At 70.8% G+C, this 51877-nt stretch carries 53 protein-coding genes and 2 tRNA genes; 36 read left to right on the plus strand and 19 right to left on the minus strand.

Annotation, left to right across the window (positions count from 1 at the left end):
- Window positions 1–294: 294 nt before the first annotated feature.
- Window positions 295–2859 carry an aminopeptidase N gene (gene pepN / locus VGX25_RS30875; protein WP_326921476.1) on the minus strand — a complete coding sequence of 855 codons (2565 nt, stop codon included), beginning with the start codon at window positions 2857–2859 and terminating at the stop codon, window positions 295–297.
- A gap of 112 nt (window positions 2860–2971) precedes the next feature.
- Here pepN and VGX25_RS30880 point away from each other — a divergent pair, with 112 nt between their 5' ends.
- A complete protein-coding gene (locus VGX25_RS30880) occupies window positions 2972–3586 on the plus strand; it encodes a DsbA family protein (protein ID WP_326921477.1) in 615 nt (204 codons plus the stop codon).
- 32 nt (window positions 3587–3618) lie between these two features.
- Window positions 3619–5052 carry an aldehyde dehydrogenase family protein gene (locus VGX25_RS30885; protein WP_326921478.1) on the plus strand — a complete coding sequence of 478 codons (1434 nt, stop codon included), beginning with the start codon at window positions 3619–3621 and terminating at the stop codon, window positions 5050–5052.
- On the opposite strand, the gene VGX25_RS30890 is transcribed toward VGX25_RS30885, so the two are convergent.
- Together VGX25_RS30890 and VGX25_RS30895 are read right to left on the minus strand one after the other, a co-directional pair.
- Window positions 5030–5743 carry an MBL fold metallo-hydrolase gene (locus VGX25_RS30890; protein WP_326921479.1) on the minus strand — a complete coding sequence of 238 codons (714 nt, stop codon included), beginning with the start codon at window positions 5741–5743 and terminating at the stop codon, window positions 5030–5032. The genes VGX25_RS30885 and VGX25_RS30890 overlap by 23 nt on opposite strands.
- On the minus strand, window positions 5731–6513 hold the full coding sequence (locus VGX25_RS30895; protein WP_326921480.1) for a 2-phosphosulfolactate phosphatase: 783 nt from the start codon (window positions 6511–6513) through the stop codon (window positions 5731–5733). The genes VGX25_RS30890 and VGX25_RS30895 overlap by 13 nt, the downstream gene beginning before the upstream one ends.
- Window positions 6514–6529: 16 nt before the next feature.
- On the opposite strand from VGX25_RS30895, the gene VGX25_RS30900 reads away from it, so the two are divergent.
- Both VGX25_RS30900 and VGX25_RS30905 read left to right on the plus strand, forming a co-directional pair.
- Window positions 6530–7000, plus strand: a complete 471-nt coding sequence (locus VGX25_RS30900; RefSeq protein ID WP_326921481.1) for a ribose-5-phosphate isomerase — start codon at window positions 6530–6532, stop codon at window positions 6998–7000.
- 11 nt (window positions 7001–7011) lie between these two features.
- Window positions 7012–7815, plus strand: a complete 804-nt coding sequence (locus VGX25_RS30905) for an Fpg/Nei family DNA glycosylase (RefSeq protein ID WP_326921482.1) — start codon at window positions 7012–7014, stop codon at window positions 7813–7815.
- Window positions 7816–8158: 343 nt separating this feature from the next.
- Here the strand turns inward: VGX25_RS30905 and VGX25_RS30910 are convergent, their stop codons facing one another.
- Both VGX25_RS30910 and VGX25_RS30915 read right to left on the minus strand, forming a co-directional pair.
- Window positions 8159–8950: a hypothetical protein gene (locus tag VGX25_RS30910; RefSeq protein WP_326921483.1), complete on the minus strand. Its 792-nt coding sequence runs from the start codon at window positions 8948–8950 to the stop codon at window positions 8159–8161.
- An 85-nt stretch (window positions 8951–9035) separates the two neighbouring features.
- Window positions 9036–10268, minus strand: a complete 1233-nt coding sequence (locus tag VGX25_RS30915) for a GNAT family N-acetyltransferase (protein ID WP_326921484.1) — start codon at window positions 10266–10268, stop codon at window positions 9036–9038.
- 145 nt (window positions 10269–10413) lie between these two features.
- On the opposite strand from VGX25_RS30915, the gene VGX25_RS30920 reads away from it, so the two are divergent.
- Window positions 10414–12564, plus strand: a complete 2151-nt coding sequence (locus tag VGX25_RS30920) for an MMPL family transporter (RefSeq protein WP_326921485.1) — start codon at window positions 10414–10416, stop codon at window positions 12562–12564.
- Between the two features lie 57 nt (window positions 12565–12621).
- On the plus strand, window positions 12622–13185 hold the full coding sequence (locus VGX25_RS30925; RefSeq protein ID WP_326921486.1) for a GNAT family N-acetyltransferase: 564 nt from the start codon (window positions 12622–12624) through the stop codon (window positions 13183–13185).
- Here VGX25_RS30925 and VGX25_RS30930 read toward each other — a convergent pair.
- From VGX25_RS30930 to VGX25_RS30940, 3 genes are all read right to left on the minus strand, one after another.
- Window positions 13182–13580 carry a thioesterase family protein gene (locus VGX25_RS30930; protein ID WP_326921487.1) on the minus strand — a complete coding sequence of 133 codons (399 nt, stop codon included), beginning with the start codon at window positions 13578–13580 and terminating at the stop codon, window positions 13182–13184. The genes VGX25_RS30925 and VGX25_RS30930 overlap by 4 nt on opposite strands.
- On the minus strand, window positions 13577–14368 hold the full coding sequence (locus VGX25_RS30935; RefSeq protein ID WP_326921488.1) for an SDR family NAD(P)-dependent oxidoreductase: 792 nt from the start codon (window positions 14366–14368) through the stop codon (window positions 13577–13579). Before VGX25_RS30935 ends, VGX25_RS30930 begins: the two co-directional genes overlap by 4 nt.
- A 102-nt stretch (window positions 14369–14470) precedes the next feature.
- Window positions 14471–14635 (minus strand): hypothetical protein, encoded by a 165-nt coding sequence (locus VGX25_RS30940; RefSeq protein WP_326921489.1) that lies wholly within the window; start codon window positions 14633–14635, stop codon window positions 14471–14473.
- Between the two features lie 396 nt (window positions 14636–15031).
- Here VGX25_RS30940 and VGX25_RS30945 point away from each other — a divergent pair, with 396 nt between their 5' ends.
- Window positions 15032–15418, plus strand: a complete 387-nt coding sequence (locus VGX25_RS30945; RefSeq protein ID WP_326921490.1) for a RidA family protein — start codon at window positions 15032–15034, stop codon at window positions 15416–15418.
- On the opposite strand, the gene VGX25_RS30950 is transcribed toward VGX25_RS30945, so the two are convergent.
- The gene (locus VGX25_RS30950) at window positions 15415–16002 is read right to left on the minus strand and encodes a TIGR03086 family metal-binding protein (RefSeq protein WP_326921491.1); all 588 of its coding nucleotides are present in this window, start codon (window positions 16000–16002) and stop codon (window positions 15415–15417) included. The genes VGX25_RS30945 and VGX25_RS30950 overlap by 4 nt on opposite strands.
- On the minus strand, window positions 15995–16399 hold the full coding sequence (locus VGX25_RS30955) for a GNAT family N-acetyltransferase (protein ID WP_326921492.1): 405 nt from the start codon (window positions 16397–16399) through the stop codon (window positions 15995–15997). The genes VGX25_RS30950 and VGX25_RS30955 overlap by 8 nt, the downstream gene beginning before the upstream one ends.
- A 176-nt stretch (window positions 16400–16575) precedes the next feature.
- On the opposite strand from VGX25_RS30955, the gene VGX25_RS30960 reads away from it, so the two are divergent.
- Both VGX25_RS30960 and VGX25_RS30965 read left to right on the plus strand, forming a co-directional pair.
- Complete coding sequence (locus VGX25_RS30960) at window positions 16576–17055, plus strand: KOW motif-containing protein (RefSeq protein ID WP_326921493.1); 480 nt, start codon at window positions 16576–16578, stop codon at window positions 17053–17055.
- Window positions 17056–17285: 230 nt separating this feature from the next.
- Window positions 17286–18062, plus strand: a complete 777-nt coding sequence (locus tag VGX25_RS30965) for a hypothetical protein (protein ID WP_326921494.1) — start codon at window positions 17286–17288, stop codon at window positions 18060–18062.
- 264 nt (window positions 18063–18326) lie between these two features.
- Here the strand turns inward: VGX25_RS30965 and VGX25_RS30970 are convergent.
- Window positions 18327–18397: transfer RNA gene (locus VGX25_RS30970), tRNA-Gly, on the minus strand.
- Window positions 18398–18472: 75 nt separating this feature from the next.
- Between VGX25_RS30970 and VGX25_RS30975 the strand changes: the two genes are divergently transcribed.
- From VGX25_RS30975 to VGX25_RS30990, 4 genes are all read left to right on the plus strand, one after another.
- A tRNA-Pro gene (locus tag VGX25_RS30975) sits at window positions 18473–18549 on the plus strand.
- A 660-nt stretch (window positions 18550–19209) separates the two neighbouring features.
- Complete coding sequence (locus VGX25_RS30980; protein WP_326921495.1) at window positions 19210–19803, plus strand: response regulator transcription factor; 594 nt, start codon at window positions 19210–19212, stop codon at window positions 19801–19803.
- A gap of 177 nt (window positions 19804–19980) precedes the next feature.
- The gene (locus VGX25_RS30985) at window positions 19981–21510 is read left to right on the plus strand and encodes a hypothetical protein (RefSeq protein ID WP_326921496.1); all 1530 of its coding nucleotides are present in this window, start codon (window positions 19981–19983) and stop codon (window positions 21508–21510) included.
- Between the two features lie 78 nt (window positions 21511–21588).
- The gene (locus VGX25_RS30990) at window positions 21589–21972 is read left to right on the plus strand and encodes a RidA family protein (protein WP_326921497.1); all 384 of its coding nucleotides are present in this window, start codon (window positions 21589–21591) and stop codon (window positions 21970–21972) included.
- On the opposite strand, the gene VGX25_RS30995 is transcribed toward VGX25_RS30990, so the two are convergent.
- Complete coding sequence (locus VGX25_RS30995) at window positions 21948–22880, minus strand: hypothetical protein (protein ID WP_326921498.1); 933 nt, start codon at window positions 22878–22880, stop codon at window positions 21948–21950. The two genes, VGX25_RS30990 and VGX25_RS30995, sit on opposite strands and share 25 nt — an antisense overlap.
- Window positions 22881–22994: 114 nt before the next feature.
- Between VGX25_RS30995 and tig the strand changes: the two genes are divergently transcribed.
- From tig to VGX25_RS31020, 5 genes are all read left to right on the plus strand, one after another.
- Window positions 22995–24410 (plus strand): trigger factor, encoded by a 1416-nt coding sequence (gene tig / locus VGX25_RS31000; RefSeq protein ID WP_326921528.1) that lies wholly within the window; start codon window positions 22995–22997, stop codon window positions 24408–24410.
- Window positions 24411–24517: 107 nt separating this feature from the next.
- On the plus strand, window positions 24518–25126 hold the full coding sequence (locus VGX25_RS31005; RefSeq protein WP_326921499.1) for an ATP-dependent Clp protease proteolytic subunit: 609 nt from the start codon (window positions 24518–24520) through the stop codon (window positions 25124–25126).
- A 26-nt stretch (window positions 25127–25152) separates the two neighbouring features.
- Window positions 25153–25785 (plus strand): ATP-dependent Clp protease proteolytic subunit, encoded by a 633-nt coding sequence (locus VGX25_RS31010; RefSeq protein ID WP_326921500.1) that lies wholly within the window; start codon window positions 25153–25155, stop codon window positions 25783–25785.
- Between the two features lie 544 nt (window positions 25786–26329).
- Entirely contained in the window at window positions 26330–27628 is a 1299-nt protein-coding gene (clpX, locus tag VGX25_RS31015) for an ATP-dependent Clp protease ATP-binding subunit ClpX (protein ID WP_326921501.1), read from the plus strand.
- Window positions 27629–27776: 148 nt separating this feature from the next.
- A complete protein-coding gene (locus VGX25_RS31020) occupies window positions 27777–28409 on the plus strand; it encodes an RBBP9/YdeN family alpha/beta hydrolase (RefSeq protein ID WP_326921502.1) in 633 nt (210 codons plus the stop codon).
- On the opposite strand, the gene fdhD is transcribed toward VGX25_RS31020, so the two are convergent.
- A complete protein-coding gene (fdhD, locus tag VGX25_RS31025) occupies window positions 28343–29203 on the minus strand; it encodes a formate dehydrogenase accessory sulfurtransferase FdhD (protein ID WP_326921503.1) in 861 nt (286 codons plus the stop codon). The two genes, VGX25_RS31020 and fdhD, sit on opposite strands and share 67 nt — an antisense overlap.
- 234 nt (window positions 29204–29437) lie before the next feature.
- Between fdhD and VGX25_RS31030 the strand changes: the two genes are divergently transcribed.
- The 3 genes from VGX25_RS31030 (at window position 29438) to VGX25_RS31040 (ending at window position 32031) form a co-directional block, all read left to right on the plus strand.
- Window positions 29438–30019 carry a helix-turn-helix domain-containing protein gene (locus VGX25_RS31030; protein ID WP_326921504.1) on the plus strand — a complete coding sequence of 194 codons (582 nt, stop codon included), beginning with the start codon at window positions 29438–29440 and terminating at the stop codon, window positions 30017–30019.
- A 70-nt stretch (window positions 30020–30089) separates the two neighbouring features.
- Entirely contained in the window at window positions 30090–30263 is a 174-nt protein-coding gene (locus VGX25_RS31035; protein WP_326921505.1) for a hypothetical protein, read from the plus strand.
- A 214-nt stretch (window positions 30264–30477) separates the two neighbouring features.
- Window positions 30478–32031, plus strand: coding sequence for an NAD(P)/FAD-dependent oxidoreductase (locus VGX25_RS31040; protein WP_326921506.1), 1554 nt, complete (start codon window positions 30478–30480; stop codon window positions 32029–32031).
- Here the strand turns inward: VGX25_RS31040 and VGX25_RS31045 are convergent.
- Window positions 32028–32708, minus strand: coding sequence for a GntR family transcriptional regulator (locus VGX25_RS31045; RefSeq protein WP_326921507.1), 681 nt, complete (start codon window positions 32706–32708; stop codon window positions 32028–32030). The two genes, VGX25_RS31040 and VGX25_RS31045, sit on opposite strands and share 4 nt — an antisense overlap.
- A gap of 90 nt (window positions 32709–32798) precedes the next feature.
- Between VGX25_RS31045 and VGX25_RS31050 the strand changes: the two genes are divergently transcribed.
- Both VGX25_RS31050 and VGX25_RS31055 read left to right on the plus strand, forming a co-directional pair.
- Window positions 32799–33233, plus strand: coding sequence for a VOC family protein (locus VGX25_RS31050; protein WP_326921508.1), 435 nt, complete (start codon window positions 32799–32801; stop codon window positions 33231–33233).
- Window positions 33230–33991 carry an SDR family oxidoreductase gene (locus VGX25_RS31055; protein ID WP_326921509.1) on the plus strand — a complete coding sequence of 254 codons (762 nt, stop codon included), beginning with the start codon at window positions 33230–33232 and terminating at the stop codon, window positions 33989–33991. The genes VGX25_RS31050 and VGX25_RS31055 overlap by 4 nt, the downstream gene beginning before the upstream one ends.
- 11 nt (window positions 33992–34002) lie before the next feature.
- Here the strand turns inward: VGX25_RS31055 and VGX25_RS31060 are convergent, their stop codons facing one another.
- Window positions 34003–34254 (minus strand): mycoredoxin, encoded by a 252-nt coding sequence (locus VGX25_RS31060; RefSeq protein ID WP_326921510.1) that lies wholly within the window; start codon window positions 34252–34254, stop codon window positions 34003–34005.
- A 42-nt stretch (window positions 34255–34296) separates the two neighbouring features.
- On the opposite strand from VGX25_RS31060, the gene VGX25_RS31065 reads away from it, so the two are divergent.
- Together VGX25_RS31065 and VGX25_RS31070 are read left to right on the plus strand one after the other, a co-directional pair.
- Window positions 34297–34500: a hypothetical protein gene (locus VGX25_RS31065; protein WP_326921511.1), complete on the plus strand. Its 204-nt coding sequence runs from the start codon at window positions 34297–34299 to the stop codon at window positions 34498–34500.
- A complete protein-coding gene (locus VGX25_RS31070) occupies window positions 34490–35863 on the plus strand; it encodes a hypothetical protein (RefSeq protein WP_326921512.1) in 1374 nt (457 codons plus the stop codon). The genes VGX25_RS31065 and VGX25_RS31070 overlap by 11 nt, the downstream gene beginning before the upstream one ends.
- Here VGX25_RS31070 and VGX25_RS31075 read toward each other — a convergent pair.
- Complete coding sequence (locus VGX25_RS31075; protein WP_326921513.1) at window positions 35860–36828, minus strand: hypothetical protein; 969 nt, start codon at window positions 36826–36828, stop codon at window positions 35860–35862. The two genes, VGX25_RS31070 and VGX25_RS31075, sit on opposite strands and share 4 nt — an antisense overlap.
- Before the next feature lie 361 nt (window positions 36829–37189).
- Here VGX25_RS31075 and VGX25_RS31080 point away from each other — a divergent pair, with 361 nt between their 5' ends.
- The 3 genes from VGX25_RS31080 to VGX25_RS31090 are packed head-to-tail and all read left to right on the plus strand — an operon-like array spanning window position 37190 to window position 41575.
- Complete coding sequence (locus VGX25_RS31080) at window positions 37190–39835, plus strand: valine--tRNA ligase (protein ID WP_326921514.1); 2646 nt, start codon at window positions 37190–37192, stop codon at window positions 39833–39835.
- Window positions 39828–41201: a bifunctional tetrahydrofolate synthase/dihydrofolate synthase gene (folC, locus tag VGX25_RS31085; RefSeq protein WP_326921515.1), complete on the plus strand. Its 1374-nt coding sequence runs from the start codon at window positions 39828–39830 to the stop codon at window positions 41199–41201. Before VGX25_RS31080 ends, folC begins: the two co-directional genes overlap by 8 nt.
- Window positions 41198–41575: a DUF4233 domain-containing protein gene (locus VGX25_RS31090; RefSeq protein ID WP_326921516.1), complete on the plus strand. Its 378-nt coding sequence runs from the start codon at window positions 41198–41200 to the stop codon at window positions 41573–41575. The genes folC and VGX25_RS31090 overlap by 4 nt, the downstream gene beginning before the upstream one ends.
- On the opposite strand, the gene VGX25_RS31095 is transcribed toward VGX25_RS31090, so the two are convergent.
- Both VGX25_RS31095 and VGX25_RS31100 read right to left on the minus strand, forming a co-directional pair.
- Complete coding sequence (locus VGX25_RS31095; protein WP_326921517.1) at window positions 41572–41922, minus strand: GntR family transcriptional regulator; 351 nt, start codon at window positions 41920–41922, stop codon at window positions 41572–41574. The genes VGX25_RS31090 and VGX25_RS31095 overlap by 4 nt on opposite strands.
- A complete protein-coding gene (locus VGX25_RS31100; protein ID WP_326921518.1) occupies window positions 41922–42713 on the minus strand; it encodes a hypothetical protein in 792 nt (263 codons plus the stop codon). Before VGX25_RS31100 ends, VGX25_RS31095 begins: the two co-directional genes overlap by 1 nt.
- 110 nt (window positions 42714–42823) lie before the next feature.
- Between VGX25_RS31100 and ndk the strand changes: the two genes are divergently transcribed.
- The 6 genes from ndk to VGX25_RS31130 all read left to right on the plus strand — a co-directional run bounded on the left by ndk (window position 42824) and on the right by VGX25_RS31130 (window position 48407).
- Window positions 42824–43234, plus strand: coding sequence for a nucleoside-diphosphate kinase (ndk, locus tag VGX25_RS31105; protein ID WP_326921519.1), 411 nt, complete (start codon window positions 42824–42826; stop codon window positions 43232–43234).
- A 59-nt stretch (window positions 43235–43293) separates the two neighbouring features.
- The gene (locus VGX25_RS31110) at window positions 43294–44226 is read left to right on the plus strand and encodes an ABC transporter ATP-binding protein (RefSeq protein WP_326921520.1); all 933 of its coding nucleotides are present in this window, start codon (window positions 43294–43296) and stop codon (window positions 44224–44226) included.
- Window positions 44226–45017: an ABC transporter permease gene (locus VGX25_RS31115; protein WP_326921521.1), complete on the plus strand. Its 792-nt coding sequence runs from the start codon at window positions 44226–44228 to the stop codon at window positions 45015–45017. Before VGX25_RS31110 ends, VGX25_RS31115 begins: the two co-directional genes overlap by 1 nt.
- Before the next feature lie 3 nt (window positions 45018–45020).
- A complete protein-coding gene (locus tag VGX25_RS31120) occupies window positions 45021–45851 on the plus strand; it encodes an ABC transporter permease (protein ID WP_326921522.1) in 831 nt (276 codons plus the stop codon).
- A 201-nt stretch (window positions 45852–46052) separates the two neighbouring features.
- Window positions 46053–46466: a DoxX family protein gene (locus VGX25_RS31125; protein ID WP_326921523.1), complete on the plus strand. Its 414-nt coding sequence runs from the start codon at window positions 46053–46055 to the stop codon at window positions 46464–46466.
- Between the two features lie 18 nt (window positions 46467–46484).
- A complete protein-coding gene (locus VGX25_RS31130; RefSeq protein ID WP_326921524.1) occupies window positions 46485–48407 on the plus strand; it encodes a TIGR03960 family B12-binding radical SAM protein in 1923 nt (640 codons plus the stop codon).
- 205 nt (window positions 48408–48612) lie between these two features.
- Here VGX25_RS31130 and VGX25_RS31135 read toward each other — a convergent pair whose 3' ends face one another.
- Complete coding sequence (locus VGX25_RS31135; RefSeq protein WP_326921525.1) at window positions 48613–50025, minus strand: S8 family peptidase; 1413 nt, start codon at window positions 50023–50025, stop codon at window positions 48613–48615.
- Between the two features lie 222 nt (window positions 50026–50247).
- Between VGX25_RS31135 and VGX25_RS31140 the strand changes: the two genes are divergently transcribed.
- Together VGX25_RS31140 and VGX25_RS31145 are read left to right on the plus strand one after the other, a co-directional pair.
- Window positions 50248–50985 (plus strand): TIGR03936 family radical SAM-associated protein, encoded by a 738-nt coding sequence (locus tag VGX25_RS31140; RefSeq protein ID WP_326921526.1) that lies wholly within the window; start codon window positions 50248–50250, stop codon window positions 50983–50985.
- Window positions 50986–51174: 189 nt separating this feature from the next.
- Window positions 51175–51877, plus strand: a 703-nt coding sequence (locus VGX25_RS31145; protein WP_326921527.1) for a translation initiation factor IF-2 N-terminal domain-containing protein, incomplete at its 3' end; no start/stop codon positions are given.

The raw sequence follows: 51877 nt of genomic DNA on the forward strand, positions 1-51877 counted from the left end.
GGGCCGCGGCCGTCCTTTCTGCACCCGATTCGGCCACCCACCGGCCTCTCGGTGATCACGCCTGCGCCACCCTGGAACCATGCCCGGCCCTGCAGGCAGGCGCAGGGCTCCGGCAAAGCTGGGCTACCGCAACGCGTCACACGGCGGGAACCGCCGCCCGCCAACGAAAGTCAGCCCGGCAGGGACCTGTGCGCCCCCACCCCGCAAACCACCGCCCGCCAACGCAAACCAGCCCGGCAGGCAACCCAAGCCCCCACCCCCGGGCCCCACCCGGACCCCCGGCCCGCACCGCCGTCAGGACTGGTCGAACTCCCGCGCCGCCAAGGCCCGGACGATGCCCGCTCGGCCCTCGGAGACCAGGCGGCGGAGGGCCGGCGGGTGGGAGTTTTCGGACAGCCAGGCGTCGGCGGCGTCGACCGTCTCCTGTGCCACGGCCCACGCGGGGAACAGGCCGAGGACCGTGGGCTGGGCGCGTTCGCTTGAGCGGCGCTCCCAGACTCCGGCCACGTCGGCGAAGTAGCGGTTGGTGAAGGGGGCGAGCAGCTCCTTCTGGCTGGGGTGGGAGAAGCCGGAGATGATCGACTCGTTGATCGCGTTGGGCAGCTCGTCGTCGTGGACGGCGCGGCGCCAGGCTTCGTTCTTGGAGGCGATGTTGGGGCGGAGGGCGCGGGCTCGTTCGGCTTGGCGGTGGCCGGTGGCGGTGGAGTCCTGTTCGAGTAGCTGGTCGATGTCCTCGTCGGACGCGGCGCCGTGGGCGACGAGGGCCTGGGTGAGGCGCCAGCGTAGGTCGGTGTCGACGGTGAGGCCGGGGAGTGGGGCGGAGTTGTCCAGCCAGCCACGGAGGGTGGCCAGGGTGTCGTCTTCCAGCGCCGAGGAGGACAGGGCGTTGACGAAGGCGAGTTGGTGGTCGGAGCCCGGTTCGACGGTGCGGGCCAGCTCGAGGATGCGGCCGGTGAACATCCGCCAGCCCTGGGGCGCCCAGGCCGGGTCGGCGTAGGACCCGATCGCGGTCTGGGCCTGCATGAGCAGCCGTTGGACGACGCCGACCTCGGTCTCGGCTGGCAGGCCGTGGCAGACCAGCGTGACGAAGTCGCGGGCCTTGAGCTCGGCCTCCCTGGTCATCTCCCAGGCGGCCGACCAGCACAGGGTGCGGGGGAGCGGCTCGACGATGTCGCCGATCCGGTCGATCAGCGTGGTGAGCGAGTCGGGGTCGAGCCGCATGGTGCAGTAGCTCAGGTCGTCGTCGTTGACCAGCACCAGTTTGCCGCGGGAGATGCCGACCAGGTCCGGCACCTCGGTTCGCTCGCCGGCCACGTCGACCTCGAGCCGGTGGGTGCGGACCAGCTTGCCGGCGCCGTCGTCGTCGTAGATGCCGACCGCCACGCGGTGGGTGCGCAGCTCCCCGCCGCCGGGCTTGGCGCCGCCCTGCATGATCGCGAAGTCGGCGAACCGGCCGTCGGAGGCCACGGTGAACGCCGGGCGCAGGGCGTTGAGCCCGGTGGTTTCCAGCCACTGCGCGCTCCACCAGGACAGGTCCCGGCCGGATGCCTCCTCGAGCGCGGCGAGCAGGTCGGCCAGGGTGGCGTTGCCCCAGGCGTGCTTGTCGAAGTACAAGCGTAGGCCGGCGAGGAAGTTGTCCAGGCCGACGTAGGCGGCCAGCTGCTTGAGCACGCTGGCGCCCTTGGCGTAGGTGATCCCGTCGAAGTTGACCTCGACCGCCTGCAGGTCGGGGATGTCCGCGGCGATCGGGTGGGTCGAGGGGAGCTGGTCCTGCCGGTAGGCCCAGGACTTCTCGATGTTGGCGAAGCTGGTCCAGGCGTGCACGTACTCGGTGGCCTCGGCCTGTGCGAGCACGCTGGCGAAGGTGGCGAACGACTCGTTCAGCCACAGGTCGTCCCACCAGCGCATGGTGACCAGGTCGCCGAACCACATGTGCGCCATCTCGTGCAGCACGGTCTCGCACCGGCGCTCGTAGGCGTACCGGGTGACCCGGCTGCGGAAGACGTAGTCCTCGAGGAACGTCACGCAGCCGGCGTTCTCCATGGCGCCGGCGTTGAACTCCGGCACGAAGCACTGGTCGTACTTGCCGAACGGGTAGGCCACGCCGAAGTTGCGGTGGAAGTAGTCGAAGCCCTGCTTGGTCTCGGTGAACAGCCGCTCGGCGTCCATGTACTCGGCGAGCGAGGCCCGGCAGTAGATGCCGAGCGGAATCGTGGCCAGCTCGTCGCGGTACTCGTCGCGCCATTCCGCGTACGGGCCGGCGACCAGGGCCACCAGGTAGGTCGACATCGGCTTGGTGGTGGGGAAGACGTGCCGGACGGCGCCCTCCGGAGTGTCCTCAGTGGACTCCACGTCGGCGTTGGAGCGCACCTTCCAGTCCCGCGGCGCGATCACCGTGAGCTGGTAGACCGCCTTGAGGTCGGGTTGGTCGAAGCAGGCGAACATGCGCTTGGCGTCCGCGGTCTCGAACTGCGTGTACAGGTACACGCCCTTGTCGACCGGGTCGACGAACCGGTGCAGGCCCTCGCCGGTGTTCATGTACGGGCAGGTGGCCCGCACGGTCACCGTGTTGCGCTCGGCCAGCGCGGGCAGCGCGATCCCGTCCTCCTGGCGGTAGCCGGACAGGTCGAGCGGCCAGCCGTTGAGCTCGGCGTGCTGCACCGAGTCGGCGACCAGGTCGATCCAGCTCGACGCGCCGGGGCGGCGGCTGCGGAATGTGACGGTCGTGCTCGAGCGGAACGTGGACTCCCCGGGGTTGCCGATGCCGTCGGTGAGGTCGAGCTCGATGGCATACGACTCCACCTCGAGCAGCGCCGCGCGCCGCTGGGCTTCGTCACGGGTCAGGTTGGGGGCGGCCACTGATCACCTCGACTGGACTGTCGTTACTGACAATCACATCCAATCACGTCGGGGGACTGAGGTCTTCGGTTGCATGGGAAGAACCGGCCGTCCAACCGATGTTGACCGGGGTATGACTGCCCCCACCAAGACCTCCATCGACTTCTACTTCGACCCGATGTGCCCGTTCGCCTGGATCACCTCGCGCTGGATCCTGGAGGTGGAGCGGCAGCGCGACGTCGATCTCCGGTTCCGGGTGATGAGCCTCGCGGTGCTCAACGAGGGCCGCGAGCTCGGCGAGGACTACGCGGAGTTCCTCGCCAAGGCCTGGGGCCCGGTCCGAGTGCTCATCGCCGCCGCCCAGCACCACGGCGAGGGCGTCCTGCGCGACCTGTACACCGCCATGGGCACCCGGTTCCACAACCAGGGCAACAAGGACACCGACGCCGTGATCAAGGAGTCCCTTGCCGAGGTCGGCCTGCCCGTGGAGCTGGCCGACGCCGCCCGAAGCACCGACTACGACGAGGCCCTGCGCAAGAGCCACCACGAGGGCATGGACCCGGTCGGCCTCGACGTCGGCACCCCCACCATCCACGTCGACGGCGTCGCCTTCTTCGGCCCCGTCCTGACCTCCATCCCGCGCGGCGAGGACGCCCTGCGCCTGTTCGACGGAACCGTCGCCGTGGCCAGCTTCCCCGACTTCTTCGAGATCAAGCGCACCCGGTCCCGGGATCTGAACTTCGACTAACCTCGACGGGAGCGTCAAGTTTTGGAGGACCAATGGCTGCTCCCGCCACCGCTCGCACCGGTCATGTCATCGGAGGCCGGGTGATCGACGAGTCCAGCGAGCGCATCGACGTCGTGAACCCGGCGACCGAGGAGGTGATCGGCTCGGTGCCGGCCGGCACCGCGGCCGACGTGGACGCCGCTGTGGCGGCGGCCACCGACGCGTTCCCCGGCTGGTCGGCCACGCCGGTGGCGGAGCGGGCCGCGCTGGTGCGCCGGATCTCCGAGCGGCTGGCCGCCCGCCGGGAGGAGCTCGCGGCCACGATCACCGCGGAGATGGGCTCGCCGATCACCTTCGCCACGAAGGTGCAGGCGAGCCTGCCGGTCGCCACCTCGGCCGGCCTTGCCGACGTGTTGGAGGGCGGCTACTCGTTCAGCGAGGAGATCGGCAACTCGCTGGTGCTGCGCGAGCCGGTCGGCGTGGTCGGGTGCATCACGCCGTGGAACTACCCGCTGCACCAGATCGCCAACAAGGTGGTGCCGGCGCTGGCCGCCGGGTGCACGGTGGTGCTCAAGCCCAGCGAGATCGCCCCGCTCAACGCCAACCTGTTCCTCGAGGTCCTGGCCGAGGCGGGCGTGCCGGACGGCGTGGTGAACCTGGTGCACGGCGTCGGCCCGGTGGTCGGCGAGGCGATCGCCGCGCACCCCGGGGTGGACATGGTGTCGTTCACGGGGTCGACGCGCGCCGGCCGCCGGGTGTCCGCGGTCGCCGCCGAGACGGTCAAGCGGGTCGCCCTCGAGCTGGGCGGCAAGTCGGCCAACGTGGTGCTCGACGACGCCGACCTGACCAAGGCCGTGAAGATCGGTATCGCGAACACGTTCATCAACGGCGGGCAGACCTGCACGGCGTGGACCCGGATGCTGGTTCCGGCCGACCGGCACGACGAGGCCGCCGAGCTGGCCGCGGCCGCCGCGGCGAAGTACACCGTCGGCGACCCGACGCAGGAGTCGACCAGGATCGGGCCGATGTCGTCGGCCGCGCAGCGCGACCGGGTGTACGGCTACCTGAGGACGGGCGTCGAGGAGGGCGCGAAGGTGGCCTTCGGCGGGCCCGATGCCGGCGGGCTGCCCGAGCGCGGGGCCTACGTGCCGCCGACCGTGTTCGCCGACGTCCGGCCGAGCATGACGATCGCCCAGGAGGAGATCTTCGGCCCGGTGCTGTCGATCCTGCCGTACGCCGACGAGGACGAGGCGGTGCGCATCGCCAACTCGACGATCTACGGCCTGGCCGGCGCGGTGTTCTCCGCGGACGACGACCGGGCCATCGCGTTCGCCAAGCGGATGCGCACCGGCCAGGTGGACGTCAACGGCGGCGCGTTCAACCCGGTGGCCCCGTTCGGCGGCTACAAGCAGTCCGGCAACGGCCGCGAGCTCGGCAAGTTCGGCCTCGAGGAGTTCACCGAGATCAAGTCGATTCAGCGCCCGTAAGGTACTCGGCGGCCAGCTCGTCGCGCTGGTTGGCCACGTACGCCCGGTCCACCGGGTTGCCGTGCCCCGGCACGATCACCTCGGGCCGCAGCGTCAGCAGAACGTCCATTGTGGACGGCCACTCGCGCGGGTAGGCGTCCGGACCGACCACGGGCGGCGCGCCCTCCTCGACCAGGTCGCCCGCGAACAGCACGGCGGCGTCCGGCACGTGCGCCACGACGTCGCCGCCGGTGTGCCCGCGGCCGGGATGCAGCAGGGTGACCTTCCGGTCGCCGAGGTCCAGCTCCTCCGCCGCGACGACCAGCTCGGTCGGCACCACCACACGCGCCGCGGCGACCCGGTCGGCCAGCTCGGGCTTGCCGGACTCGCGGAAGTAGCGCACGCCCCGGCCGCGGTGCTCCTCGGCGTTGGTGGCGATCTCGTCGGCGCACCGCGGATGCGCCCAGACCGCGCCCTTGGGGAGCGCGGCCGTGCCGAAGAAATGGTCCCAGTGCGCGTGGGTGATCAGCACCGTGCACGGCAGCGGCGTCACCTCGCGGACCGCCGCCCGCCACGCCGCGCCGTGCGCCTCGTCGGTGCCGCTGTCGATCAGCAGGCAGCTCTCGCCGCCCACGATCAGCCCGAGCGTCTGGTCCAGCTCCTCGTGCCGCCGGACGAACACCCGGTCGGCCACCTCGATCATCCTGCCCATCGTTCGAACACCCCGTCCACGAGCATCGGCACCACGTCACTGCAGTCAACCCGCCCGGCCAGCTCCACGTCGACCGGCACCCCGGCATGCGCGAGCTCCCGGCCCGACACCGACCCGGCCAGCAGCTCCGCCACCCGGCCGTCGGCGGCCGCGTAGCTCAACGCGGCGAGCTCGGCCTCGGGCGAGCGGTTCGCGTCGTCGCCAAGCGCCCGCACGATCGCGCCCGCGCCGAGCACCTCCTCGAGCGACGGCCGGAGGCCGCGTACTTCCGTGTGGTGCCAACGCTCTCCGGCCGGCACCACGCCGATCGGGCGGTCCCGGGCCAGCGTCCGCGCGGCGGCGCCGACCGCCGAGGCGTTGCGCAGGCAGCCGGCCAGCACGGTGGCGCCCAGCTCCGCGGCGGCGGCGCACAGGGTGGCGCCGTTGGGTGAGGCGATCGCCAGGAACGTGCCCTCCGGCAGGTCGACGAGCGACGACGGCCGCAGCGTCCACTCGGTCGCCTGCTCCGCGACGGTGAAGCCTTCCGCCGTCCGGCTCAGGCCCGACCGGGTCAGCACGGCGCCCGCCCGGCGCGCGGCCTCGCCGGCCCGCTCATCGCGCCAGGGCAGCGGCAGCACCCGACCGCCCCGGCCGAGCGCGACGTCCACCGAGGTGGTGAACACCAGCACGTCGACGATCACCAGCACGGCGCAGTGCGGCGCCAGCTCCCGCACCCCGTCGGCGCCCCACTCGAGCCGAACCGCGTACCCGTCCTGGGCGTAGACCGTCACCCGCTACCCTCCAGCCGTGCGTGTGTATCTGGGAGCCGACCATGCCGGCTTCGAGCTCAAGCAGCATCTCGCGGAGCATCTCTCCGGCGCCGGGCACGAGGTGATCGACGTCGGCCCCGCCACCTACGACCCGGACGACGACTACCCGCCGTACTGCGTCGAGACGGCCCGCCGCGTGGTCGCCGACGCCGGCAGCCTGGGCGTGGTGATCGGCGGCTCCGGCAACGGCGAGCAGATCGCGGCCAACAAGGTCGCCGGCTGCCGTGCCGCCCTCGCCTGGAGCGTGGAGACCGCCCGGCTGGCCCGCCAGCACAACGACGCCCAGGTGATCGGCATCGGTGCGCGCATGCACGACGCCGCCGAGGCCACCGCGATCGTGGAGGAGTTCCTGGCCACCCCGTTCTCCGGCGGCGAGCGGCATGCCCGGCGGATCGCCCAGCTGGCCGAGTACGAGCGCACCGGAACACCGCCCGCGCTCCCGTCCTAGAAGCGCGCACCGTGCCAGAGGGACACACGCTGCACCGGCTCGCCCGCCGGCACCAGCGCTACTTCGGCGGCCAACCGGTCGCGGTCTCCAGCCCGCAGGGCCGGTTCACCGCGGCGTCCATTGTGGACGGACAGATACTGCGCCGGGCCGAGGCGCACGGCAAGCACCTGTTCCACCGGTACGGTCCCAACGCGACGGTGCACGTCCACCTGGGGCTGTACGGCACGTTCGTCGAGCACCCGGTCCCGCTCGGGCCGCCCGTGGGTGAGGTACGCATGCGGATGGTCGGCGCCACACTCGGCACCGACCTGCGCGGCCCGGCCGCGTGCGAGCTGCTGACCGACGCCGAGGTGGCCGCGCTGCGCTCCCGGCTCGGCCCCGACCCGCTGCGCCGCGACGCCGACCCGGACCGCGCCTGGGCCCGGATCTCCACCTCCCGCGCCCCGCTGGCCGGCCTGCTCCTCGATCAGGCCGTGGTGGCCGGCGTCGGCAACGTCTACCGCGCCGAGATCCTGTTCCGGCACGGCATCCCGCCGCTGCTCCCCGGCCGCTCCCTCAACCGTCCACTCTGGACAGAGCTATGGTCCGACCTGGTCACTCTGATGCGCCAAGGCGTCCGCCGCGGCCGCATCGACACGGTGCGCGACGAGCACCTCCCCGAGGCCATGGGCCGCGACCCGCGCCGCGACCGGCACGGCGGCGAGGTGTACGTCTACCGCCGAGCCGGCCAACCCTGCCTGGTCTGCGGCACCGAGATCGCCACCCGACTGCTCGCCGCCCGCAAGCTCTACTGGTGCCCCACCTGCCAGGCCTAACCCCCGCGTGTCCCGCCCTCGTGCAGCCGTGTCCCGCCCTCGTGCAGCCGCGCCCCACGCCAACCGCCAACCGCCGCCCGCCGACGCAACCCGACCCGGGAACGAGCCGCGCGTCCCCCACCCCATGCCAACCGCCGTCCGCCGACGCAACCCGACCCGGGAACGAGCCGCGCGACTTCACCCACGCCAACCGCCGCCCGCCGACGCAACCCGACCCGAGAACGAGCCGCGCGTCGCCACCCCATGCCAACCGCCGCCCGCCAACGCACCTCAACCACGCACCAGAGCCGCGCGCCCCCACCCCCGGCCCCACCCCGGCGAACCCACCAACCCCTGAGCCGGCTCAGAACCCGCCGAAGTCGCCTCCGCCGAAGTCCCCACCCCCGAAGTCGCCGCCGAAGTCACCCCCGGCGTCGCCCCCGAAGTCGCCGCCGCTGTCACCGCCCTCGCCGCCGCCGTCACCGCCGGACTCCAGCGCGTCCTGCTGGCCGGCGTCGTAGCCGGCCTCCCAGGCGTGCGCGTCCGGGATGCCGTACATGCCGGAGAACATGGCGCTGAACAGCAGCATCGAGCCCAACCCCCAGGCGCCGGCGACCAGCGCCGGCTTCCACCACGGCTCGCTGTACCAGCCCTGCGGCACCGGCCGGCCGGCGACCCGGCCGCCGGGGAAGTAGTGCGGCGTGCGCTCGCCGGGCTCCGGCGACGCCTCGTACTCGTGGCCCTCCACCTCGACCCGGCGGTTCTCGGTGACCCGGCCCGCGCGCCGCGCCTCCGGGTCCTCGGGCAGCTCGGGACCGGGATCCAGGTCCATCGCGATGCGCGCGGCCCGCACGTAGTACAGCCCCTCGAGGGCCGTCTTCGTCACCAGCCGGGCCTGCTCGACCGTGTTCGCCTGCTCCATCTGGGAACCGGCCGCGGTGTACCGCTCCGCCGCGTCGGCCAGCGCCTGCTTGGCCGCGTCGTTGGTGCCGACCAGGTTCATCACCTGGCCGCCGAGCCGCTCCACCCAGCGCCGGGCGTCGGCCTTGGCGTCGTCGAGCTGCTGCTGCCGGGCGGCCGCCCGGTTCTTGGCCAGCACCATGACGACCGCGACAACGGCGAGGACCAGCGCGATCACGATGATCGTCCCGGTCATGGAACCTCCTGGGGTGAGCCACCGGCATGTGTCCGCGAACCGGACAACTTACCCGCACAACGGCGACCCCGCCTCCGCGGTTCCCTCAGAAATCCTCGAGGCAGCCCGGCTCACGGTCGTGCAGGAACGCCAGCGAGGTCCGGGCCAGCGCGCCGCGCCGCAACTCCCGCACCCGCCCGGCTGCGGCCAGCGTGGCCAGCCGGGTGCCACCGAGGTAGGCCGCGCCGAGCGCTTCCACGCCCAGCGCCAGGTCCGGGTCGGCCGCCGAGCGCTCGACCTCGGCCCGCCCGTCCTCGCCCACCGCCAGCCGCCAGCGGCCGGCGTTCCACGGGCACAGCTCGTCGGCCACCTCGAGCACGACGTCCACCGGCACCGCGTACCGGCGGGCCGCCAGCGCCCGGTCGACGTCGACAAGGCGCACCCACAGCGCGTCGAACATGGTGCGCACGGCCGCCCTCGAGTCGGCGAGCATGTGCACCAGCGGCTCGTCGACGGCCAGCCGCATGGTGACCTCGCCGACGAGGTCGATGTCCAGCACGTACCGGCAGATCGCCGCGTACGCCGGCGGGTTCGCCGCGACCAGGGTGCGCACGGTCACCGGTGAGCGGGGGCCGCGGTCCTGCCACTCCTGCCTGGTGCGATACACGGCGTAACCCTCGGGATGCACCGCGAACCGGTAGGCGGTCTGGCCGCGGCGGGACGGCTCGGCGTCGAACAGGTGGTAGTCCCAGGCGCCGTCGGTCCGGTCGAGATACCCGACCCGGTCCGCCCACACACTCTCGTAGATCTTGCGGATCAGCGGAAGGGCCTGCTCCCGCGGCAGCTCCCGGACCGGCGCGGGATCGACCTCGACATCCCGCCGGAACGCCGCGCCGCGCGGCAGCGCCAACCGCACATACTGCGTGGCGAGGCCGTAGCCGAAGCGCCCGTAGATCCCGCCCTCGGAGGCCCAGAGCGCGGCGATCGGCTCCCCGGTCTCGTGCAGGCCGGCCAGCTGCGTACGCATGATCATGCTCAGCACCCCGCGCCTGCGGTGCCCGGGGGCGACCCCGATCGACGTCACCGCGGCCGCCGGAATCGGACCGGCACCCGGCACGACCAGTCGCCGGGTGAGCAGCTGCCCGGAGCCGATCATCTCCGCGCCGTCGAACACCCCGTGGCTGCGGGCGGGCTCGAACACGGTGCGTTCCGAGGCAAGGAAATCGTCGTTGTGGTCGATGAGAAACGCGGACGCGAGCACCGCGCTGAACGCGGGCAGATCGGCATCGGTCAGCGTGCGGATCGTCAGCAGCTGATCACTCTGGGGCGCAACGGACACTCCGCCGTCATACCCGGCCACGCCGCGCGGCGCGACTCATTTTCCGTTGCGTTACAACGATCACAATCAGTCCGTGTTATACCGACGGGCCATTAGCCTATGGGCCAACGAGGGGTCGGGGGACTTCTTCTTGAGGGGGTCGTGCGTGAACGCATTGATGAGCGGTGTCGGCACGTTGGCCAAGATTCCGTCCAACAAGATCGGCAAGTGGGCGATCGTGGCACTGTGGCTCATCGCGGCCGCCGTGCTCGCCCCGTTGGGCGGCAAGCTGACCAGCGTGCAGGACAACCAGATGTCGTCCTGGCTGCCCGGCGACGCCGAGTCGACCAAGGTCCTCGAGATCACCGAGCGGTTCCGGTCCAGCAACGAGATCCCCGCGATTGTCGTCTACGAGAAGCCGTCCGGGCTCAGCCAGGCCGATCTCGCCGCGATCGCCGGGCACGCCCGGCAGTTCGCCGAGATCGAGCGGGTCGATCGCGAGGTGGTCGGGCCGATCCCGTCCACCGAGCAGCCCAATCCCCAGGCGGCGCAGGTGATCGTGCCGATCAACGCGGGTAGCGACGGCTGGGAGAAGCTGCCCGACCTCGCCGACCAGATGCGACAGATCGCCGGCCGGGACAGCGCCGGGATCTCCGTGCACGTCACCGGTCCCGCGGGCACCGGAGCCGACCAGGCCGAGGCGTTCGCCGGCATCGACGGGGCGTTGCTGTACGCCGCGCTGTTCGTCGTGATCGTCATGCTGCTGCTCACCTACCGCAGCCCGGTTCTCTGGGTGCTGCCGGTGATCTCCGCGGGGATCGCGCTGTTCGCCGCCCAGGGCGTGATCTACCTGCTGGCCAAGCACGCCGACCTGACCGTCAACGGGCAGAGCGCCGGCATCCTCACCGTGCTGGTGTTCGGCGCCGGCACGGACTACGCGCTGCTGCTGGTCGCCCGATATCGGGAAGAGCTGCGCCGCCACCAGGATCGCCACGAGGCCATGGCGTTCGCCCTGCACCGCGCCGGACCGGCGATCTGGGCCAGCGCGGCCACCGTGATCCTCGGCATGGTGTGCCTGGTCTTCGCCGACCTCAACGCGACCGCCGGGCTCGGCCCGGTCGCGGCGATCGGTGTCGGCGTCGCGCTGCTGGCCATGGTCACGCTGCTGCCGGCGCTGCTGGTGATCTTCGGGCGGTGGATGTTCTGGCCGGTGCGCCCGGCGTTCGACACCGCCGAGCCCACCGAGACCGGTCTCTGGGCGCGGATCGGCGGCGCGATCGGTCGCCGCCCGCGGGTCACCTGGGTGGCCACCGGGCTGGTGCTCGGGGTGCTCGCGCTTGGCACGCTGACCCTCAAGGCCGACGGGTTGACCAACGCCGCGTCGTTCACCGGTACCCCGGACTCGGTCGTCGGGGAGCAGGTGCTCGCCAAGCACTTCCCGGCCGGCGCCGCCCAGCCGGTCGAGGTGGTCGCCAGGGCGGATCAGGCAACCCGGGTGCGCGCGGTGTTCGGCGCGGTGCCCGGGATCGTGCCGGGCTCGGTCGACGAGCCGCTCGTGCGTGACGGCTACGCGTATATGACCGGCACGATGACCGACGCCCCGGACGGTCCGGCCGCGGCGGCCACCCTGGAACGGGTCCGGGCCGCGGTGCACGCGGTGCCCGGCGCGGACGCGATGGCCGGCGGCATGGCCGCGGTGCTGCACGACACCAACGCGGCCAACAGCCACGACCGCGGCCTGATCATCCCGATCGTGCTGATCGTCGTGTTCCTGATCCTGGCGGGACTGCTGCGTGCGCTCATCGCGCCGCTGATCCTGATCGCGACCGTGGTGCTGTCGTTCTTCGCGGCACTGGGCATCAGTGCGTTCTTCTTCGACAACGTCTTCGGCTTCGACGGCGCGGACGCGTCGTTCCCGTTGTTCGTGTTCGTGTTCCTTGTGTCGCTTGGCATCGACTACAACATCTTCCTGATGACCAGGGTGCACGAGGAGGCCAGGCAGTGGGGCACCAGGCGGGGCGCGCTGATCGGTCTGTCCGCGACCGGCGGCGTGATCACGTCCGCGGGTCTCGTGCTGGCCGGCACGTTCGCGGTTCTCGGCACGCTGCCGCTGACCTTCGCCGCCGAGCTCGGATTCGCCGTCGCCGTCGGGGTGATCATCGACACGATCATCGTCCGCGCAGTGCTCGTCACGGCGCTGACCCTCGACGTTGGACGGTGGATGTGGTGGCCGCACAAGCTGTTCCGCAAGCGCGACGTGGAGCCGGATGAAGCCGTCGGCGAGCCTCCTACTCGAACCCTGGTCGCGGAGCACTAGTTCCACGCAGGTGGAAACGCTGGAGTCCGCCAGCACCGCCACGTATGGTGTTCCTCGATGAGGGTTGACGTACCGGTACTTCTGCGTGACGCCACGCTGTCCGACGCCGCGGCGATCGGCGACGTGCATGCAGAAGCGTGGCAAGTTGCATATCGCGACTTGTTTGAGCCACAGTGGCTCGGCCGGTTCGTGGCCAAGCGGCGCACGCAGTGGGCGTCCCGCATGGCGACTCCCGAGTTCGACCGGGCCACGATGCTGGTCGCGGTGCGGCACGACCGGGTGTGCGCGTTCGCCTACTTCGGACCGCACGGCCTGACCGCGGGGAAGCACACGGTGGTCCCGTCCGTGTGGCCCCGGCCCGGCGAGGGCGAGATCTACGGCTTCTACGCCCATCCGTCCGTCTGGGGCACCGGGGTGGCGCCCACGCTGATGGACGGCGCGTGGGATCTCCTTGCGGAGGCGGGATACCGCCGGGTTCGCTTGTGGACGCTCGCCGGCGCCAACCGGGCGCGCCGCTTCTACAGCCGGTTCGGCTTCGAGGAGAGCGGCGCCACCCACGAGCGCGACTTCGGCGACGGCCGGCCGGTGCTCGAGCTGGAGTACGTGCGCTCCGTTCGCTAACCGCTCAACGCCAGTCGAAGCTCGTCGGACATCGGCTTTTTCTTCAGTGTGGCCGGATCCACCCACACATGCCGCACCTCGCCGTCGGCGATCATCCGGTCGCCGACCCGGAACACCGGATGGATGATCATGCTGGTCGTTCCCAGATGGTGGATCGGCATCGCGATGTCCAGCTCCTCGTCGAACCGCGCGCCGTTGAGGAACCGCAGCCGCGCCTCCGCGACCACGATGTCGAACCCCCGCTCGACGATCTCCCGGTACGGGCCGATCCGGGCCCGCATCAGCTCGGTGACCGCGACGTCGTAGTAGAACAGGTACTGCCCGTTGAACACCACGCCCTGCTGGTCGCACTCGCTGTAGCGCACCCGAAGGCGGTGCACGAAGGTCTCGCTCATCGTTTGTCCTTGTGGCCCTCGGCAAGCTGCCGCGCCACCCGGTCGGCGCCCACCAGCCGACCGAGCCAGGCGACGGTCTGCGGGGCGAGCAGCGCGAGCGTGGCGCCGGCCTTGGTCACCAGGTCCGCCACGTCGATCTCGGCCCTGTTCTGCACGATCGCCCGCACCACCGCGGCCGCGACGTCCCGCGGCGACCGCGGCCGGATCCCCGGGGGCAGCGTGCCCCCGCCGTCGACGAACATTCCCGCCTCGGCGATCGGTCCCGGGTTCACACAGCTCACCCCGACTCCGCGCGGCTCCCAGTCCGCGCGCAGCGCAAGGGCGAACCCGCGCAACCCGAACTTCGTGGCGTTGTACAGCGACGAGACCGGCGTCGTGCTCTTGCCGGACAGGGACGACACGAGCACGATGTGCCCTTGGCCCCTGGCCAGCATGCGTTCCCCGATCAACCGCGCCAGTACTATCGGCGACCGTAGATTCACGCCGAGCACCCGGTCGATCTGCTCGATCGTGTAGCCCTCCAGCAGCCCGTTGCCGGGCAGGCCGGCGTTGGCGACCAGAACGTCCACATCGGCGGCCGCGCGCGCCACCCGGTCCACGTCGTCTGGATTGGACAGATCGGCCGGAATCGCCCGGCCGCCGAGCTCGTCGGCCAGCGGCTCGAGCACCTCGGCCCGGCGTCCGGTGAGGAGCGGCACGCACCCCTCGTCCCGCAGCCGGCGCGCGATCGCCTGCCCGAGCCCACCCGTCGCCCCGGTCACCAACACCGATTTCCCACGAAGCTCCATGCCCCGATCGTATCGACTCCGTGACCGGTCGAACCTCGAACGTGAAGGATCGGGTTCACCGGTACCCCTCGTAGGTCCAAAGTGGACAACTGTGGAGGCCTGCTACCCGCCGAGGCGCCCGGGTTTGAGCGGTGTGATCTGCTCGATGTCGTAGCGGGCCCGCAGCGCCGCCACCGCGTCCGGATCGGGCGGCCCGCCGCCGGCGAGCAGCTCGCCCATCTCCCGGAGGTACTTCTCGTGGCCGGACGGCGCGGCGAGGAACAGCATCCTGGCCGGCTCCGAACCGGGGTTGGCGAACGCGTGCGGGCACCCCGGCCGGCACGTACATCAGGCTGCCGGGACCGCCCCGCGCCACCTTCGCGCCGGACTCGGACTCCCAGCTCTGCCAGTCGCCCGAGGTCCGCGTGCGCGGTTCGAACGCCAGCAGGTCGAGCTCGCCCTCGAGGATGTAGAACAGCTCCTCGACCGCACCGTGCAGGTGCGCCCCCACGTCGAATCCCGGTGGCACGTCGGCCTCGAACACCGACCATCGGGAGGACCGGTCCGCACCCACCTTGAGCGTCATCCCGGCCGATGCGATCCGATCCCCCGCCCCAGGCGGCAACAGCAGTCCGTCCGTCATGCGCTCACGCTAACCGCAACGTCGACGGGCAGGATTGTCCTATGCAGACGATCTCGCACAATCCCACGGACGGTGTCTACCCCGCTACGCCCGACTACGTCCACGCCGTCGAGGTCCGCGACCCCACCCGCCTGCTGTTCGTGGCCGGCACCATGGGACTCGACCCCGCCGGGGTCCCCGGCGCGGACCTGACCGCCCAACTGGACCTCATCTGGTCCAACCTGCGGGCCATCCTCGCCTCCGCCGGCATGACCGTCGACAACATCGTCCGCCTCACCAGCTACCTGCGGGATCCCGCCTACGCCGAGGCCAACGCCGCCGCCCGCACGGCCGCGCTTGGCGGCCGACCCGTCCCGACCACCGCGATCGTGGTCCAGACTCTTGACCCGCACTGGCTGGTCGAGATCGAGATCATCGCGGCGGCCTAGCGCGACGGATCCCTGCCGCTGAGGGCCAGCAGCCGGTCCTGCGGTGACGCGTCGTCCGGCACAGTGATCTTCGGCCCGAACACGCCGATCGCCCGCAGCTCATCGGCCTCCGGCTCGATCATGTCCCACAACCCGCGCACCAGCGGGGCCGGCAGCTCGGTGTCCATCCCGGCGAACCTGGCGATGTCGTACGCCCCAAACCCCCGGAAAATGGTGATGTGCAGCAAGTACACCCGCGCCGGGAAGTCCCCGTAGCTCAGGTGCACGATCTTGTCGAGATCCTCGAACTCCCGCACCGCCGCCACGGCCGTGTCGACGATCCTGGCGAAACTGCGCCGCGGATCGTCCCCGAGCAGATCCCCCTCGTACCTGTCCCCGACCTCGGCCGGCGTCCTCCCCGCCAGCACGTCCGGCACCCAGATGTCATCGTAGGCGTGATGGTTGACCACATCCCGCAACACCCGGGTCCCGGCCCGCCACCTCATCGCATCCGGAACCTCCCGCTCCCACTGGTCATCCTTGATCCGCTCCACCACGTCCCGGAGCGCGTGATCCGCCAGCTCGAACACGTCCGCCTCACGCATGCGACCCTCCCTTGTGGACCCGCTTCACATATCGATGGCACGGCACCGGAACAGGCCCATCGGCGCTCATGGCCGAATACTCGAACAGTCCCTCGTCCACCCACCCGTTCCGCTCGTAAAACCTCCGCGCCCGCCCATTCCCCGGCGCCACCGCCAACCAGGCCCGCCCGTACCCGTTCGCCCCCACCATCCGCTCCGCCTCCGCCAGCAACGCCCCCGCCACCCCCGCCCCACGATATTGTTGGGAGACATACACCTGCTCGACCTCGTCCCCCACCACCATCACAAACCCGGCCACCGCGCCATCGACAACGGCCACGACCGTATCCCCCACCCGCTCCGCCGCCCGCACATCGAACGACTCCCGCGTCCGCACCGCGACAAGCTCATCGGGCACATTCCCCAAGTGCCCGTCCCGCCACCCCTCCCACCAAATCTGCGCAACCGCACCCGCATCCCCATCCCCAGCCGCCCGCAACATCACACCCGCACCATCGCTCACCACCCGGCCGAGTCTAGGCCGATCAAGCCAACCCCCCGCGAGGTTGCACCGCGTGACGCTACGCTGACACAGTGCTCGAAGAGCAACCTTCTCCCGCTCCACCGGGACCCGAACCTCCCCCCGGTTTTGATCAACAGTTCGTCTCCGACCAGCCCTTCGACTGGCAGGCCATGGCGGCCTGGTCCGCCCTCGCCGCCGCCGTACTTCTGCTGATCGGTCTCACCCTCGCCTGGTTCGCCGGCAGCACCTGGACGCAACTCCAACGCCATCAAGCCGAAGAGCTGGCGCGCCTCCGCCAGGAGGTGACCGAACTCCGCAAACAGTCCCCAGGCTTTACCGCCGCCGACCCGATCCCCCGCATCGGCCACCCCACCCCCGTCTTCCAAATCGGCGACCACATCGAGGTGACCGAAGGCCCCCACCGCGGCGACCACGGCACAATCGTCCCCAGCCCCGACTGGCTCAAACCCGGCTACGTCACCATAGACCTCACCCGCTCCCAAACCCGCGTCTACATGTCCACATCCCGCCTCGCACCCCTAGACACCTAATAGGATGTCTAACCCCCCGGTGCTTCCGCGCCGTCGCCTCCCACTAATTCCCCCGTCCGATGAGCAGCACCGCCGCCGGCGCGACGGCCGCAAGCCCGCCGGCGGCGGCTCACTTCATAGAGCCAATGCGACAGTAACGTCCATCATGGTAGATGCGACCAATTCCTAGTGGGCAGGTCGGCGCTCCTGCTCATGGCGCAACTGATCTTCTGACCTGATGGGAGGTAAAGTTGGCCCGCGGTCCGTTCTCTACGCGAAGTGTCGAGAGCTATATAGTTCCAATTCTCCTCACCGTTGCTCTAATTACGTGCTCCCAGCTCCTTAATCTGATAGAAGTTCGCTACTACCTCCCGGCCGCGGCCCTCGTGGCCGCACTCCTCGCCGGCACGTTCGGTATGCAATTCTTGGCCGCCAGACTCTCCCGTGCGACTGATCGTCAGGACCTCTTCAACCTCGTGTCGCGACTGGTGATGACGAACGGCATCAACAGTCCCGCCACGCTATCCGAGTCCGAGGTTTGCGCGATCGAGTCGGCCGCAAGCGAGGTCTGGATCTATGCATATGACCTAGCGTGGGAGGCGGACACCAGCCCATTCGCCAGAATTGTGCGAGAAAATGTCGCAAGAGGAGTCAAATATCGATACCTCGTGCCCGAAGATCGGGCTGTCATCAATCGTGTGAACCACATTCGGAAAGCCGTTGGAAGGCTGCGCAACGGAGGCTCGCTGGTCAAGTTTCGATGCTCCCAACGAGAACGCCTAATAACCCAATTCGGACTGGTCATCTACAACCCCAGCTTCCAGCATCGAGAGGACGGCGGCGAGGCGGCGAGCCACGAGACCATAGCGGTCTTCTTCCCCCACTATCGAGATGTCTCGGATGAAGCTAACCGACATGACGCCATCTTCCTGGCCATCAGAGGTGCCGCGACCTTGAAAATTCAAGAGGCCTTCTATCAGTACTGGATTGAAGCTAAGGAAATCGCCCGAGATTCAACAAAGATATAACCTCCATCGCGTTTGGGTAGACCGAGCATCAGCACTGTCAGTTGATCCGTCCGTCAAGGGCACGCGGCGGCGGCCTTGCTGCATGAGGTGGGTACTCGCCGGAAGGAACGCGCTCACAGGGGTCATCCGCTGGATGGAGCGCGGTACGTGCGGGAGCTGAGGGCGGCGAAGTGGTCGGCCGACTCGGGCACGAAGGGGCACGCGAGCGGAGGAGTGACGTCCACTTGGGATGGCTCGCAGGCGGTCACCTGCGGCGAGGAGCGGAGCGGGTGACGGGAATCGAACCCGCATGGCCAGCTTGGAAGGCTGGGGCTCTGCCATTGAGCTACACCCGCGTGCGCCGGTGTGCTGGCGCGCAAACAGGGTAGCGTGTCGCGCTAGGCTGTTGCGGCAGCACCTCGGTGGTGTGGCGGGCTGTAGCGCAGCTTGGTAGCGCATCCGCTTTGGGAGCGGAGGGTCGCAGGTTCAAATCCTGTCAGCCCGACCAAGAGTGGCCCCTGACCTGCGGGAACGCCGGCGGGTCGGGGAGTGGTCAGCTGGCCCGTCTCGGTTTCCATTTCAGTGAACCCGGCGCACCCCTTCGCGGCCGGTTCGGCGCAATCAGCGAATCACCGCTCGACTTTGTCCGTGGGGGAGCTCGCGCCTTGACTCGGTGGCGTTGCCTTGGCGACGGATGGTGACGGGTAGTGAGCAAATGGGCGGAGTTTTGGGGCGGAGGGTTGGGGGAGACGGGCTGCGATCACGTTCCGTAGAGTACTTCGGCCCTAGTGGGATCTGAAATGCCAGGTAGAGACCTGGGGCTGCATTTTGCAGATGACAATGTGTAACGCTGTTGGTGGTTGCGGCGAGTAGTCATCAAGGAGTTAGCTCCGCCTGTTCTGGAGAACGCAGCATGAGCAGCCCGGCCGCCTTCGGCACCGTTCGTGGGACGCGATTCGTTCCGGCTCGTCGTCGTGATAAGGATCTTCGGCGTCATCGGAGGGCGGTGCAGGGCGTTTCGACACGTGGACACCTGCCGGGTCCGGGGCCGGGCGAGAGAGGGAGCATGCGGGCAGAAACAGCGCAGCCGCGGGAACGACACGCGGATCCGGCCATTCGGTATGGCCACGATGCCATGGCCGGCACCAATGGGTCGAGGATCAGGCTGTTGCTGGTCGAGGATATGGACCTGTTGCGCACGGCCTTGGCCAGCCTGCTCTCCGAGGAGGCGGACATCGAGGTCGTGGCCGCGCTCAAGGATCACACGACGTTGACCAGGGTGGCGCTGCGGCTGCGGCCGGACGTCGTGGTGATGGACGTCGACCTGTCTCGCAGCGCGGGGTTGACCACGATCCGGGAGCTGCGCGGGCGGCTGCCGCAGACCCAGATCGTGGCGTTGACCGCGGCCAAGCCGTCCGGGCTGGTGCAGCGCCTGCTCGCCGCCGACGTGCTCGGTGCGGTCGACAAGACCGCCCCGGCCGAGCGGCTGCTCGAGGCCATCCGCGGCGCCGCGGCGGGCGAGCTGGTGGTCGACGCCAGCCTTGCCGTCGCCGCGCTCGCGGTCGAGCCCAACCCGCTCACCCCGCGGGAGCTGGATGTCCTGCGCCTGGCGGCCGAGGGGGCGGCCGGTCCGGAGATCGCCAAGCGGCTGCATCTGTCGCCGGGGACGGTGCGCAACTACCTGTCCAAGGTGATCTCCAAGACCGGAGCGCGGACCAGGGTCGACGCCGTGCGCATCGCTCGTGAGGCCGGCTGGATCTAACGGTGGAAACATCCGTCCACAGAGGACGAATGCAGTTCTTACGAATCGATTACCGGAAGCGGGAACGGTAAATCTCAACGGCCGGCGCCGACGAAAAGCAGGGTGCACCTCGATTGGCGCGCGTGCGCCGCTCGTCCAATTGGGTGACGCCACACCTGCACAAGGAGTCGATTCATCATGATGAATCCGAATGGTCGAAGTCGGGTTAGACACATTGCCGCAATAGCCGCCGCGCTCACCGTGCTTGGCGGCGCGACGGCGATGGCGGCGGCCGCTCCGAACTCCGCCGGCGCCTCGGCCGGAGTGAGCGCGACGATCACCCCGCCCGGCACGACCACCGGCCCAATAGGCACGACCACGACCGGCCCGACCACCACCACGATCACCACACCCACCACGACCACGACGATCCGGACCACCACGACCACCACGACGGTGCCGCCGCGGTGCACCGATCCCGGCCCGGCCGAGGGTGCCGAGCAGGGGCCGGACGACGAGCCCGCGGTCGCCAATTCCGGCGGATCCGCGGTCGACGACCAGCTCATCGACGTCGGCGGCCGGATCCTGGCCCTCGCCGACGCCAACGGCTACCCGGGGTTCAGCGGCGTGATCGCCGACCCGGACCAGGCCAGGCTCGGGCTGTACTGGTTGCCAGGCGAGCCGCTGCCGGCCGAGGTAGCGCAGATCGTCGCCGATCCCGGCCAGCCGATCGAGGTCGTGCGGTACGACGCGCCGTACTCCCGCGCCCACCTCGACCCGATCGCGACGGCGTTGCTGGAGAACGCGGCGCTGTCCGACCAGATGTGCGGTTTCCTGCACACCGTCAAGGTTCTCGAGGAGGGCACCGGGCTGGTCGCCGGCGTCGAGCCGTACGACGGCTCGTTCAATCCCGGGCAGGCGCAGCAACTGCTCACCGCCGCCGCCGGGGTGCCGGTCACCGTCGACGTGAGCCCGCAGAACGTCCTGGCCGGGCGGCTGGACGACACCGCGCCGTGGTTCGCCGGCGGCCGGATCACCGCGCCCGGATTCGGCCAGTGCTCGACCGGATTCGGGATCGTGGACGCGGGAACCCGGACGCGGGAGTACATGCTGACGGCACTGCACTGCTTCGCGCCGGGCACCCAGGTGCGCAACGGCGACGGAACCCGCATCCTCGGCCCGGTCGTCAACACCAGACCGCTGCAGGACTCGGAGCTGATCAGCGTCGCCCAGGCGGGGACGAGCACGTTCACCGGTGGTGTCGGTGGAGTCGGCGCGGCCGAGGGCAGCGTGGTGGTCCGCAACCCGGGCCGCAACGTCCGCAACACCACGGTGGCGTGCACGTCCGGGGCGTCGACCGGAGAGAACTGCGCGCTCAACGTGATCGCCACCAACGTCAGGGAGATCCTCCGGTTCGTCCAAATAGGACCGTTCGGCCGGCGCATCGTCCGGGACGTGGTGGTCAAGGCGGGCATGGTCGACGCCACCTCGACCGTGGTCCGGCGCAACGGGCAGCTGGCGGTCGCGGTCGGCCAGGGTGACAGCGGCGGGCCGGTGCTGACCGACTCCAGCCGGGACCGGCTGGCACTCGGGATCATCTCCTCGCTCGACCCGCGCGCTCTCGTCTCGTGTGGACTGTTCGCCGCACCACGGAAGCTGTGCGCCTCGACGGTGCGCTACGCCGACATCAACGTGCTGCTCAACACCTACGTGGCCGCACTGCGCTGACGGTCCACCGGCCGCGTCGACCCTGCCGACCCACCGCGGGCCGGTAGGGTCGGCGCGGAGCGAGGAACGGGGGCGTGGATGCAGCGACTGAACATCTCGTCCGGTGGGGCGTTCGAGGCGGTGTACGGGTACAGCCGCGCCGTGCGGGTGGGGGAGCACATCCACGTGTCCGGCACGACGGCGCGCGATCCGTACCTCGACGGATGCGACGCGTACCAGCAGTCCAAGGCGATTCTGGAGATCATCGAGCTGGCCCTTGCCGACGCCGGGTCGAGCCTGGAGGCGGTCGTGCGGACGGTGGCCTACGTGACCGACATGGCCGACGCCGCGCTGGTCGCAAGGGCGCACCGGGAGGCGTTCGGCGACGTGCTGCCGGCGGCGACCCTGGTCGGGGTGTCGGCGCTGATCGATCCGCGGATGAGGGTGGAGATCGAGGCCTACGCGATCGAGCCCGCGGCGTAGCGGTCCGGCTCGGGCGACCAGTCCCGGGCGCGGGTCAGCTCGATCCTGTTCTCGTCGTGCACGGTGAGCAGCGTGCCGTCCGCGCCGGCCACGGAGAAACCGAGCGGGCGCCCGGCGATCGCGATCTCGTCGGCCACGGCCATGGTGGTCAGGTCCACGACGCAGATCCGGCCGTTCTCGCCGCTCCACGACGCGTAGCCGCCCGGCAGCAGCTGGACGTCCATCCCGCCCAGGTCGTGCTCGCCGACCGGCGACCAGGCCAGCCGGCCGAGCACGGCTCCACCCGGCCAGGAGACCCGCACCAGGTCGTCGCGGCCGGGGGCGAGAAACCAGTCTCCGGCCGGGCCGAACAGCGCGGGGCCGCGGTCGTCGCAGGGCAGCCGCTCGGTCCGGACGGCGACCCCGTCGAACGAGACGAGCCAGGACCGCGCGCCGTCGCGGCCCGCGGCGATCCACAGCACCATGGAGTCGCTGGCGGGATGATCGAACAGCAGGGTGCCGGAGTCCCCGAACGGGTCCGGCACCAGGGCCCGGTGCACGGCCGACCCGGTCCAGACCTCCACCGCCACCTCGGGTCCGGAGCTGGCGGCGAACCACAGGTCGCGGGCGGGGGAGCGCCAGCGGCAGGCGCCCTCGCCGGTCACCGCCGCCGAGCGGGGCGCGTCCGGGCTGCCGATCCGCAGCTCACCGCCCGAGATCCAGGCCCAGGAGGCGCCGTCGTCGGCCAGCGCGACGTCGACGAGGTCGTCGCCGAGCTCGACCCGGTCGAGGATCTCCAGCGCGCCGCTCAGGACGGTGGCCGAGCCCTGCTCCGCGGCGGCGACGAAGCCGCCGCGCCAGGTCCGCACGTGATAGGGGCGATGGTCGAGGGTGACCGTCGCACTCGAAAACACCTCACGTATCGACACGCGGGACGAGCCTCCTTGGTCCGGGCCGGGCGGGCCAGCCTAGACTCAATGTTCGTCCCGCGGACCGTATCCCGTCGGGTCATCACCCATGCACTTCCGCACGAGGAGATCACGTTGAAGAGCACCGTCGAGCACCTCAGCCCGACGCGGGTCCGGATCAACGTCGAGGTGCCGTTCGACGAGCTCAAACCGAACTTCGACCGCGCCTACCGCAAGCTCGCGCAGCAGATCCGCATCCCCGGCTTCCGCCCGGGCAAGGCGCCGGCCAGGGTCATCGAGTCCCGCATCGGCCGCGCGCCCATCCTCGACGAGGTGGTCAACGAGGCCATCCCGACCAAGTACATGGAGGCGGTCACCACCAGCGAGCTGCGCGCCATCGGCCGCCCGGACATCGAGGTCACCAAGATCGAGGACGGCGACCACGTGGCGTTCACCGCCGAGGTGGACATCCGGCCCGACATCGACCTCCCGGACTTCGGCGACCTGTCCGTCGCGGTCGACGAGGTCGAGGTCACCGAGGAGGAGGTGCTCGAGCAGCTCGACGAGCTGCGGGCCCGGTTCGGCACGCTGACCGGCGCCAACCGCCCGGCCCAGACCGGCGACTTCGTCTCGGTCGACCTCACCGCCACGGTCGACGGCGAGGAGGTCGAGGACGCCAAGACCACCGGCCTGTCCTACGAGGTGGGCTCCGGCAACCTGGTCGAGGGCATCGACGAGGCGATCGTCGGCGCCGAGGCGGGGGAGTCGCGCACGTTCACCACCAAGCTGCTCGCCGGCGAGCACGCCGGGAAGGACGCCGAGGTCACGGTCACCGTGCAGTCGGTCAAGGTGCGCGAGCTGCCCGAGGCCGACGACGAGTTCGCCGGGATGGCCAGCGAGTTCGACACCATCGACGAGCTCATGGCCGACCTGCGCGAGCGGCTGCGCCGGGTCAAGCGCATGCAGCAGGGCGTGCAGGCCAGGGACAAGGTGCTCGAGGCGCTGCTTGAGCGCACCGAGGTGCCGCTGCCCGAGGCGGTCCTCGAGGCCGAGGTCGAGTCCCGCAAGCACGACGCGGTGCACGCGTTCGACCACGACGAGGAGCGCCTCGCCGAGTTTCTCAAGTCGCAGGACAAGACCACCGAGGAGTTCGACGCCGAGGTGCGCGCCGACGCGGAGCGGTCGGTCAAGACGCAGCTCGTGCTGGACTCCATCGCGGAGAAGGAGAACGTCGGGGTCAACGACAACGAGCTGACCGAACGGATCATCTACCAGGCCCAGCGGTTCGGCATCAGCCCGGACGAGTACGTCAAGCGGGCCCAGGAGTCCGGGCAGCTCGGCGCCATCTTTGCCGATGTCCGCCGGGGAAAGGCGCTGGCCACGGTCGTGCGCCGGGCCACGGTGACCGACGCGGCCGGCAACGCCGTCGACCTCGAGGAGCTGTTCGGCCGGGTCGAGGAGCCGGCGGAGCAGCCCCCGGTTGAGGAGGCGCCGGCCGCCGAGATCGCCGAGGACGAGGCCGCGGTGGGTGAGGGTGCGGCCAACAAGTAGTGACGCTCTGAGCGAACGGGGCTGGTGTCGACCACTCGGCGCCGTCCACCTTAGTTAATGTCGATTGCGTGACATCAGCGCAGGAACCTGGGAGAAGGCAGACAAACGTGGGTGCGCACCTCGCCCCGGTGATGCGGTCGGCGACCGCGGGGCTGACCTTGAACGACTCGGTGTACGAGCGGCTGCTCAGGGAGCGCATCGTCTTCCTCGGCTCCGAGGTCGACGACGAGATCGCCAACCGGATCACCGCGCAGCTGCTGCTGCTGGCGGCCGAGGATCCGGAGAAGGACATCACCTTCTACATCAACTCGCCGGGCGGCTCGGTCACCGCCGGCATGGCGATCTACGACACGATGCAGCTCGTCGAGCCCGACGTGCAGACCTGGGCGATGGGCCTGGCCGCGTCGATGGGCCAGTTCCTACTCTCCTCCGGCACGCCCGGCAAGCGTTACGCCCTGCCGCATGCGCGGATCATGATGCACCAGCCCTCCGCCGGCATCGGGGGCACCGCGTCGGACATCGCCATCCGGGCCGAGGTCTACGCGAAGTGGAAGCTGGAGATGGCCCAGATCACCGCGCAGCAGACCGGTCAGCCGCTCGAGAAGGTCACCGCGGACGCCGACCGCGACGCCTGGTTCACCGCGGAGGAGGCCCGTGAGTACGGCTTCATCGACCACGTGGTCACCCGGGCGAACCAGACCCCCAACAGCAACTGACGGCCAGTACCGACAGGAGATCTCCCGTGAGCGACCTTCACCTCCCGCAGTCCCGGTACGTGCTGCCGTCCTTCGTCGAGCGGACCAGCTACGGGGTCAAGGAGTCCAACCCCTACAACAAGCTGTTCGAGGAGCGGATCATCTTCGTCGGCGTGCAAATCGACGACGCCTCCGCCAACGACGTGATGGCCCAGCTGCTCTACCTGGAGTCGGTCGACCCGGACCGGGACATCATCATGTACATCAACTCGCCGGGCGGCTCGTTCACCTCGCTCATGGCGATCTACGACACGATGCAGTTCGCCCGGCCCGACGTGCAGACCTACTGCCTCGGCCAGGCCGCCTCCGCGGCCGCGGTGCTGCTGTCCGCCGGCACCCCCGGCAAGCGGTACGCGCTGCCCAACTCCCGGATCCTGATCCACCAGCCGTCCATGGAGGGCGCCTACGGCCAGGTGTCCGACCTGGAGATCCAGGCCAACGAGATCCAGCGGGTCCGCCGGCTCATGGAGTCCACGCTTGCCAGGCACACCAACAAGTCGCCCGACGAGATCCGCGCCGACATCGAGCGGGACAAGATCCTGACCGCCGAGGAGGCGAAGGAGTACGGGATCGTCGACGAAGTGCTGGCGTACCGGAAGCTGTCCGCGGTGAAGAACTGATCTCCCCGGGCTGGTGGTCGGCATGAAGCGTGCGGAATGCCGGGCGAGGGAGTTGGCCCATCGCGACGAGGGGCGTGAGCGGAGCTTGCGGAGCGAACCATCCGATGCTCCTGCGGCTCCGAGGAACGAGGAGACGCAGGCTTGGCGGAGCCTGCGGAGCGAACCATCCGATGCTCAGGCTTGGCGGAGCTTGCGGAGTGAACCATTCAATACTCCGGCCCCTCCGAGGAACGAGGAGAGGCCGGCTTGGCCGAGGAACGAGGTCTGCCCGAGGAGCGGTCCGGTGGCCCAGCACCTGAGGCGACCCACGACCACGGCCAACTCTCCCGAGCTGGAGGGCACGGCATGAAACCACCTGATCGGCCTAATCCGGCCACTCGCCGCTCAGGTTCTCCCGCTGAGCGGGGGTTGGCAGGTACCGTCAAGGGCAACGGGCACTACTGGGCCTTCAGAGTTCTGAGCGACACTGGAGCTCGGAGGTCAAGCCCGGCCATACAGCCAGGCGTGCTCCCCGGCACGCCGGAGGGGACAGAGGTCAGCGGTCATGGCACGTATCGGTGACGGCGGAGACCTGCTGAAATGCTCTTTCTGCGGGAAGAGCCAGAAGCAGGTGAAGAAGCTCATCGCCGGCCCCGGCGTGTACATCTGCGACGAGTGCATCGACCTGTGCAACGAGATCATCGAGGAGGAGCTCGCCGAGGCCGGCGACGTCAAGCTCGATGAGCTGCCCAAACCCTCCGAGATCCACGACTTCCTGAACCAGTATGTGATCGGCCAGGACGACGCCAAGCGCACGCTCGCGGTGGCCGTCTACAACCACTACAAGCGCATACAGGCAGGTGACCGCACCCGTCCCGAGGGCAGGGAGAGCCGCGAGTCGCACGAGACCGTCGAGCTGTCCAAGTCCAACATCCTGATGCTCGGCCCCACCGGCTGCGGCAAGACCTACCTGGCCCAGACGCTCGCGAAATTGCTCAATGTGCCGTTCGCCATCGCCGACGCCACCGCGCTGACCGAGGCCGGCTACGTCGGCGAGGACGTCGAGAACATCCTGCTCAAGCTCATCCAGGCGGCCGACTACGACGTCAAGCGGGCCGAGACCGGCATCATCTACATCGACGTGGTCGACAAGATCGCTCGCAAGAGCGAGAACCCCTCGATCACCAGGGACGTCTCCGGCGAGGGCGTGCAGCAGGCGCTGCTGAAGATCCTCGAGGGCACCACGGCGAGCGTTCCGCCGCAGGGCGGCCGCAAGCACCCGCACCAGGAGTTCATCCAGATCGACACGACGAACGTGCTGTTCATCGTGGCCGGCGCGTTCGCCGGGCTGGAGAAGATCATCCAGGACCGGTGCGGCAAGCGCGGCCTCGGCTTCGGCGCCGAGATCCGCTCCAAGGCCGAGATCGACACCACCGACCTGTTCGCCGACACCATGCCCGAGGATCTGATCAAGTTCGGGCTGATCCCGGAGTTCATCGGCCGTCTCCCGGTGGTCGCCAGCGTCACCAACCTCGACAAGACCTCCCTGGTCAAGATTCTCACCGATCCGCGCAACGCCCTGGTCAAGCAGTACCAGAAGCTGTTCGAGATGGACGGGGTCGAGCTGGAGTTCACCGCCGCCGCCCTGGACGCGGTCGCCGACCAGGCCATTTTGCGCGGCACCGGGGCACGCGGCCTGCGCGCGATCATGGAGGAAGTGCTCCAGCCGATCATGTACGACATCCCGAGCCGCAGTGACGTGGCCAAGGTCGTGATCACGGAGCAGACGGTGCGGGAGAACGTGAACCCGACGATCGTGGCGCGGCAGCCGTCGCGGCGGGAGCGCAGGGAGAAGTCCGCGTAGGGGGAGTGTGCTCGCGGAAAGCGCTCGCCAAAGTACGCAGATTTGTGTTTCTGGGGGCCAAGCCCCCAGACCCCCGGCCGGGGACTCCGCCCCCGGACCCCCGACGGTCCTGCAGCCGACCGAGCCCCGCGCGTGGTAGGCATTTGCCATGGCGTCGTCCGACCGAGCCGAGGTTATCTCGCGTGCGGACTTGCCCTATGTGCTGCTCGTACACGGGCATACGGGGTCGGGACCGCGGCATTGGCAGAGCTGGCTGGCCGGGGAGCTGGGGCGGGCCGGTGGGATCGTCGACGTTCCGCAGTTCGCTGAGCCCGATCATCCCAACCTCGAGGTGTGGCTGAGCGAGCTGACCCATCACTTGGAGGCCGCGCCCGATGCGACCGAGCGGGTGGTTCTGGCCCACTCGTGCGGGGCGCTGCTGTGGCTGCACCATGCGGCTCGGCTGGCGGGTGCGCATGAGGAGGCGCGGCTGCGGTTCGACCGGGTGTTGTTGGTGGCGCCGCCGGGGCCGAGGTGGCATGAGCCGGACGTGCACGGGTTCACCCCGGTGCCGCTCGACGCCGGTGGGGTGCGGCGGGCGGCGGCGTGGACTCAGCTGGTGGTCGGGGACAACGACGAGGCGTGCTCGGTGGACGAGGCCGTGGACATGGCGGCGGCGTTGAAGATCGATCTTGACGTGATCCCGGGTGGGGCGCACCTGGACGCCGAGGCGGGTTACGGGCCCTGGCCGGCGGTGCTGGATTGGATGTCCGATCGGCATACGCGATTGGTGCCGGCGTAGACGTTCATGGTCTCGCCGCGGAGGAAGCCGATGAGGGTGATGCCCTGCTCGTCTGCGAGGTCGACGGCGAGCGAGGAGGGGGCGGACACCGCGGCCAGGATGGGGATGCCGGCCATGGCGGCCTTCTGGACCAGCTCGAAGGAGGCGCGGCCGGAGACCATAAGGACCGTGGCGGACAGGGGGACGCGGGCATTGAGCAGGGCCCAGCCGAGGGCCTTGTCGACGGCGTTGTGGCGGCCGACGTCCTCGCGGACCACGAGGGGTGAACCGGCCACCGTGAACAGGCCGGCGGCGTGCAGGCCGCCGGTGCTGGCGAAGACCCGCTGGCGGTCGCGGAGGATGTCGGGGAGGGCGGCCAGAACCCGCGGGGTGATCGTGCAGGGGTCGGCGGCGGGGGAGAAGCGGGTCTTGAGGCGGACGGCGTCGAGGGCGGCCTTGCCGCAGACGCCGCAGGAGGACGTGGTGTAGAAGTTGCGCTCGACGCCGGGATCGGGCGGGGGGACGCCCTCGGCGAGCGCGAGGTCGAGGACGTTGTAGGTGTGGTGGCCGTCGGCGTCGACGCTGTCGCAGTAGCGGGCGGTGCGCACGTCGGCGGGGGCGCCGATGACGCCCTCGGTGAGCAGGAAGCCGTGGGCCAGCTCGACGTCGTGGCCGGGGGTGCGCATGGTGACGGCGAGGGCGCGGCCATCCACCCGGATCTCCAGCGGCTCCTCGGCGGCGAGGGCGTCCGGGCGGTGGTGCTCGCCGTGCGCGGACAGCCGCAGCACGGGTCGGCGCACCGTCACGCGTCCCATGGCCACCAGCGTACGGAGTGGGGAGCCGGAACCGTTGGGCAACCTTTGCTCGTGGTTGGGCGACCGCTCATCGAGCGAACCGGGATCCTACATGGCATACACCATTATGTTGACATCTTGACAAGCGGTGCGGGGCTGGCGATCCGCAGGGTGGTCGCCAGCCGGAGGGGATCTAAGGGGTCCTTTAGCAAGAACTCTTGCTAAAGGACCCCTTAGCAAGATATGTTGCTATGCATGCCGGGGAAGCCGCGTAAGACGATCACCGACGCCAAGGAGCTGCGAGCGCTGGCGCATCCACTGCGCATGCGCCTGCTGCAACTGATCAGCCAGGACGGGCCGCTCACCGCGACGCAGTGCGCCAGGGCGGTGGGCGAGAGCGTGGCCAACTGCTCGTATCACATCAACACGCTCGCCAAGTACGGCTATGTGGAGCAGGCCGACGGCGGGCAGGGCCGGGAGAAGCCCTGGCAGGCCGTGTACGAGGGGCACAGCTTCTCCGACGTCGGCGTGGACGAGGAGACGGCGCTCGCCGGCGAGGCGATGAGCGAGGCATTCATCCAGGTCGCCTTCGACCGGACGCGTGAGGGGATGCGAGCCCTGAGCCTCGAGCCGGACGAGTGGCGCGAGGCCGTCGGCCTGTCCGACTGCAGCGAATGGCTGACCGCGGCGGAGACGGCGGCGGTGCGCGAGGAGATCCAGGAGATCCTGCGGCGGCACAAGAACCGCCGGGATGATCCGTCTGCGCGGCCGGAAGGCGCGCGGCCCGTGTACTTCTTCCTGTCCACGATGGTCGATCGACCCGTCGAGCGCGCCTAGTCCCCAGCAATTCCTTGCCAGGCCGCCGGTCCGGCGGCCGGTTCCCGCCTACCCGGAATCGGAGTGTGTCATGGACCAGTTGAGCGCCCACCTCATCGCCACCATCCGGCGCGAGGAGTACCTGCGCGAGGCCGCCAACGAGCGGCTGGTGCGCCGGGCTCGGCGGGAGCGGTGCGACGATCGGCGGACCGAGCCGGGGCCGGCCCGCCGGCACCGCGAGGCTCCGCGGCCGGCCATCGCCTAGCAGTGTTTGATGACTCGGGCAAGGCCGCCGGTCGCCTTCGGCGAGCGGCCCGGGGTCGGGTTGCGTGATGGGTTGCGGGCCGGGGTGGTTGGTTGACGACGCCTGCGGGCAGGGGGCTCGTTCCCCGCCCCTGTCCTGGCCGTCATGTGGCGGCCGCCCTGGCCCGAGATCGGCCGACCTCGGCGGACCGTCGAACATCCCTTAGCGTGGCCGCATGACCGAACGCTATGACGTGGTGGTGGTCGGCGGCGGGCACAACGCGCTGGTCGCCGCCGCCTACCTGGCCAGGGCCGGCCGCTCGGTGCGGATCCTCGAGCGGGCGGACGAACCCGGCGGAGCGGCGGTGAGCGCGCGGGCGTTCCCCGGCGTGCCGGCCCGGCTGTCCCGCTACTCCTACCTGGTCAGCCTGCTGCCCTCGACCATCGTGGCCGACCTGGGGCTGCGCATCTCGCTGGCGTCGCGGGCGGTCTCGTCGTACACCCCGGCGATCCGCGACGGTCGCCCGGTCGGCCTGCTGGTCGAGCGGGAGCCGGGCGCGGCCACCGCGGCGTCGTTCCGCGCGCTGACCGGGTCGGACGCCGAGCTTCGGCGCTGGACCGAGTGGTACGCAGACCTTGCGGGCATGGCCGGGATCGTGGCGCCCACGCTGCTGGAACCGTTGCCCGGCAAGGAGGAGCTACGCGCCAAGGTGGCCGCGGACCGGCTGTGGGAGCGGGTGTTCGAGCGGCCGATCGGCGAGGCGATCGCCGAGCTGTTCGCCGACGACCTGGTGCGCGGCGTGGTGGCCACCGACGCGCTGATCGGAACGCACACCTCGCTGCACGCGCCGGACCTGCTGGCCAACCGGTGCTTCCTGTACCACCTGATCGGCAACGGCACGGGGGAGTGGCGGGTGCCGGTCGGCGGCATGGGCGCGGTGACCGCGGAGCTGATCCGGGCCGCCCGGGAGGCCGGGGTGGTCATCACGACCGGCGCGGACGTCACCCGGGTCGAGGTCGACGGGCACGCCGGCGAGGTCGGCTACGTGGCCGGCGACCGGGAGCACACCGTTGCGGCACGGCATGTTCTGGCCGGGGTGGCGCCGCGGGTGCTGGACCGGCTGCGCGGCCGCGAGCCGTCCGGGCCGGCGCCGGTCGGGTGCCAGCTGAAGATCAATGTGCTGCTCACCCGGCTGCCCCGGCTGCGCAGCGGCGTGGATCCCCGGCAGGCCTTCGCCGGCACGTTCCATCTGGACGAGTCCTATTCGGAGCTGGAGAACGCCTACCGGGCAAGCCTGTCCGGGGCCGTGCCGGAGTTCCCGCCGGGCGAGACGTACTGCCACACGCTCACCGACCAGTCTATTGTGGACTCCGAGTTGGCCGCGAAGGGTTGGCACACCTTGACGTTGTTCGGCCTGCACCTGCCGGCCGGACTGTTCGCGTCGGACAACGACGGCATGCGTGCGGACCTTGTCGAGCGGTACCTGGCCGGGCTCAACCGGCATCTGGCCGAGCCCATCCAGGACTGCCTTGCCACCGACGCCGACGGCCGGCCCTGCCTCGAGGCCCGCACCCCGCTCGATCTCGAGGCGGAGCTGGGCCTGCCGGGCGGCCACATCTTCCACGGGGACCTGGACTGGCCGTTCGCCGAGGGCGAGCCGGGCGGCTGGGGAGTGGAGACCGACGCGGCCAACCTGTTCGTCTGCGGGGCCGGGGCCCGGCGGGGCGGCGGGGTGAGCGGGATCGGCGGTCACAACGCCGCGATGGCCGTGCTCGGCCGCGGCCGTTAGCGCTCGGCCAGCCGGGCGATCAGCGCGCGCTTGGCGGAGTGCACGTGATCTTCGGCGATCTTGGCCAACTCCGTGACATCGCGCTGCCGCACCATGGTCGCGATCTGCCGATGCTCGGTCACCAGCCGCGAGCGGTAGTCCTCGTCGCCGAGCCGGATGCGGGACAGCTGGAACAGGTAGACCTGGGAGCGCAACGCCTGCCACGCGTCGAGCAGCCGGCGATTGCCTGCCGCGACGTAGATCTGGTCGTGGAAGTCGATGTCCAGCGCGAGCAGCGTCGGTCCGTCCGCGCCGGCGTTCGCCTGGGTGGCCATGGCGTCGACGATCCGGTCCAGCCGGTCGTGCACCTCCGCGCCGGCGTGCTCGGCCGCGGTGCAGGTGGCCAGCCGCTCGAGGGCGGCGCGGACGGAGTAGACCTCGTCGATGTCGGTGACGGTCAGCTCGATCACCCGCGTGCCGCGGTGCCATGCGCTCTGCAGCAGGCCTTCGCGCTCGAGCAGGGCAAGCCCCTCGCGGACCGAGCCGCGGCTCACGTCCAGCGCCTCGGCCAGTTCGACCTCACGTAACGCGGCACCGGGTGCGAACAGCCCGGCGAAGATCGCCTCGCGGATCCGGTCGGCGGCCTCTTCGGCAAGGCCGCGCCGTTGGGCCTTGCCGAGGGATTTGGGCAGCGTCACCAGCACACCTTAACGTCGTCTGACCTATGTCGACATCCGGACAACGTAGACTGAAGCGGCAGCGGAATCACTCTGGAGAGGAGACCGGCGATGAGCGCTGGCGCCGATCGGCCGAGCTTTCACCTTGCCATCCCCGTCGACGACATCGCACGAGCACGAGAGTTCTACGGGGGCGTGCTCGGCCTGCCCGAGGGCCGCTCCGCCGATGCCTGGGTGGACTGGAACTTCTACGGCCATCAGCTCGTGACGCACCGGGCGCCCGCACGCGAGCGGGCCGACGCCGGGCACAACGAGGTCGACGGGCACGACGTTCCGGTGCCGCACTTCGGGCTCCTTCTGTCCACCGAGGACTTTCACGCGCTGGCCGAACGGCTCAAGTCGGCCGGCGTCCGGTTCGTGATCGAGCCGTACCTGCGCTTCGCCGGCGAGCCGGGGGAGCAGTGGACGATGTTCCTGCGCGACCCGGCCGGCAACGCGCTGGAGTTCAAGTCCTTTGCCGATGAGTCCCAGGTTTTCGCCGCATGAGCAGGTCCGTTTTGGTCACTGGCGCCTCCCGGGGAATCGGCCGGGCCATCGCCACCGCGTTCGCGACGGCCGGGGATCGGGTGGCCGTACATTACTCGGCCGGCCGGGCAGATGCCGAGGATACGCTCGCCGGCCTGCCGGGCACCGGCCACCATCTGGTTGCGGGAGACCTGGCCGACCCGGACGCCGCCGAGCGGATCGTCCGGACCGTTGTGGACACCGCGGGCGGGGTGGACGTGCTGATCAACAACGCGGCCGTGGCCACGTCCGTCGAGACCTACCATCCCGTCGCCAAAACGTCCTATGTGGACTGGGTGCGGATCTGGCGGCAGGCTATCGACGTGAACCTGCTCGGCGCGGCCAACGTGAGCTACTGGGCGGCCCGGCACATGATCGACCACGGCCGCGGCGGGCGGATCGTCAACGTCGGCTCGCGCGGCGCGTACCGCGGGGAGCCGGCCAACCCGGCCTACGGTGCGAGCAAGGCGGGGCTGCACGCGCTTGGCCAGTCGCTGGCGGTCTCCCTTGCGCCGTACGGGATCGCGGTCACCTCGGTGGCGCCCGGGTTCGTGCGCACGGACCGGCAGCGGGGCACGCTCGGCGGGCCGGAGGGTGACCGGGTGCGGGCGCAGAGCCCGTTCAACCGGGTCGGTGAGCCGGAGGAGGTGGCCGCGGCCGTGCTCTACCTCGCCTCCGCCGATGCGCAGTGGGCGTCGGGCGCGGTGCTCGACCTCAACGGGGCGTCGCACCTGCGCTAGGTGTCACGACGTTAGGCGGCCAGCTGCTCCTTGACCTGAGCCAGGGTCGGGTTGGTCAGCGCCGTGCCGTTGGGGAAGTGCACCGTCGGCACCGTGCGGTTGCCGCCGTTGACGCGCATCACGAACTCGGCGGCGGCCGGGCTGCGCTCGATGTCGACCTCGACGTAGGGGATGCCGTCCCGGTCGAGCTGTGCCTTCAGCCGCCGGCAGTACCCGCACCAGGTGGTGGAGTACATGGTCACAGTCTTCGGTGCCTCGCTCACGCTCGGCACAACGCCCTGCCGGCGCCAAACATGCCCGAGGTGATGGCCATCACAGGGGTTCCCGGCCAGGATGGTGTGGTGCGCGAGGAGGTCGAGGCCGTCCGGGCGGTGTGGGACGCCGTGAGCCGGGACGGGGGCCGGGCGTGCGGCCTCGATGTCGCTGCGGATGCGTACAACGCCATGCAGGCCGCCTGGTTCGACGAGCTCGGCGTGTACCTCGCCGCCGGGGAACCCGATGGCCAGTAACGACTACCGGCAGGTGACCACGGTCGTGCAGCGGCTGGGGGAGCTGGTCGCGCTGCTCAACCCGGTTCGGCTGGTGATGGTCGTTGCCGAGGTCGTCAAGGCGATCGCGGTGCCCCCGCCCGGAGATCCGCGCGCGCTGCTGGCCCTGGCGGCCGCCTATCGCGACGCGGCCGGCGCGCTGCGATCGGCCGGCGTGGACCGCGCCCCGCGGGCGTTCGGCGACGCGGCCGACGCGCTCGTCGAGCTGGCCGCCGCCGTGCGCGACCAGCAGAACCGGCACGCCGCGCTGCACAAGGCGCTGGACGCCGCGAGCTACGACCTGATGCACGTCGGCGACGTGCCGATGCTCGATCCGACCGCCCTTGACGACGTGCTGAGCGCGATCACCGAGCTGATCACGGGCTGCGTCGACGTGTACACCGCCAGCCTCGGCGCCGCCGACCGGGCCGCAAGCCGGTTCGCCGACCTCACCGGCCGGGCCCGGGCGGCGGCCGCGGTGTCCGGTGGGTTCACCCCCGCCGAGGCGGTGCGGCTGGCCGGGCTGACGGTGTCCGTGCCGGGCATCGGTGACGGCTACGACGACGGGATCCTCGGCCCGGCCCAGCTCCGGCTCGCCGGCCGGCGGCGCGGCGAGCTGAGCCCGCCCGAGCGCGCCGCGCTGACCGCCCTGCTGGATCGGGCCGGCTCCGACGTCGAGCGCGCCTGGCTGTACAAGGCGCTCGCGGCCGGGCACGGGCTGGCGGAGCTGACCGGGTTCGCCGACACGATCCGCGGCCGGGACGCGGCCTGGCTCGACGCGCACCTGTCGCTGATCGGCCGGGGCGGCGCAGGCGAGCAGGACCGGCTCAACATCGACATCCGCCAGTACGAGGCCACGACCTGCGGCACCACCTGCCTGATCGTGGCGAGGGCCGAGGCGGACCCGCGCTACGCGCTGTCGCTGACCCGCGACGACCTCGCGGCCGCCTTCACCGCCGAGCGCGCCAGGGTGCACGACGAGACCAACCGGCTGTGGCCGGAGGCGCTTGGCACCCTGCCGGCGGGCATGGCCGGTTACCTCAGCACGCACACCGCCACCCGGTACGACTGGTACGCGGTGGACGACACCGACCACCGGGAGATCTCCGCGACCCTGCGCGAGGTGGTGACCGCCGCGGACCGGGGACACCCGGTGCCGGTCCTCGTGGGCGGCCCGATCCCGCGGCACTACGTCCTCGTCGTCGGCCACTCCGGCACCGATGTGTTGATCTTCGAGCCGACCCGCGGGCAGACCCTGCGGGTGCCGGAGCGGGATTTCCTGGACGGCCGGCTGACCGACACGGCCGGCTTCGACCACGTCCAGGCCGTCGTCGTGCCCGGCTAGCTCGCGCAGCCGCTGGTGGGCGGCAGGGGACCGGTCGGGTCGAAGTAGACGCCGCGGTCCCGGCCGTGCGCCTCGGTATGGGTGGGATCGGTGAACGCCGGCGCGAGGAACCCCTTGCGGTAGGCGTCGCAGGCGATCGAATAGGCGTAGCCCGCGGTCTTGTCGTACCACCAGCCCTGGCTGCCCCGTGCCCACCGGTCGCCGACGCGCAGGATGTAGTCGACCTCGGCGCGCACCACGACCAGGATGTCCATCGGGTCGACGATCTTCTCCGGCCGGTCGGTGTGGAACGCGTACACGAACACGTAGTTGGTGTGCACCACCAGCTCGCCCTCGCCGCCCGCGCGGACCGTCATCCGGCCGTTCACCTTGGGCTCGACCGGAAGCAGCCGCGTGCCGGCCGCGACCATGCTGACCAGCGACTGCGCCTCGGCCTCGTGGCCGGAGCCGAACAGCGGCTCGAGCTGCCGGCGGGCGTCCGGGGCGAGCGCGGCGAGGAACGCCCCGGGGTCGTGGTCGACGACAAGGCGGGGATCCAGCCGGCTGGCCACCAGCACGTCGCGCACGTCCCGCAGGGCGGCGGCGACCCGCTCGGCGGAGAACTCGCCGACCCGCTGCGCCGGCGGCAGCACGATCCCGGCCGCGCCGTCCGACCAGTCCGCCGCCGGGGTCTTCGCGAACGGCCGGCTCAGGTCCAGCACCAGCGCCGCCGGCTCGGTCGGCTCGGGCCCCGGCGCCTGCGCGCCGTCGGCCGCCGCCCCGTCGAACAGGCCGATGCGGAACAGCAGGACCAGCACCAGCGCCACGGCGACCAGCCCGACCGAGCCCACCAGCCAGCGCTCCCTGCGCCGCCGCCGCACGCTGCGCAGCAGCTCACGGACGTCGGCGTGCGCCGCGCGCTCGACTCGGCTCTCCCACTCGGCGTCGCGTGACTCGAGGTGGGCGCCCGATTGACTGTGGTCCACCGGCTCCCGGTCTCCTAGTGCGGCCCCAGCCCACCCGGCGAGGTGCGTTCTGGCCTGGTGTCCCCCTCATCGATCGAGCGAACTCCGGTGTTAACAACGGGTAGGCCGCCCGGCGCAACCCGGTACGTCGCCCGCCCCCTAACGGCCGTCCCCTGGTCGGGTCAACCGACCCCAGCGCGTCGCCACCCACCCCGAATACGTTGCCCCCACTGGGCAAACGCCCAGGATGCGAACAAGCCGGGATCCCGCCCGGCATGGTCAGGTGAGGTGTGGGCCGGCGATGTCACGGGATTGGCTGAACCCGGGATGATCAACCCGGTGCGCCTGAATTGGTTCGCGGGCGGTTCGTAGACTTCGGGGTGTGACCGACAACCCTTCGCGTGCGACCAACGATCTTCCTCCGGCGTGGCAACCGGCCGCGGTCGAGGCGGAGTTGTACCAGCGCTGGGTGGACGCCGGTTACTTCACCGCGGACGCGGCCAGTGCGAAGCCGGCGTTCTGCATCGTGATCCCGCCGCCGAACGTGACCGGCAGCCTGCACATGGGGCACGCGCTCGAGCACTCGCTGATGGACGCGCTGACCAGGCGGCGCCGGATGCAGGGGTACGAGGTGCTGTGGCTGCCCGGCATGGATCATGCCGGCATCGCCACCCAGAACGTGGTCGAGCGGGAGCTTGCCGGCGAGGGGCGGTCCCGGCACGATCTCGGCCGGGAGGCCTTCGTCGAGCGGGTGTGGCGGTGGAAGGCCGAGTCCGGCGGCATGATCCTCAACCAGATGCGCCGCCTCGGCGACGGCGTGGACTGGTCCCGCGAGCGGTTCACGATGGACGCCGGGCTGTCCCGGGCGGTCCAGACCATCTTCAAGCGGCTGTACGAGGACGGGCTGATCTACCGGGCCGAGCGGATCATCAACTGGTGCCCGCGCTGCCACACGGCGCTGTCGGACATCGAGGTCGAGCACTCAGACGACGAGGGTGAGCTGATCTCGGTGCGGTACGGCGACGGGGACGGCGCCATCGTCGTGGCCACCACCCGGGCCGAGACGATGCTCGGCGACACCGCGGTGGCCGTGCATCCCGACGACGACCGGTACCGGCACCTGATCGGCACCGAGGTCGCGCTGCCGCTGACCGGCCGGGTCGTGCCGATCATCGCCGACGACCACGTCGACCCGGAGTTCGGCACCGGCGCGGTGAAGGTCACCCCGGCCCACGACCCCAACGACTTCGAGATCGGCCGCCGGCACGACCTGCCCGCGCTCACGATCATGGACGAGCGCGGCGTGATCACCGCGCACGGCCCGTTCGAGGGCCTCGACCGGTTCGAGGCCCGGCCCGCCGTGGTGGCCGCGCTGCGCGAGCAGGGCCGGATCGTCGCCGAGAAGCGGCCGTACGTGCACGCCGTCGGGCACTGCTCGCGCTGTGACACGGTCGTGGAGCCGCGCCTGTCCCTGCAGTGGTTCGTCAAGGTGGCCCCGCTGGCGAAGGCGGCCGGCGACGCCGTGCGCGACGGCCGCACGACCATCCATCCGGCCGCGCTCGCCCAGCGCTACTTCGACTGGGTGGACAACATGCACGACTGGTGCATCTCGCGCCAGCTGTGGTGGGGGCACCGCATTCCGGTCTGGTACGGCCCGAACGAGAAGGTGGTCTGCGTCGGGCCGGACGAGCAGCCGCCCGAGGGGGACGGCTGGGAGCAGGACCCGGATGTGCTGGACACCTGGTTCTCCTCTGCGCTGTGGCCGTTCTCCACGCTGGGCTGGCCGAGCCGGACCGCCGACCTGGATCGCTTCTACCCCAACACGGTGCTGGTCACCGGCTACGACATCCTGTTCTTCTGGGTCGTCCGGATGATGATGTTCGCGCTCTACGCGATGGACGACGTCCAGCCGTTCCACCATGTCTACCTGCACGGGCTGATCCGCGACGCGCACGGCAAGAAGATGTCCAAGTCGCGCGGCAACGCGATCGACCCGCTGGACTGGCTGGACCGCTACGGCGCCGACGCCACCCGGTTCACCCTGGCGCGGGGCGCGAACCCGGGCGGCGACATGGCCCTTGCCGACGAGTGGGCCGCCGGCTCCCGCAACTTCTGCAACAAGCTGTGGAACGCCAGCCGCTTCGCGCTGATGAACGGCGCGACCGTCGCCCAGCCGCTGCCCGCGCGGGACCGGCTGACCGACGCCGACCGGTGGATCCTCGACGGAGTCGACGCGCTGGTGTCCGAGGTGGACCAACTGTTCGAGGACTACCAGTTCGCCAAGCTCTGCGAGCTGCTCTACCACTTCACCTGGGACGAGTTCTGCGACTGGTACCTCGAGCTGGCCAAGGTGCAGCTCGCCGAGGGCGGCGCCCGCGCCGACAGCACCCGCCTCGTCGTGGGCCACGTCCTCGACACGCTGCTGCGCCTGCTCCACCCGGTGATCCCGTTCGTCACCGACGTTCTGTGGAAGTCGTTGACCGGCAACGAGTCCCTGGTGATCGCCGCCTGGCCCACCGCGTCGGGCACCGAGCCGGACACCGCCGCCGCGGGCCGGATCGCCGCCGTTCAGCGGCTGGTCACCGAGATCCGCCGGTTCCGCTCCGACCAGGGCCTCAAGCCCGGCCAGCGGGTTCCGGCCCGGCTGTCCGGTATGGACACCGCGGACCTGACCGCGCATGCGGCCGCCGTGGCGTCGCTGGCCAGGCTGGAGCGGCCGGACGAGTCGTTCACCGCGAGCGCCACGCTCGAGGTCGGCGGGATCACGGTGGAGCTGGACCTGTCGGGCGCCGTCGACGTCGAGGCCGAGCGCAAGCGCCTGGCCAAGGATCTCGCCGCCGCGGAGAAGGAGCTCGCCCAGACCGAGGCCAAGCTGGGCAACCCCCAGTTCGTCGACCGCGCCCCGGCCGAGGTGGTCGCCAAGATCAAGGCCCGGCACGAGCAGGCCGCCGCCGACATCAAGCGGATCGGCGCCCGGATGGAGGCGCTCGCGGGTGAGCGGAGCTTGCGAGGCGACGGGATTGCCTGACAACTCCGGGGCCGCCGAGGACCTGACGGATCTGCGCCAGGTCGAGGCCGAGCTCGACACCCGCTGGCCGGAGACCAAGATCGAGCCCTCGCTGACGCGGATCGCCGCGCTCGTCGACCTCCTCGGCAACCCGCACCGGTCCTACCCGGTGATCCAGGTGGCCGGCACCAACGGAAAGACCTCGACCTCCCGGATGATCGACGCGCTGCTCACCCGGTTCGGGCTGCGCACCGGGCGGTTCACCAGCCCGCACCTGCAGCTGGTGACCGAGCGGATCGCGCTGGACGGCGCGCCGGTCAGCGCCGAGCGCTACGTCGAGGTGTACCGGGACATCGAGCCCTACGTGTCCATGGTGGACAGCGGCGGCGACATCCGGATGAGCAAGTTCGAGGTGCTGGCCGGCATGGCGTTCGCGGCGTTCGCCGACGCGCCGGTGGACGCGGCAATCCTCGAGGTGGGCCTCGGCGGGAGCTGGGACGCCACGAACGTCGCCGACGCGAAGATCGCCGTGGTGGGGCCCATCGGCATCGACCACGTGGAGTACCTGGGGTCGGACCTCGCCGGGATCGCCAGGGAGAAGGCCGGGATCATCAAGCCGGGGTCGATCGCGCTGCTCGCCGAGCAGAGCGCGGAGGCCGGAAAGGTGGTGCTCGAGCGGTGCGTCGAGGTGGACGCCACGGTGGCTCGGGCCGGGCTGGAGTTCGGGGTGCTGCGCCGGGACGTGGCGATCGGCGGGCAGCTGCTGAAGCTGCAGGGCCTCGGCGGGGCGTACGAGGAGATCTTCCTTCCGCTGCACGGGGAGCATCAGGCGAACAACGCGGCGCTGGCCCTTGCGGCGGTCGAGGCGTTCTTCGGCGCGGGGGCGCAGCGGCAGCTCGACGTCGCGGCGGTGCGCGAGGGCTTCGGCGCGGTGGCCGTGCCCGGACGCCTCGAGCGGGTGCGCTCGGCACCGAGCGTGTTCGTCGACGCCGCGCACAACCCGGACGGCGCCCGCGCGCTGGCGGCGGCGCTGGACTCGGAGTTCGGCTTCCGCCGGCTGGTGGCCGTCGTCGGGGTGATGCGCGACAAGGACGCCGCCGGCATCCTCGGCGAGCTGGAGCCGGTGGTGAACGAGGTGGTGCTGACCCGCAACTCCTCGCCCCGCGCCATGGATCCCGGCGAGCTCGGCCGGGTGGCCGCGGAGATCTTCGGGGAGGACAGGACGGTGGTGGAGCCCCGGCTCGACGACGCGATCGAGACCGCGGTGCGAATTGCGGAGTCCACAGAGGACCCGGGCGAGCCGCTGTCCGGCGTCGGCGTGATCGCCACCGGCTCGGTGGTCACCGCCGGCGAGGTGCGCACGCTGTTCGGCCGGCAGCCGGCATGAGCGCGCCCGATCCGCTGCGGTCGTTCCGCGGGGTGGTGCTCGCCACGCTGATCCTCGAGGGCGTCGTGATGCTGCTGGCCCTGCCCGTGGTCGCCAAGCTGGGCGGCGGCCTTGCCACCTGGCAGGGCGTGCTGGTCGGCGGGCTGGCGCTGGTGCTGTTCCTGGCGTGTGGCGTCGCCGGCCGGCCGTGGGTGGTCGCCGCCGCGCTTGGCCTGCACGTCGTGATGATCGCGTCGTGGTTCGCGGTGTCCGCGGTCGGCGTCCTCGGGGTGATCTTCGGGCTGGTCTGGGGCTGCCTGTGGTGGCTGCGGCACGACGTGGCCAGGCGCATGGCCGAGGGCCGGCTGCCCGGTCAACAGTCCACATCGGACTAGCCGATCGCCGCCCTGACGATGCTCAGCGCCTCGGCCCGGTCCAGACCCAGCGACCTGGCGATAGCCGCGTACTCCCGCGCCGCCTTGGCGGCGGCGGCCCGGCTGCGCTCCCCGGCCGCGCTGACGAACGTGCCGGCCCGGCCGCGGGTCTCGACCAGCCCGGCCTCCTCGAGCTCGCGGTAGGCGCGGGCCACGGTGTTGACCGCCAGCCCGAGGTCGGCGGCCAGCCGGCGCACCGTGGGCAGCCGGGTGCCCACCGCCAGCGTGCGGTCGCTGATCTGCCCGGCCAGCTGCGCGCGCACCTGCTCGTAGGGCGGGACGGCGGACGCCGTGTCGATGGTGATCATCACCGGATCCCGGCCGGCACGGGGGCGGTGCGGCGGGCCGAGAGCTCGGCGTACGCCCAGCACACGCAGCCGAGCCCGGCATAGGCGAGGAAGGACCAGATCAGCCAGGAGCCGACGGTGCTGCCGACGCCGGCGACCAGCGCGACCAGGATCGGAAAGGGGGCGACCGCGGCGCGGGTGTCCTGGGTCCGCAACACGTCGTCGACGAGCAGCGAGTCGGAGTCCTCGGCGACCGACGGGCGCCGCAGCACGCCGGCCACCGCGAGCCCGCTCAGCACGGACAGCAGTGCGACCGAGCCGAGAAACGCCAGCGCCAAGGCCCGGTCCGGCGGCCGGGGCGCCAGCAGCGCGGTGGCCGCGCCGAGCAGCAGGCCGCCGCCGTGGACCACGAGGACCGCGGCGAGGTGACTCCGGCCGAGCACCCGCGCCACGCCCGCCGCGGCGGGGTGCGCGGTCCGGGTCCGGCTGGCCGCGAGAAGCCGGCGTTCCGCCCGGTACGCGTACCACAGCCCGGCCCACAGCGCGAGGATGAGGGCCACGTTGGTGAGCACGAAGAACACCAGGCCGCTGACGTCGGTCTCGTCCGGGTCGAATGCCGACCCACTCCGCCCGGTGGTCACGCTCCAGGCGCCCAGGATCACGAAGAACGCCAGGACCGTGCCGACGTTGATCCGGTTGCCGCGCCGGCGCGCCGCCAGCCGTTCGACCAGCAGCGCGGATGGCTCGATGTGGCCCAGCCGGTTGCGGCCCAACCATTCCCGGGTCCGCGCGACGCCGATGCTCGCCGTCATGCCCTCGCCCCCTTTGTCGCAAGCTCTGTGCCGTAATAGTGCGTCAATGGTTGCTACAAAGTCAACCGTCGATAGGCTGCCCCGGCAGTGTCGCTGAAGGAAGGAACATCGTGAGCGAGCGCACCCTGGTCCTCGTCAAGCCGGACGGCGTCAGCCGCGGCCTGATCGGCGAGGTGATCTCGCGCATCGAGCGCAAGGGCCTCACCCTGGCCGCGCTCGAGCTGCGCACGGTCGACCAGACCCTTGCCGAGCGGCACTACGCCGAGCACGCGGGCAAGCCGTTCTTCGCGTCGCTCCTGGAGTTCATCACCTCCGGCCCGGTGGTGGCCGCCGTGGTCGAGGGGCCCCGGGCGATCGACGCGTTCCGCCAGCTCGCCGGCGCCACCGACCCGGTCAAGTCGACCACCGGCAGCATCCGCGGCGACTTCGCCCTCGAGGTGCAGAACAACATCGTGCACGGCTCGGACTCGCCGGAGTCGGCCAAGCGCGAGATCGACCTGTGGTTCCCTGGACTCGGCTGACTCAACCGGCGGCGTAAACCGTTCGGCTCCGTCGGAGCCCTTGCCTAGGCTGCAGGGTCGTGGGTGGGAACGGTCCGCTGGTCTACGCGAAGGATCTCGTCAAGCGGTTCGGCAAGATCGAGGCCGTGCGGGGGATCGACGTCGAGGTCCGCCGCGGTGAGGCGTTCGGCTTCCTGGGGCCCAACGGCGCCGGCAAGTCGTCCACCATGCGCATGGTCGGCTGCGTGTCCCCGCGCACCGGCGGCGAGCTGCGCGTGCTCGGCATGGAGCCGGACACCGAGGGTCCACGGATCCGGGCCCGGCTGGGGGTCGTGCCGCAGCTGGACAACCTCGACCAGGAGCTGACCGTCCGGCAGAACCTGCACATCTACGGCCGCTACTTCGGCATGTCCAAGGCCCAGGTGCGGGCCAAGGCGGCCGAGCTGCTCGACTTCGTCCAGCTCGCCGAGCGCGCCGACGACGAGGTCGAGCCGCTGTCCGGCGGCATGAAGCGGCGCCTCACGATCGCCCGGTCGTTGATCAACGATCCGGAGCTGCTGCTGCTCGACGAGCCCACCACCGGCCTCGACCCGCAGGCCCGGCATCTGTTGTGGGACAGGCTGTTCCGGCTCAAGCAGACCGGCGTCACGCTGATCGTCACCACGCACTACATGGACGAGGCCGAGCAGCTGTGCGACCGGCTGGTGGTGATGGACGGCGGGAAGATCGCCGCCGAGGGCAGCCCGGCCGAGCTGATCGCCCGCTACTCCACGAAGGAGGTGCTCGAGCTGCGGTTCGCCGCCGGCGCGCAGGAGGCCGCCGAGCCCCTCGTGGCCGGCCTCGCCGAGCGGGTCGAGGCGCTGCCCGACCGCCTGCTGCTCTACACCTCCGACGGCGAGTCGGCGCTCGCGGCCGCGCACGCCCGAGGGGTCAACCCGATGTCCAGCCTCGTCCGGCGCAGCACGCTCGAGGACGTCTTCCTGCGGCTGACCGGCCGCACGCTGGTGGAGTGATGACCGTCCAACTGCGAGTCGGCCCGCTCATCGGAACATTGCGGGCGGTGGAGTACCACTGGATCTGGTACGCCAGGAACTGGCGCGCCACGGTGATCTCCAGCTTCCTGCAGCCGGTGCTGTTCCTCGTCGCGCTCGGGTTCGGGTTCGGCTCGCAGGTGCGGCCGAGCGCGGCCACCGGCGGCCTGGCCTACGTCGTCTTCCTGGTGCCGGCGCTGCTGGTGGTCACCGCCGTGCAGATCGCGTCGTGGGAGTCCACGTACTCGATCCTCAACTCGTTCAAGTGGGAGCAGAACTACTGGGCGGTGATCGCCACTCCGGTGACCCCGGGGCAGATCCTCTGCGGCCAGCTGGTCTGGGGCGCGCTGCGGCTGCTCGGCAGCACGACGATCTTCCTGGCGGTGGCGGCGGTGCTGGGTGCGGTGCCCGGTCCGGGTGGCGTGCTGGCCGTGCCGGTCGCCGTGCTGGCCGGCATGGCGTTCTCCGCCCCGGTGATGGCGTGGAGCGCCACCAAGGACAGCGCCGAGGGGTTCGCCGGTCTGTTCCGGTTCGTCATCCTGCCGATGACGCTGTTCACCGGGGCGTTCTTCCCGGTGAGCCAGCTGCCGGACTGGGTGCAGCCGCTGGCCTGGCTGACCCCGGTGTGGCAGGGCATCGAGCTGGCCCGCGGAGTGGCGTTCGGCTCGCTGGACCCGCTGCCCGCACTCGGTCACACCGGTTACCTCGTCGCGTTGCTGTCGGTCGGGGTGCTGCTCGGGCGCCGGTCGTTCCGGCGCAGGCTGGCGGTGTAGGCGATGGCACAGCGGGTTCAGCAGCCGGCGAGCGCGGGCATCGCCCTGCGCGTCCTGCCGCCCGGCATGTACGCGGGCCGGGCGCGGGTCCTCGTCGAGCGCTCGCTGCTGGTGAACAGCCGGATCTGGCTGTCGTTCGTGTCCGGCTTCTTCGAGCCGCTGCTGTACCTGCTGTCGCTCGGGATCGGGTTCGGCGTGCTGGTGCCGGAGATGCCCGGACCCGACGGCCGGCCGCTGAGCTACGTGGCCTTCGTCGCGCCCGCGCTGCTTGCCGCGTCGGCGATGAACGGCGCGGTGTACGACGCCACCTTCAACATCTTCTTCAAGTTCAAGTACGCCAAGGTCTACGACGCGATGCTGGCCACCCCGCTGGGGCCGGTGGACATCGCGATCGGCGAGATCGCCTGGGCGCTGCTGCGCGGCGGCCTGTACACGGTCGGCTTCCTCGGGGTGCTGCTCGGCATGGGCCTGATCGCCTCGCCGTGGGCGCTGCTGATCGTGCCGGCGGCGCTGGTCATGGCGTGCGGCTTCGCCGCGGTGGGTATGGCGGCCACCACGTTCATGCGGTCCTGGCAGGACTTCGACCTGGTGCAGCTTGCGCTGCTGCCGATGTTCCTGTTCTCCACGACGTTCTTCCCGCTGAGCGTGTACCCCGGCCCGGTCCAGGTCGGCGTCCAGTGCTTCCCGCTCTACCACGGCATCGAGATCATGCGCGCGCTGGCCATCGGGCTCGTCGACCCGTCGATCCTCGGGCACCTGGCGTATTTCCTGGCGATGGCCGCGGTCGGCGGGGTGATCGCGGCGCGGCGGCTAGGGGTCCTGCTGCTTCGCTGACTTGTGCGGGCTTACCGGCGCCGAGGCCGGGCCGAAGGCCCGCCGAGGGGTCGGTGTCTGCCAAACCGGCGGCCGGCAATGGCAAGTAGTGCTTCCAGCCCTGCCCGCACATTGAATTCGACGCTGACCGATTGCGAAGTCGATCTCGAGTCGAGATAGTTGAACGGTTGACTGACCAACTCGCCTCAGCTGGAGGTTGTAGTGGACGTCGTCGCTCTCATTGGACGCATCCTGTTCGTGGTCCTGTTCCTCGGCTCCGGGTTCGCCCACCTGACCCAGACGGAGGCAATGTCCGGATACGCCGCCAGCAAGGGGGTGCCGGCCGCCAAGCTGGCCACCCAGATCACCGGCGTCATGATGATCATCGGCGCGGTGATGATCCTCCTCGGCGTCTGGTCCGACCTCGGCGCCCTGCTGCTGGTCGTGTTCCTGATTCCCACCGCGGTGCTCATGCACGCCTTCTGGAAGGAGACCGACGCCCAGGCCAAGCAGATGGAGATGATCCAGTTCCAGAAGGACCTGGCGCTGGGCGGCGCCGCGCTGCTGCTGTTCGCCCTGTATGCCAAGCTCGGCGACGACCTCGGCCTGACCATCACCGGACCCCTGTTCAAGTAGCGGTTACCCTGAACGACTGTGAGCGTGGAGTCGGTCTATCCGAGGCTTGAGTCGCTGCTGCCCAGGGTGACCAAGCCGGTCCAGTACATCGGTGGTGAGCTCAACGCCACCGTCAAGGACTGGGACTCCACCACCGTGCGCTGGGCGTTGATGTACCCGGACGCCTACGAGGTCGGGCTGCCCAACCAGGGCATCATGATCCTGTACGAGGTGCTCAACGAGCAGCCGGACGTGCTCGCCGAGCGCACCTACTCGGTCTGGCCCGACCTCGAGGTGCTGATGCGCCGGCACGGCGTTCCGCAGTTCACTGTGGACGCTCACCGGCCGGTCGGCGCGTTCGACCTGTTCGGGGTGAGCTTCGCCACCGAGCTGGGCTACACCAACCTGCTGACCGCGCTGGATCTGGCCGGCATCCCGCTGCGCGCCGCCGACCGCACCGGCGAGCACCCGATCGTGATCGCCGGTGGGCACGCCGCGTTCAACCCCGAGCCGATCGCCGACTTCCTCGACGCCGCCGTGCTCGGCGACGGCGAGGAGGCCGTCCTGGAGATCACCGACGTGGTGCGCCGGTGGAAGGCGGAGGGCCGCCCCGGCGGGCGCGACGAGCTGCTCACCCGGCTGGCCGAGACCGGCGGCGTCTACGTGCCGCGGTTCTACGACGTCAGCTACCTCGACAACGGCGAGCTGGCCGCCGTCGTCCCCAACCGGCCGCGGATCCCGGCCAGGGTGGCCAAGCGCACCACGATGGACCTCGACGAGTGGCCCTACCCGAAGCAGCCGCTCGTGCCGCTGGCCGAGACCGTGCACGAGCGGATGAGCGTGGAGATCTTCCGCGGCTGCACGAGGGGTTGCCGGTTCTGCCAGGCCGGCATGATCACCCGCCCGGTCCGGGAGCGGTCCATCGAGGGCATCGGCGCGATGGTCCACAAAGGACTTGAGGCGAGCGGCTTCGAGGAGGTCGGGCTGCTGTCGCTGTCCAGCGCGGACCACTCGGAGATCGCCGAGATCACCAAGGGGCTGGCCGACCGCTACGAGGGCACCAACACCGGGCTGTCGCTGCCGAGCACGCGGGTGGACGCGTTCAACATCGACCTGGCCAACGAGCTGTCCCGCAACGGCCGGCGCTCCGGGCTGACCTTCGCCCCGGAGGGCGGCAGCGAGCGGATCCGCCGTGTGATCAACAAGATGGTGTCCGAAGAGGACCTCATCCGGACGGTCAGCGCCGCCTACGCCAGCGGCTGGCGCCAGGTGAAGCTGTACTTCATGTGCGGCCTGCCCACCGAGACCGACGACGACGTGCTGCAGATCGCCACCATGGCGCACGAGGTGATCCGCGCCGGCCGCGCGGCAAGCGGCCGCAAGGACATCCGCTGCACGATCTCCATCGGCGGGTTCATCCCCAAGCCGCACACCCCGTTCCAGTGGGCCGCCCAGTGCGATCCATCCACTGTGGACAGCCGGCTGCGCAAGCTGCGTGAGGCGGTCAACTCCGACCGCAGCCTCGGCCGCAACATCGGAATGCGTTACCACGACGGGGAACCCAGCCACATCGAGGGCCTGCTGTCCCGCGGCGACCGCCGGGTCGGCAAGGTGATCGAGCACGTCTGGCGCGCCGGCGGCCGGTTCGACGGCTGGCGCGAGCACTTCTCCTACCAGCGCTGGGTCGCCGCCTGCGCGGCCGAGCTCGAGCCGCTCGGCGTGAGCCTCGACTGGTACACCACCCGCGAGCGCGGCGAGGCCGAGGTGCTCCCGTGGGACCACCTCGACTCGGGCCTGGACAAGACCTGGCTCTGGGACGACTGGCAGGACGCGCTGAACGCCAGGGAACAGGACGACTGCCGCTGGACGCCGTGCTTCGACTGCGGCGTCTGCCCGGCGATGGGCACGGACATCCAGATCGGTCCCACGGGGCGGAAGTTGCTGCCGTTGACTCCGGTGTAGCTGGGACCGGTGGGGTCCGGTTGGGGGCCGGGGGTGGGGGCGTATTGGGTTGGCAGCACGGCTGGGTTGGTTTGGCGGGTGCCGGTTGGTCGGGGTGGGGGCGCTGGGGTTTGGCCGGGTGGCTGGGCTGCGTTGGCGGATGCCGGTTGGTCGGGTGGGGCGCGATGGTCTGGTTGGATGGCTGGGCTGCGTTGGCGGGTGCCGGTTACTTCCCGACCGCTGCCAGCGCGTCGACCAGGCCGTGGCCGTGGAAGCCGTTGTAGGGCGCGTAACCCGAGCAGTAGGCGTCCTGGGCGCCGGTGCCGTGCAGGTCGTAGTCGGCGGGGCACTGGATGGGCTCGGCCTGGGTGGTGAGCATTCGGGCCAGTTGTTGGGGTGGGGCGTTCGGGTGGGTGGATGCCAGGAGCGCGACGACGCCGGTGGCGTGTGGGGCGGCCATGGAGGTGCCGCAGTAGCGTTCGTATCCACCCGGGACGGTGGACAGCACGCACTTGTTGCCGTCGCGCTGGCCGGCGGTGGCCACTTCGCCGCCCGGGGCGGTGACGTCGACGACGCCGAGGCCGTAGGAGCTGTAGCTGGCTTTGAGTTTGTCCGGGCCGACGGCGGACACCGCGACCACGCCGCGCAGGCCGGCGGGGAGCACACGGCAGTCGTTGTTGGGGCGGCGGCTGAGGTCGACGCCTTCGTTGGTGGCGGCGGCCACGGTGAGCACGCCCTGGCGGGTGCTGTGGTCGACGGCGCGGCGGACGGCCTCCTGCACCACGCGCTCGCTGTCCCGGTTGCAGGTCATCAGCCACGGGTCGACGAAGTAGGAGTTGTTGGTGACGGTCATGCGGTTCGCCGACGCCCACATGAGGCCGCAGATGGCGTACTCGGGGAGGATGAAGCCGTTGTCGTCGACGACCTTCACCGAGGCGATCCGGACGCCGGGGGCGACGCCGGTGATCCCGTGGCCGTCGTCGGCGGCGGCGATGGTGCCGGCGACGTGCGTGCCGTGCGGGGAGGCGGTGGGCCGCCAGGCCGCGGGGGTCGGGTCCGGCTTGCCGGTCAGGCAGCCGGCCGAGACGGTGGGGTCGAGGGCGCCGCGCAGGTCCGGGTGGTTCGGGTCGACGCCGGAGTCCAGGACGCCCACCACGACGTCGCGGCTGCCCCGGGAGATCTTGTGGGCCGCGTCGGCGTTGATCATCGACATGTCCCACTGCTCGGCGCTGCGATCGGCGATGGGCACCTGGGCGGCGTTCGCGGTGACCAGCTCGGCGCCGGACCCGGTCTCGTCCGACTTGCGCGCCCGGACCACCTGCTGCGCGCTGAACGCCCGGTCGCGGCCGATCCGGTCGGCGAACCGCTCGTAGGTGGAGGTGGCCACCGCGACGGCGATCTGCGGGTAGTAGACGACCAGCTCGCCGCACGCGCCGGTGAGCTCCTCGGCCGCTACCGGCTGAGTCGTGCCGGGGTTGAACAGCACGACGTAGCGCAGCGCGGCCACGTCGGCGGCGCACTCCGGCGCCGGCGGGCCATCGTCCGGCCTGGCGGTGGCGACGTTCGCACCGGTCAACAGCGCCGCAACCAGAACGGCGGCGCCGACCGCCGCCGCCCGCGCACGGCGGAGGAGAGGCACGGGGCAGACCTCCATACGTGTGGTCGACCGGGTTCGGGGGCACCGGCCTCCACGGCCGGACGGTAGCCAGCGCGCCGCGTTCAGACAAGCGCGCCGGGCCGAACTGGGTTTGGGGGTACGGTGCCAGCCGACCGCGGTGAACACCAGGGGAGCAGTGCACTCCCCACCGGAAGGAGTAACACGCTGAGTCGTCAGGACCAACCGAACCCGTCACCGGCGCCGGTGCAGAAGCTGCGGTTGCGCTATGCGAAACGGGGGCCACTGAGGTTCACCTCACACCGGGACGTGGCCAGGGCCTTCGAGCGGGCCCTGCGCCGGGCCGGGGTGCCGATGGCCTACTCGCTGGGCTTCAGCCCGCACCCGAAGATCTCCTGGATCGGTGCCTCGCCGACCGGCGTGGCCAGCGAGGCGGAGTACGTGGAGATCCAGGTCATCGAGCGGGTCGACCCGGCCGGCCTGGCCGCCCGGCTGGACGCGGTCATGCCGGCCGGGCTCGACGTGCTCGAGGCGGTGACCGCGACCGGCGGCGCGCTGACCGAGCGGATCGAGGCGAGCCGCTGGCGCATCGAGGTGCCCGGCGTGCCGGCCGGGGAGCTGCGAGCCGCCGTCGACCGGCTGCTGGCCGCCGACTCGGTGCTGGTCGAGCGGCTGACCAAGCAGGGAATGCGCACGATCGACGTGCGACCCGCGGTGGTGACCGCGGAGGTGTCAGGCATCAATCAGCCGTATGGGATACTTGATGTGGTCGTGCGGCAGCTGACACCTGCCGTCCGGCCGGACGACGTGATGAGTGCGCTTCGCGTCGTCGCCGCCCTCGAACCGCCGACACCCGCGAAGGCGACTCGGATGGCGCAGGGGCGGCTTGACGACAGCGGAGGCCTGTCCGACCCGTTGGCCCACGACCGGGCCGCGGCATCCGGATGGGCGCTGCGGGAGCCGCCTCATAGCGACGTGGACTGACCTGCCGTGCCGGGTCGCCGAACGCGTTCGGAGGCCCCACGGCGAGAGGCGAGGATTCCCGCCGCCCGGCGGCGGAACAGGCAACCGTCTCCACTGCCTTGCGCGGTGGAGCGACACAACTAAAGGCCCCTGCGTGGCCGCGACCGACGCTGGTAGCGAGGTGGACGCGCCCGGGGGCGGAGGAGCTACATGTCGGATACGTCGACACCTGCCGGGCAAACCGGCGGGAACACCACCACATCCACCAACCCGAGCCTGGCCGATCTCCCGGCGCGAATCCGGGTGCACGCCCTGGCCAAGCTGCTCGACCGCAGCAGCCGCGAGGTCCTCGACGCGCTGACCGAGCTCGGCGAGGACGGGCGCAGCGCCCAGTCCAGCATCAGCCGCGACGTCGCACTCAAGATCGCCGAGGTGCTGCTCGAGACGCCGGCCGAGGAGGAGCCGCCGCAGGCCGCCCGGCCGCCCGCCGAGCCGGCCCGCACGGCGCCGCCGCCCACGCCCGTGTTCGCGTCGGCGTCCCCGCTGTTCATGGCGCCGGACCCGAGCAAGGCACAGGTCCAGGCGCCGCCGCCGCGCCAGGTCGAGGAGCCGGAGGAGGAGGACGACGACTCCGAGGGCCCGGATGAGGCCGCCGACGAGGACGGCACCGGCCGGCGCCGCCGCCGGCGTGGCCGCCGCGGCCGGGGCCGTGGCAAGGGCGGCCAGGACGACAGCACCGTCGACGAGGCCGAGGAGGAGCCCGCCGCGGAAGCCGCCGAGCCCGCCGAGAAGCCGGCCGGCCAGAAGAAGAAATCCAAGGCCAAGGCGGCCCCCGAGGAGAGCGAGGCGGCCGAGACCGACGCGGACGGCGGCGTCGTGGAGGGCGCCACCCAGCGCCGCCGGCGCCCGCGGC

This window comes from Actinophytocola sp. (assembly GCF_035942955.1).
GTDB lineage: Bacteria > Actinomycetota > Actinomycetes > Mycobacteriales > Pseudonocardiaceae > DASYTH01.

What these genes read in the sequence shown, in the direction of transcription:
- VGX25_RS31090 (WP_326921516.1), top strand. Translation starts at nt 41,198, where the DNA reads ATGAGCGCGCCCGATCCGCTGCGGTCGTTCCGCGGGGTGGTGCTCGCC.
- VGX25_RS31020 (WP_326921502.1), top strand. Translation starts at nt 27,777, where the DNA reads ATGGCGTCGTCCGACCGAGCCGAGGTTATCTCGCGTGCGGACTTGCCC.
- VGX25_RS31030 (WP_326921504.1), top strand. Translation starts at nt 29,438, where the DNA reads ATGCCGGGGAAGCCGCGTAAGACGATCACCGACGCCAAGGAGCTGCGA.
- VGX25_RS31040 (WP_326921506.1), top strand. Translation starts at nt 30,478, where the DNA reads ATGACCGAACGCTATGACGTGGTGGTGGTCGGCGGCGGGCACAACGCG.
- VGX25_RS30925 (WP_326921486.1), top strand. Translation starts at nt 12,622, where the DNA reads ATGAGGGTTGACGTACCGGTACTTCTGCGTGACGCCACGCTGTCCGAC.
- VGX25_RS31050 (WP_326921508.1), top strand. Translation starts at nt 32,799, where the DNA reads ATGAGCGCTGGCGCCGATCGGCCGAGCTTTCACCTTGCCATCCCCGTC.
- VGX25_RS30935 (WP_326921488.1), bottom strand. Translation starts at nt 14,368, where the DNA reads ATGGAGCTTCGTGGGAAATCGGTGTTGGTGACCGGGGCGACGGGTGGG.
- VGX25_RS31100 (WP_326921518.1), bottom strand. Translation starts at nt 42,713, where the DNA reads ATGACGGCGAGCATCGGCGTCGCGCGGACCCGGGAATGGTTGGGCCGC.
- VGX25_RS30945 (WP_326921490.1), top strand. Translation starts at nt 15,032, where the DNA reads ATGCAGACGATCTCGCACAATCCCACGGACGGTGTCTACCCCGCTACG.
- VGX25_RS30910 (WP_326921483.1), bottom strand. Translation starts at nt 8,950, where the DNA reads ATGACCGGGACGATCATCGTGATCGCGCTGGTCCTCGCCGTTGTCGCG.
- VGX25_RS30990 (WP_326921497.1), top strand. Translation starts at nt 21,589, where the DNA reads ATGCAGCGACTGAACATCTCGTCCGGTGGGGCGTTCGAGGCGGTGTAC.
- fdhD (WP_326921503.1), bottom strand. Translation starts at nt 29,203, where the DNA reads ATGGGACGCGTGACGGTGCGCCGACCCGTGCTGCGGCTGTCCGCGCAC.
- VGX25_RS30950 (WP_326921491.1), bottom strand. Translation starts at nt 16,002, where the DNA reads ATGCGTGAGGCGGACGTGTTCGAGCTGGCGGATCACGCGCTCCGGGAC.
- VGX25_RS30890 (WP_326921479.1), bottom strand. Translation starts at nt 5,743, where the DNA reads ATGGGCAGGATGATCGAGGTGGCCGACCGGGTGTTCGTCCGGCGGCAC.
- VGX25_RS31095 (WP_326921517.1), bottom strand. Translation starts at nt 41,922, where the DNA reads ATGATCACCATCGACACGGCGTCCGCCGTCCCGCCCTACGAGCAGGTG.
- VGX25_RS30930 (WP_326921487.1), bottom strand. Translation starts at nt 13,580, where the DNA reads ATGAGCGAGACCTTCGTGCACCGCCTTCGGGTGCGCTACAGCGAGTGC.
- VGX25_RS30880 (WP_326921477.1), top strand. Translation starts at nt 2,972, where the DNA reads ATGACTGCCCCCACCAAGACCTCCATCGACTTCTACTTCGACCCGATG.
- VGX25_RS31070 (WP_326921512.1), top strand. Translation starts at nt 34,490, where the DNA reads ATGGCCAGTAACGACTACCGGCAGGTGACCACGGTCGTGCAGCGGCTG.
- VGX25_RS30885 (WP_326921478.1), top strand. Translation starts at nt 3,619, where the DNA reads ATGGCTGCTCCCGCCACCGCTCGCACCGGTCATGTCATCGGAGGCCGG.
- VGX25_RS31120 (WP_326921522.1), top strand. Translation starts at nt 45,021, where the DNA reads ATGGCACAGCGGGTTCAGCAGCCGGCGAGCGCGGGCATCGCCCTGCGC.
- VGX25_RS31035 (WP_326921505.1), top strand. Translation starts at nt 30,090, where the DNA reads ATGGACCAGTTGAGCGCCCACCTCATCGCCACCATCCGGCGCGAGGAG.
- clpX (WP_326921501.1), top strand. Translation starts at nt 26,330, where the DNA reads ATGGCACGTATCGGTGACGGCGGAGACCTGCTGAAATGCTCTTTCTGC.
- VGX25_RS30940 (WP_326921489.1), bottom strand. Translation starts at nt 14,635, where the DNA reads ATGCTGTTCCTCGCCGCGCCGTCCGGCCACGAGAAGTACCTCCGGGAG.
- VGX25_RS30985 (WP_326921496.1), top strand. Translation starts at nt 19,981, where the DNA reads ATGATGAATCCGAATGGTCGAAGTCGGGTTAGACACATTGCCGCAATA.
- VGX25_RS31115 (WP_326921521.1), top strand. Translation starts at nt 44,226, where the DNA reads ATGACCGTCCAACTGCGAGTCGGCCCGCTCATCGGAACATTGCGGGCG.
- VGX25_RS31065 (WP_326921511.1), top strand. Translation starts at nt 34,297, where the DNA reads ATGGCCATCACAGGGGTTCCCGGCCAGGATGGTGTGGTGCGCGAGGAG.
- VGX25_RS31055 (WP_326921509.1), top strand. Translation starts at nt 33,230, where the DNA reads ATGAGCAGGTCCGTTTTGGTCACTGGCGCCTCCCGGGGAATCGGCCGG.